Source organism: Changchengzhania lutea, from assembly GCF_006974145.1.
GTDB lineage: Bacteria > Bacteroidota > Bacteroidia > Flavobacteriales > Flavobacteriaceae > Changchengzhania > Changchengzhania lutea.
Window position 1 is genome coordinate 2,747,813 of the sequence record NZ_CP039456.1, and the last position, 57,671, is coordinate 2,805,483.

A 57,671-nucleotide genomic window follows, 5' to 3' on the forward strand; every position below is an offset into this window, starting at 1 on the left:
CTTTAGTCCAACCTCTTACATTGGCATCACTGGGATGCCATGTGAGCCTTGTAGGTTCACCTCCATTTGCAGATACTACGTAAACTGAATTACTCCCAGCTCTGTTGGAATTAAAGGCAATCCATTTTCCATCTGGTGAAAAATATGGGTTAGATTCTACTGCAGCAGTACTTGTAATACGTTTTGCTTCATTAGAATTTAACTCAGAAACCCAAACATCACCGCCGTAAGTATAGGTGATATGCGTGTCACTAATATCAGGTTGACGAAGTAGTCTGGTTCCTTGTGCAATGCAAAGACTAGAGACCAATAGAAAAATAATGCTGAGCTTAATAGAATGGTTCATATGATATGGATTAAACAGATTCAACTATAAAATTTTAAAAGGATTGGTTGGGTTGGGTTCGCACATGTGGCGAAATAGTGCTTACAGGAACTAAAAGTGATTACTCTTTTAGAGATAAGGTTGATTGGATGGTATGTATTAATTCGTAAACGAATTATGCGCATATACTTACTGTTAATATAGGTCTATGTCATTAATCTGGTAAGTTTGGGATGGTACTCTAAATTATATGTCTTTAAAACACTTTTATTACGTAATGTTTAAAGTTAAACATTTTTATTTTTTATAATAGACAATTAATAATATTAAATTTGCATTATGGGTAAAGCACTTACGGAACAAGAATTACATAACTTGGCCATGAACCACGTTGGTAAGGATTTAGAAAAGCGTGGCTTCGAATTTATAGCCATAAATAGTAAATTGAAAAAGCATCCGCAATTTGTTTGTATGGATAAGAATAAACAGTATTATTTTGTGATTGTAAAAGTAGTTATACTACCAGATAATCCAAATAATTTTGATGTCGTTTGGATGGAATCTTTTAAAAAACACGCTAGGGAAAATGATGCCATTGTTTTATATGCTGGTGTGGGGTTAGGTAATAAAGAAAATGAAAAACAACCAATTTATTTAGACGAAGACTATTTATTGGAATATAATGGTATCCAAGTTTTAGAAACTAATTTGAATTAGAGCAATAAGCGGGCATTTTTAAAATTGAAGATGAATAATTATGAATATAACGAATAGATTTTTAATAGGATTATTCTTTTTAACCATTGCTTTTTCCTGTAAGCCACAACCAAAAAAAAATATAGTTCTTGAAGGCCCTATTTTTGGAACATCATACAAGGTTATTTACAATTCAGATATAAATTTTCAAAAACAGTTTGATAGTCTGTTTTATGTGATTAATAAATCCTTGTCTACCTATCAGGTGAATTCAGATATATCTAAACTTAACAGGAATGAAAATGTTGCAGTTGACCATCATTTTATAAAGGTTTTTGAGAGCTCTAAAACAATATATAAAGAAACGAATGGCGCTTTCGACCCCACCATTGGGGGCATAGTGAATGCTTGGGATTTTGGTCCGGAAGGAAACATTTCTAATTTAGATAGCCTAAAAATTGACAGTTTAATGCAGTACGTTGGACTTAATAAAGTGAAATATGTTCAGAATAAAATTGTTAAACCTCTCAACACTTATTTAGATTTTAATGCGATTGCCAAAGGCTATGCTGTTGATGTTTTAGGCGAGTTTTTAGAATCCCGAAACATAGAAAATTATCTTATAAATATTGGAGGGGAGCTACGTTCCAAAGGGATAAATATCATGAGCAATGATTTTTGGAAGGTAGGCGTTGAAGACCCTAATTTTGATGGTTCTCAATCTATAAATAAAATCATTTTATTAAAAGATCAAGCCATGGCGACTTCTGGGACGTACAGAAAATTTTATGTAGATGAGGATGGTAATCGTTATGCTCATATTATTGATGCTAAAACAGGCTATCCAAGTCAAACGAATTTACTCAGTATTTCAGTCATTGCAGAAAATTGCATGCTGGCCGATGCTTATGCCACGGCATTTAAATCGATGGGTCTTGAACAGGTACAATTATTTTTGAAAACACATCCAGAACTAAAAGTATTTCTGATATTTGAGAACGACGAGAAGCTATTAGAGACACGCTCACTTAATGGTTTTCTTGAAAATTAAATCAGAATTATTTATAACAAACCGGTATAACTTCGCCCTTGGCTAAACAATATTTTATAATATCTTCTTCAGCAAGATTGGACGTATAGTCTACTTCTTCAACCCTGAAGCCAATAGCGCGTAATTTGTCAAAATAATCCAGACCATAAATTCGAACATGATCGTATTGACCAAAAATTTTAGCACGTTCTATTTTGTCCGTAATCGTATTGTCTTCAAATGTGAGTTGTCTATTTAAATCTTGCGGAATTTGAAAAATACCTATGCCACCTGGTCTCATCACTCGATACAACTCTTGCATCGCTTTGGTATCATCTGGAATATGTTCTAAAACGTGATTGCATAAAATCACATCGAAGGTATTGTTTTCAAAAGGAAGATTACAAATATCAGCTTTAACATCAGCTAGTGGTGAGTTTAGATCTGTTGTGGTATAATTTAAATTCTTTAGGTTTCTAAAGCGTTTGTAAAATGCCTGCTCAGGAGCAAAGTGAAGCACCTTTTTGTCAGAAGAAAAGAAATCGGTTTCATTTTTTAAATACAACCAAAGCAATCTGTGGCGTTCTAAACTTAAAGTAGACGGTGACAATACATTATCACGCTGATTACCATATCCGTATGGCAAAAAGGTTTTGAAGCTTTTACCATCGATAGGATCTGTAAATTTTTTTCCTTTTAAAATTAAACTTAAAATAGGTGTTGCTAAATAACTTAACCTTATTAATAAAGGTCTCGGCACTAGGTTTAGTATGATTTTGAAGATTTTTTTCGACACGAATTTCACCAATTTTCACGAACTATTATAAAACGATTCTTTTATATTTTAAACTATCTTCACCAAAGTTAATAAGAATGCCAAGTTTTAATTTGGAAACAGCCAAATAATTTAAGGTTTGTTTTACGTTAGCAGAAGTGAGACATGCGATGGCTTTTATTTCTAAAACTATTTTATTATCAACAATAAAATCTGCTTTGTATTTATGTGGTAATAAGTTTCCTTTATAGTTTATGTCGAATTTTTTCTCTCTTGAGTAGTTGATATCATTATCTATAAATTCAATTTCTAAAGCATCACTATAAACTATTTCGTTAAATCCTTTTCCTAATTCATTATGAACCTCCATACAAATACCAATAATTTTATAAGCTTCTTCTTTGTGATACAGGGTGCTCATTAAATAATAGATTTAATTGTGAAAATTTACATGGGTATTATTAGTGAAAATTAGTGAAATCCGTGTCAAAAAAAAATAATTTTATGACAGAGGCTATAAAACCAAAGCCTCTTGTCTAAATTCATTTTCCTCATCACTTTCAATACCTAATGCCTCATAAATATAGGCAAAGGTTGAGAGTAATTCTGGCTTTCCATCAACAAGGGCCACATCATGTTCAAAATGAGCACTTGGTTTGTTGTCCAGAGTGGTAATAGTCCAACCGTCTTTATGTTGTTTTATACGATGTGTTCCCATATTAATCATAGGCTCTATAGCCACAACCATACCTTCCACAAACTTTTTGCCACGTCCGCGTTTTCCATAATTAGGCATTTCTGGGTCTTCGTGCATTTTTCTTCCTAATCCATGGCCAACCAATTCTCTAACCACACCATAACCATGATCTTCACAGTATTTTTGAATAGCATACCCAACATCACCAACACGATTGTTTAGCTTGAATTCTCGTATGCCCACATAAAGGGATTCTTTAGTCACTTGTAGTAATTTTTCGGTCTCAGGTTCTATCTCACCAACAGCAAAGGTATACGCGTGATCGCCGTAAAAACCATTTTTAAAAGCGCCACAGTCAATAGAGATAATATCGCCTTCGACTAATGGCTCACTTGTAGGAAAACCGTGCACCACCTGGGTGTTCGGGCTCATGCATAGTGTGTTAGGAAAATCATACAGACCTAAAAACCCAGGAATAGCGCCTTGGTCCCTAATATATTCTTCAGCAATTTTGTCTAATTGTAAGGTCGTAACACCAGGCTTTATTTCTTTAGCTAAGAGCCCTAATGTTTTTGACACGATTAAAGCGCTTTCACGCATTAATTCGATTTCTTCTTTTGTTTTTACTATAATCATCTTATAAAAATAATGGCAAAGATACTTAAAATATAATTTTTATTTTTTTTGAAGTAATATGATTTTTGACAGTTTTTTAGAAGACATGGATGCTTAATTTTGTAAATCAAATAGTAAGAAGATGTACAAAATTGTCACTGCCGAAGATGCCGTTAAGGAAATTAAATCTAATGATAGAGTGTATGTGCAAGCCGCCGCTGCCGCCCCACAATTATTAATTAAAGCGATGTCTGAAAGACATGCTGAATTAAGAAACGTGGAGGTTTGTCATTTACATACCGAAGGGGAAACACCTTATGCTAATCCAGAGCTTGAAAAGAGTTTTCATGTCAATTCGTTTTTTATAGGTAAGAATGTGCGGCACACATTAGCAGCAGGAAATGGCTCCTATACCCCTGTGTTTCTTAGTGAATTGCCATTGTTATTTAAACGAAATATTATACCGTTGGATGTCTCGCTAATCCATGTGTCTGTTCCTGATAAGCATGGGTATTGTTCTTTAGGAGTTTCCGTTGAAGCTACTTTAGCTGCCATTGAAAACGCTACCATTGTGATTGCACAGGTGAATGAGCAAATGCCAAGAACACATGGCGACGGGATTATTCACCATACTGAAATTGATTTGTTCGTAGCATGTAATGAGCCAATACCAACGCATGATGTTTGTGTTCCAAGTGTTATAGAAAGCAAAATAGGCGATTATGTTGCCAGTCTTATTGAAGACCGAAGTACGTTGCAAATGGGAATAGGTAATATACCTAATGCCGTTTTATCTAGACTTACCAATCATAAAAATCTAGGATTGCATACTGAAATGTTTTCCGATGGTGTCATAGATTTAATTCTGAAAGATGTTATTAATGGAAACTTTAAAGGTGTAAATCCTGGGCGTGCATTAGCTACTTTTTTAATGGGTTCAAAACGTTTATATGATTATGTTGATGATAACCCATTTGTTGAATTACGCACTTCTGATTATGTTAATGATGTCTCAATAATTAAACAAAATCCAAAAATGGTAGCCATAAATTCGGCTATTGAAGTCGATGTTACGGGACAGGTCTGTGCAGATTCTATTGGAAGCAGAATGTATTCTGGAGTTGGTGGGCAAATGGATTATATTAGAGGCGCATCTTTAAGTGAAGGTGGTAAAGCCATTATTGCATTACCATCTGTAACAAAAAAGGGCATCAGCAGAATTGTACCAACTTTAAAGCCAGGTGCTGGTGTTGTAACTACTCGGTCACATGTTCATTACGTGATTACAGAATATGGTATTGCCAATTTATACGGAAAAACAATTAAAGACAGGGTGAAAGCCTTGGTCAATATTGCGCATCCAGATCATAGAGAAGCGATTGATAAAGCCTATTTTGAATTAATTTGAAGATTTTATTTAAAGAAACTAAAAAATCCTTTTTTTTGCTCGGTTACTGGAGGCTTAGTATGAGTTAGAAGTTGATATATTTCTCCCCAACCAATAAACCCGCCTACATTTCTATCGTCTATAAATAGGTCGGCGTGAATTTTCCTGCTCATGTTGTTTTCAAAGTTCTCTTCAGGAAAACTACTATTTACGGCATAGAAATGAACACCATTATCTTCACAGAATTTCACAGCTTCTTCTAACTTAGAACCGTGTCTATAGGTCCATAAAATAAGACGGTGGCCATCTTCTTGAAGTTTCTTTAAAGTTTCAAAAGCAAACATATTGGGCTTACCAATTTTGGGGTAGGCATCTTCTACGATAGTGCCATCAAAATCAACTGCAAGAATAAGCGTATCATTAAAATTCATTTTCATAAGACTTGGGGTTCGTACAAAAGTACAACAAATTCTATGGCTGCGTTTAAACTAACGCATGCTGTGTCATTGCTTTTGGTTGCTCAATGCCCATTAGTTTTAAAATGGTTGGAGCCATATCACCTAAAATACCATCCTTAATGTGCTTTAAGTCCTTGTCAATTAAAATAATTGGTACTGGATTTGTTGTATGTGCTGTGTTTGGTGATCCATCTGGGTTTATCATAGTTTCACAGTTACCATGATCTGCAATTAAGAGTGTGGTATATCCATTTTCTAGAGCGGTAGTGACCACATCTTTTACACACGAATCGACTACTTCGCAGGCTTTTACCGCAGCTTCCATGACACCCGTATGACCGACCATATCACCATTGGCAAAGTTTAAACACACAAAATCAACGTCGCCTTTTTTTAATTCAGGCACCAATGCATCACGTAGCTCATAGGCGCTCATCTCAGGTTGTAAATCGTATGTTGCTACTTTTGGAGAATTTCTTAGAATTCTTGTTTCTCCCTTAAAAGGCGTTTCTTTGCCACCTGAAAAGAAAAATGTAACGTGTGGGTACTTTTCAGTTTCTGCAATTCTGATTTGCGTTTTCTGATGTTTCTCTAAAACTTCACCTAAAGTATCTGTTAAATTATCTTTATTGAATATCACATTGATATTGCTATAAGTATCATCATAATTGGTAAGCGTGACGTAACGCAACTCTAGTCTGTGCATATTCTGCTCATGAAAATCTTTTTGTGTCAGAGCTTCTGTCAATTCGCGCCCACGATCTGTTCTAAAATTAAAAAAGATAACCACATCCCCATCTTTAATTTTTGATATAGGTTCACCGTTGTCACCAACCATGATAATAGGTTTTATGAATTCATCGGTAACATCATTATCATAATTTTTCTGCATCGTGTGGGTCACGTTGGTTGAAGCTTCTCCAACTCCATTCACTAAAGCATCGTAAGCTAATTTTATGCGTTCCCAGCGTTTATCTCTGTCCATGGCGTAATAGCGCCCTGTGACGGTTGCTAATTTGCTTTGGGTCTTTTCCAAATGTGTTTCTAATTCTGTTAAAAAGCCGTAGCCAGATTTTGGGTCTACATCGCGACCATCTGTAAAAGCATGAACGTAGGTGTTGGTCAAGCCAAAATCGTTTGCGGCATCTAGCAAGCCAAATAAATGATTAATATGGGAATGCACACCACCATCACTTAACAATCCTAAAAAGTGCACATCCTTATTTTGGGATTTCGCATATTCAAATGCCTCAACCAGTACTTTTTCTTTATTTAAGGTTTTGTTTTTAACAGCTAAGTTTACTTTAACTAAATCTTGATAAACAATACGGCCTGCACCAAGATTCATATGTCCAACTTCACTATTTCCCATCTGGCCTTCAGGCAATCCAACGTGTAAACCATCCGTTCTTAAACTTGCAAAAGGAAAATTTTTGTATAGGGAATCTATAAAAGGAGTGTTGGCTTGATCGACTGCGGAAACTTTAGGATCTGGAGAATTTCCCCAACCATCAAGAATCATTAAAATGACTTTTTTATTCATGAATTAAGATGCTTTTTTAAACGCTTCAAAGATAAAGAAGTTATGGAAGAAAAACTTAATAATGCGTTCTAAAATAAGATGGTATGGATGGTTTTCTAGAGTTATTAAGACTGCTACAACTAGTTAACTATTTGTGAATTAAACGTTAAAAATGTGTTATAATCGATTTTTTTTGTAACAAATTTAAAATAATGTCGTCTCTTTAGTATATCAAAAAACGAATCAATAATCAAATTAAAATCTTTCATCATGAAAAAAACAATCATTATTTCCGCCATCGCATTATGCTTTTCAATTGTAAGTGTAAATGCAAACTCTGTAACTGAAACAAAAACTTTAGACGAATACAGCGTTGTTCTTCCTTTTAAAGTAAATGCTTTTTGCGTATCTATTGCTAAAGGGGACATTGACACTGTAAAAAAACTTATAGATAGAGGAGAAGACATCAACGAAAAATCTAACGGTATGACACCGGTCATGTACGCAGCAAAATTTAATAGAGTTGAGATTTTAAAACTTTTAATTTCTAAAGGAGCAAACTTAAAAGCCCGTTCGGATAAAGGTATGACGGCTTTAAAATATGCCGAAATACATAAAGCGGTAGATGCTTATGCTATTATAAAAGAAGCTACGAAAAGAAAAAAAAAATAATTTAATAATTATTTGGAGTTAGTCGCTCACAAAAAAGCCTCGTGATCACGAGGCTTTTTTGTTATTGGTTTCTATATTTTTCAATAGCTTCTTGAATCTTTTCCATTCTATTATCAGGATCAGGATGAGAACTTTGAAATTCGGGTACTCTATTAGGGCCAGCAGCATCCTTTAATATTTGCATCACGCCAATCATTTCTTCTGGATTGTAACCAGCTTTCATCATAAATAATACACCAAGGTCGTCACTTTCCAATTCGTCACCTCGTCCATTTTTTAAAAGGGTTTGTTGCCCAATACCACCAACAAGACCACCCATGTCTGCACCAACAGAGGCGCCGGTACTTACTTTTTGCCAAAACTCACTTTCAGCTATGCGTTCTGCAGAATGCCTTCCAATCACATGCCCAATTTCATGGCCTAAAACTCCAGCTAATTGATCTTCATTTTCAAGTTTTGAGAATAATGCTTGCGTTATAAATATTTGACCGCCAGGAAGTGCGAAAGCGTTTATGGCATTTTCATCTGCTAGTAAATGAAACTCATAATTATAAGGTGTTTCCCTAGCGATGCTGTTATTTACTAGTTTATTGCCAACATTGTCAACCAGCGCTTGATACTGATTATTAGGATGCAATCCACCGTGCTGTTGCGCCATCTCGTCTCTATTGTCTAAGCCTATGGCGATTTCTTGATCCGAGGTCATATTAATAACTTGTGTGCGACCTGTATACGGATTGGTTTCCTTACTATTGCAACGTTGCACAAATGCAAAGGCAACAATCGCTAAACCTATGAACAATCGAATTTTAAAATTTTTACTTCTCATAGCTGTGATTTTGATTCTGAACTCATCTTAACTTTTTGTTTTTAACCGAAAATGAGATAGAATTTGTCCAGATGAGGCGCTTTTTGAAAAGCATAGCATGGCTACGGATAAAAAAAGTAACAAAATATGGGCAAATTTTAGCCATTTTTTTAGGTAATAGAAAAAGTCAAGATGAGTTCTCTGTCAAAAGTATAAAAGTTAATGCTAGATTATTAATGCATTTCATTTAATTTGTAGCCTAATAACATTTGCATTAACAATTGCATTTGAGAGTTTATTAAATATTAAATATTGAGGATTGTAATAGTTAAATAATAACGCATCATTATGGCTTTTTTGTTTAAAATTATTGAAAGCGAAAATATTGATCTTGTAATACCACTGGTTCAAAAATTGAATGGACATCAGGTTTCAGATGCTATTCTAAAACAGCGTTTTTATGAAATGATTGAACAAAATTATGAGTGTGCCGGTATTTATAGTGATGAAAATTTAATTGGTATTTGTGGTCTTTGGTACTGTACACGACATTATTCAGGTAAAAGTGTTGAAGTAGATCATGTTTATATTGACGATGCTTATAGAGGGCAAGGTTTAGGAAAGCAATTTTTTAACTGGATTTACGAATATACCAAAGGCAAAGGCTACGAAAGTATGGAGCTAAATACCTATGTGAGTAATTATGCATCGCACAAGTTTTACTATAATGAAGGCTTTAATATTTTAGGCTATCATTTTTTTAAAAAGTTGTAGAATTTGTTGCTACGGAGAAAAGAGATTTAATATATTTGCGCCATAATTGCGGGAGTAGCTCAGTTGGTAGAGCGTCAGCCTTCCAAGCTGAATGTCGCCAGTTCGAACCTGGTCTCCCGCTCTAAAAGCTTCACAATTCTGTGAGGCTCTTTTTAATGCATCTCGTTTAATTCGGTGCCAGATTCAACTTCATAAGGCGCTTTGTTACATTCAAAAATACGCGCTGTTAAGACCCCTTTTAATACAATTGATTCGCCTTCAACCTGTAGCCAACTGCCTTCTCTTAAACCAATAACCGGTTCTGTGTTAAAATTATGGAATTCTTTAATTCTAGTTTCCCGTGTTTCACCCATATGCGTGCTGTTGGTATCGGGATCTAAATAGTGTGGATTTATATTAAATGGGACTAAGCCAAGAGCCTTAAAACTTGGTGGATAAACTACGGGCATATCATTTGTAGTCTTAACAGTAAGACCACAAATATTACTTCCGGCACTTGTTCCTAAATAAGGCGTCCCACTATTTATACTTGACTTTAAGGCATTGAGAAGATCATTTTTATAAAGTTGGTTGATTAAAACAAAGGTATTGCCCCCACCTACAAAAATAGCTTCGGCATTTTCAATGGCTTGTTTCGGATTATCATAGGTATGAATGCCTTCTACCTTTTTATTGATTTTAACAAAAGCTTTACGTGCCACATCAGTATAATCATCATATGACATGCCGCTGGGTCTTGCATAAGGAATGAACAGCACAGTTTGGGCGTCTTTTAAATGTCGCGCTAAATCTTCTAAAATATAACTTAAATAATCGCCACCGTGCACTGTGGATGTGCTAGCAATGATAATGTTTCGCATGGGTACGTTTTTTAACTTGAATTATCACAAATATAGCTTTTATAGAAACTTTATTAATGTTTAGGTGCCAAATTAAGTTTTAAAATCTTAATTTACAGTAAAAAATTTAGCGATGAAAAAAGTAATGACCTATTTAGTGTTTTGCATGAGTTTGATGCTCACTGCTCAAAATTTTAACCGTGTCGAGGTACAAGGTAAAATCATTGTAGAAAGCAACGATGTAGTTGGAATTACTGTTTATAACACGTCTTCGAATACCGGAACAATCACAAATGAAAATGGAGAATTTGTACTCGCTGTAAGGGAGAATGATAATATTGAAGTGAGTGCGCTTCAGTTTCAGAATATCAGTTTTAGAGTGAATAAGGATATCATGCAATCTAAGACCATGAAGGTTTTTTTAATTGAGGAAATTAATAAACTCGATGAAGTTATTGTTTTAACCAAGGGCTTATCTGGAAATATTAATGTGGATATGGACGCCATAAAAACGTTTAATCCAAAATTAGATGCCTTGTATTTCGGTATAGAAAAAAGAGATGAATTTGAATTTGAAAAAGATTTAAAAACCAAAGTTGAAAATATTGGTATCGATAGGCAGCATAAGCCTATGGTTAATGGCTTGAACATTGTTAATGTGGTCGATCAATTATTGTTACCGCTATTTAGGTCTGGAGCTAAAAATAAAAAAGAGGTTGAAGTGCCAGATGTCCCTATAGAATCTGTGAAGTATTACTTTGGTTCAGATTTTTTAGTGACCAATTTTGATATTCCCAAACATCGGGTAGAAGAATTTATCAGGTATGTGGAGTCTGATGATTTTGATTATACCTTATTAAATTACGGAAAGGAAATGGAATTCTTGGAATTACTAAATCAAAAAAGCAAGACTTTTCTAAATAAAAATGATTAAATAAATCTGCTTATCAACTCTCAGGTTTAACAAAATTTTAGTGCCTTTTTGCATTTTCTTTAAGACTTTAAATACGTCCTTTAAAAAATAAAAAGGAACCTGTTTGAAGCAAAAACTACTTATTTTAATCATGTCATTATATTCAATAGTTTCATTAGCTCAAAATAAAGAACCAATTGATAATGAAAACACTTTATTTCAATCTATTAACATATCAGGTCATATTCAAAGTAATGGCGATATTGAAAATGTTCATGTAATCAATAAAACTGCTCAAATTTTCACTGTAAGCAATGGTAAAGGCTTTTTCGAAATATCCGGGAAAATAAGTGACACTTTGGTCTTTTCATCCGTTCAGTATCAATTAAAAGAAATCATTATTGACAGCCGTATTTACCAATCTGGTATTTGTAATGTGAGCTTACAAGATAAAGTTAATGAGCTTGATGAAGTTATTGTTGGTAAAATACTTACGGGCAATTTAATGTCCGATATTAAGAATACCGAAGGCGATCCTCCCATTAATTTTTACGATGTTGGTATTCCTGGTTATGCGGGTAAGATTGCAACCCAAAGTGAAAGGCGCCTAAATGAAGCTACTACCGGAGCGGGAATTATCCCTCTAAATCCAATAATAAATGCTATTACAGGACGGACTAAAATGTTGAAAAACCATATAGAAATTGAGAGAAGGGAAGCTTTAATGCAGAATATAAAAGCTAGATTATCAAACGATTTTTTTGCTTCAAATCCAATGGATGAAGACTTAAGGATGGATTTTTTCTATTTCTGTGCGGATGATGAAAATTTTATCAAACATTGTAAAAGCCAAACGGATTTTAAAATATTGATTTTCCTGAGGCAAAAGTATAGACAGTACATAAAAAATTTGACATCAACCGAAGATTAACATTTCGGAACACTTTTTGAAATACCAAAACAATTACTTTAGCAGCTTAATAGTTTATCATCGTTATGAAATTTTTAAAATTCTTATTCATTCTAATTATATTACCGCTTTTTGCATTTAACACGGCACACAAGTATTATATAAGCGTTTCACAAATAAATCATATTCCTGAAAAAAAATCGATTCAGATCACCTCTAGGATTTTTATTGATGATTTTGAAAATCTTTTACGCGAACGGTATGACGATGCTATTGTTCTTGATGATAAAAACGAACTAACCTCTACAAATGATTATATAGAAAGGTATTTGAAAGAAAAAATCGTTGTTAAAATAAACGGCGAAACAGTTCATCTCAAATACATTGGTAAAGAATATGATGTGGATATTGTAAGATGTTATTTAGAAGTCGAAAATGTTGAAACTATCAAATCCTTCGAGGTTTCCAATGAACTATTATTCGATTTATTCGAGGAACAACAAAACATTGTTAAGACAAAAATAAACGGAAAGCAGAAAAGCTTTTTACTCACCCAACAAAATCATAAGGCTTTGTTAAAATTTAATTAAAACAAAGTTAAGTGGCTACTTAAATCCTTATTTTCGAGTGCTTTTAAAAAACACACTCTTTTGTGTTTAACTCAAAGCAGCTTTAATTCAAAAAAAAACATTGCACATAACATGAAAAAATTTATTTATTACTTTTTGTCTGTAGTCTTTATTTCTTCTAGCCTTTTCGCACAAGAAGAAGCTAGTCAGATGCCAAAAACAGGACACAGCAACACCAACAAATTCAAGCAACTTTACGATGAATTTGCCACCCCAAATATGTTTAGAACGGGTTCTGGGGCACCTGGTCCAGCCTATTATCAACAACAGGCCGATTATAAAATGGATATTGAAATTGATGATGTCAACGCCAAATTGTACGGTAATGAAACCATAACCTATACAAACAATTCACCAGACGTGCTAACCTATTTGTGGCTTCAATTGGATCAGAATATGCGATCGAGGGAATCTAAAACACCACTTATCGAAGGTAGTGGTTTTAGACCAGCGACAACGCCGGCTAGATTTACAAAAGCCTATATAAGTGAACGTTTTGATGGCGGTTTTAATATAGAAGAAGTGAAGGACATGAGCGGTAAGCCACTTGAGCACATGATTAACAGGACCATGATGCGAATTGAATTGCCAAAGGCTTTAAATTCTGGAGAAAAATTTTCTTTTAAAATTAAATGGTGGTACAACATAAACGATCACGTTAAAGATGGCGGTCGTTCAGGCTACGAATATTTTAAGGAGAATGACAATAAAATATATGTGATGGCGCAGTTCTATCCACGTATGGCCGTTTATAATGACGTTGAAGGTTGGCAGAATTCACAATTCTGGGGACGTGATGAGTTTGCATTACCATTTGGAAATTTCGATGTAAATATTACAGTGCCAGCCGATCATATTTTAGACGGAACAGGGAGACTGACTAATAGAAGTGACGTGTTTACTAAGGATATGATGAAGCGTTTTGAACAAGCAAAAAAGTCTTATGATGAACCAGTAATGATTGTTACTCAAGCTGAGGCTGAGGTTACAGAAAAAACAAAACGTACCGATAAGAAAACATGGAAGCTCTCTGCTAAAAACGTTCGTGATTTTGGTTTTGCCACTTCTAGAAAGTTCCTATGGGATATGATGGCTGTCAAAATTGGAGATAGAGATGTGATGGCTGTATCCTTATATTCAAAGGAAGGCAATCCGCTTTGGGGAGACTGGTCGACAAAAACAGTAGCCAGTACCTTAATATCCTACTCAAGAATGACTTTTGATTACCCATATCATAAAGCCATTTCTGTACATGCACCCATGGGTATGGAATATCCTATGATATGTTATAACTTTGGAAGACCAAGACCTGACGGCACGTATAGTGACCGTGTTAAGTATGGTATGATGGGCGTTATCATTCATGAAGTTGGGCATAACTTTTTCCCAATGATTGTGAATAGTGATGAGCGTCAATGGACGTGGATGGATGAAGGATTAAATACTTTTGTGCAGTATGTAGCGGAACAGGATTTTGGTGAGAAATACCCAAAAGCCTTATCACCGCAACATGATGCCTTTCCATCAGATCGTGGTCCTGCAAGAATGATTGTGCCTTACATGAGTGGGAATCAAGATTTTATTGCGCCTATTATGACCAAAGGATTGAATACGTATCAATTTGGAAACAATGCGTATGGGAAACCTGCAACCGCATTGAATATTCTAAGGGAAACGGTGATGGGGCGCGATTTATTTGACTACTCTTTTAGAGAATATGCACACAGATGGATGTTTAAACACCCAACACCAGAGGATTTCTTTAGAACCATGGAAGATGCTTCAGCTATCGATTTAGATTGGTATTGGAGAGGTTGGTTCTATACCACAGATTGGACCGATATTGGTGTGAAAGAGGTTAAAAAATATTACTTATCGTCTACGCCTAATGCTTACGGCAAGAGAATTTCAGATCGCTATAATATCGATTCAAAAGACCTAGTTTATTTAGTTGAAGAGGGTAGTGAGGATTATAACGACGGGATGAAAGACAAATCACCTACTGAAGCGTCTCCTACATTAAAAGAATATCTTATGGATAACTTTACACCAGAACAACGTAAGGCAATCGTAGAACCAAAGTATTTTTATAGCGTAACGTTTGAAAAACCAGGTGGCTTAGTAATGCCTATTATCGTGGAATTTACCTATGCTGATGGTACTAAGAAAAAAGAAACCTATCCTGCTCAAATTTGGAGACTTAATGACAATGAAGTAAGCAAAACGATTGCATCTCAAAAAGAGATTGTAAGTATTGTGGTTGATCCAGATTTAGAAACCGCAGATGTCGATACCTCCAACAACTCATGGCCAAAAGAGGTTAAACAAAGTGAGTTTGACGAATTTAAAAATAAAGTAAAAGGGTAATTATTGACCTAGTGTAAAAAGCCGATTTGAAAGAGTCGGCTTTTTTTATGCACCTAAGAGAATACAATAAACAGGCAATAATTTCTTTATTGGTATCAAACAACTTACTATATTTGTACTGTGATACAGTTGGCAACATTTTTATTCATTAGTGGCGCAGAAATTGCGTTTGTTCTATTCATCGTTATTATGGTTTTTGGTGCGGATAAGCTACCAGAAATTGCAAGAGGGCTAGGTAAGGGCATGCGTACCCTTAAAGATGCCACCAACGATATAAAACATGAAATCACCAAAACGGCAGACAGCCATGGTATTGATACCAGCATCACTAAAGATGTTAAGGATGAACTCAATAAAGTAAAAGATGAGTTAAAAGATTTCACAGGATCTGTAAAAAGAGATCTTTAGAGCTTTCTGCTTAAAGTCAATCCATCTCTAATAGGTAAAATAACCGTCTCAATACGTTCATCACCTTTTAATAAGGCGTTGTATGCCTTCAAAGCTTTTGTAGCGATATCATCGGGTTGCACAGGTTCAATAACTTTTCCACTCCAAAGCACATTGTCAGATAATATCAATCCGTCTTTATTAAGCTTATTAATAACCACATTAAAATAATTTACATAATTTTCTTTGTCGGCATCAATAAAAATCAAGTCGTAACTTTTATCAATCTCAGGTATAATGTCAAGGGCATTGCCTAAATGTTGAAAAATTTGGCTTCCATATTCAGATTTGTCAAAATATCTCCGCTGAAAATAAACCAATTCTTCATTAATATCAATAGTGTGCAATTCACCAGTAGGCTGCATACCCTCGGCTAAACATAGCGCCGAATATCCAGTATAGGTGCCAATTTCAAGAATGTTTACAGGCTTTACTAATTTAGAAATCATACTTAAAATTCGACCTTGATAATGACCGCTTAACATGCGCGGTTGCAATATTTTTTGGTATGTTTCTCTATGAAGTTGCTGTAACAATTCTGGCTCATTTTCAGAATATTGTATAATATAATCGTCTAATTCTTCCGGTAAAAAATTCATTATCCTAAAATTCTTTTCACTAATTTTTCTTTGGCATTTTTATCATCTCCACATAACCATTGAATCACGTTGTCTTCCCAAATGGCATCATAATCTGTTTGGTCAATAATGTTACGTTCCAAAGCGAGATCTAATATCTTGCCAGGGTAAGAGGATTGCTTAATACTTTCCATTTCACCCAAAGGATATGGGTCATCCAATCCCATAATAACCTGTTTAGAACCTTGGTTTTCTACGAGCAATTTTAGAGATCCAGTGTCATGGACCAAGGTGTCAAAAAAGATATTTTTGTGGCCAACGGCCTCACGCGGGTGGTGTTTGCCTTCAAATAGATCTGGCCTACCGTCAAAGCCTTGTATACGTCGGCCTAAATTAATCTGTGCGAGCTGACCGCCATGTGCAAAACAGGTTCGCATATTTGGAAACTTATCTTGATAACCGTTTAATGTCAAAAAATGATAGGCATCCGCACATTGTGCCAACATCCAAATTAAATGAAACCGCCATGATATATTCTCTAGTTTAATAAATTTTTCACCGTCATAGGGATGAATTTCAACTGCCAAATTATATTTGTTGGCGAGTTCAAAAATGGGCTCATTTTCTTCATCAAAAATACAACGCCAAGTGCCTATAGTGTCCATATAATGCGTTGGCAAACACAGTAATTGCATGCCATGTTCTTCCACGCAACGTTCAATTTCCCAACAGGCACTTCTTACAAAACCAGGATGGACAACAAAACCACAAGTAAATTTACTCGGGTTACTATGCTGAATACCGGCATTAAAATCATTTTGGAAGCGAAGCGCTTGCTTCATCTCTTCCACACGTAATCCATTACCATAAAGTTGGGATAGATTTAAAACCACGGCATGATCAATATCAAAGCGCTCCATCCATTCTAATTTCTCATGTAAAAAGAAACTCGAATCGGTTATGGGTCTGTTCCAATCTTTTTGAAGCATAAACTTACGATCCTTATCTACCCAGAAAATGCCTTTTTCGTGCATAAAATCGGGTATTTCCTCAGGATAAGGAAGGAGGTGTGAATGACCGTTTATACGTAATTTATGTTTCATTTCTATAATTGGAGTTTAGGCAAATCATGGTGGCTTGCATGGTTGCGAATATAATATCTTGCTTATCATTTGTGACTATACCTTCACAAAACACAAGGGTTTTACCGGTTTTAATAACATGGCCTTTTGCTATAATATGATGTGTTTGTGCTGCCCTGATAAAATTGGTTTTGAATTCTACAGTAAGAACATCAGAGCCTTCTGGCATGGTGCTTAACGCTGCATAACCACAGGCCACGTCGGTAATACTGGTTATTACTCCAGCATGAAAAAAACCGTGCTGTTGCGTTAATGTACCATTTAAATGACATGCAATTTTAGCCTCACCTTTTTTAACTGAAATGAGTTGAGCACCAAGGGTTTTCATAAAACCTTGTTTAGAAAAACTTTCTTTCACTTGTTCAATCATAATAAGTTTAATCAATCTTAACTTTGGTTGGAGGCTCCATAACGGCACCACAATTTGGGCAACTGCGCTTGACACTATCCTTGTAATAGTTGTCAAATATTTTAGGCATATCGGTTTCAATATTATCCAATGTAAAATCTTCTCCGTATAATTTGGTGTGGCACTTTTCACAGAACCATAATAAGGCATCTTTAGTGCCTGCTTCTCTGGGATATTCAATAACCAAACCTACTGTATTTGCGCCACGCTGGGGGGAATGCGGTACTTTTGGGGGCAACAGAAAAATCTCACCTTCTTTAATATGAATATCTTTAGGCGTCCCATCTTCAATCACTTTCAACACGATGTCCCCTTCAACCTGATAGAAAAATTCGGGAGTCTCGTTATAATGATAATCCTTTCTACTATTAGGACCGCCAACAACCATCACAATAAAATCGCCATCTTTCCAAACCACTTTGTTGCCAACCGGGGGCTTTAAAAGATGTCTGTTTTCTTCAATCCAAGCTTTAAAATTAATAGGAGATACTAGTTTACTCATGATATTTTAATTTTGGGCGTGCCCCTTGGGGTCAGGCTTTCCGCTATCCTTCACGCAAAGTTTTTTATAAAGTTACAAAGATTTTGTTCTTCCACCATCAACGGGCAAATTAATTCCGTTAATATAACTCGCACATTCACTCGCTAAAAACGTAATGGCATTGGCCAATTCTTCTGGTTCTGCAAAGCGTTTAGCGGGTACCGATTGTTTCATGGCATCGGCTGCTTCATCAATAGTTTTTCCAGATTTAGCCGACTTGTTTTTTATGATTTCCGATAAACGTTCCGTTCCTGTCGCTCCGGGAAGCACATTGTTTACGGTGATGCCAAAAGCCCCTAATTCGTTCGCGAGGGTTTTACTCCAATTAGCAACGGCTCCTCTTATGGTGTTGCTCACGCCTAAGCCATCTAAAGGTTGCTTTACCGAAGTGGAAACCACATTGATAATGCGGCCATAACCTTCAACTTTCATATATGGAATCACCGACTGTGCCAAAACATGATTGCATTTTAAATGTTGCGTAAACGCATTATCAAATTCTTCTAAACTGGCTGTTACAATGGCGCCTCCTCTAGGACCGCCCGTATTGTTTACCAGAATATGAAATCCGTGGTGCTCATCAATATATTTAAGGACCTTTTCCTGTAAATCCCTGGGGTTTGAAAAATCGGCCACTATAAAATCATGGGTATCAGGACCTGGTAAGGCTTCCAAAACAGCTTTTAGTTTTTCCCTATTTCTCGCTACTAAGGTCACGCGAACACCTTCGGCAGCTAAGGCAAAGGCTGTGGCTTTTCCAATGCCTTGTGTGCTACCACATACTAAAGCGTATTTATTATTTAAGTTTAAATTCATATTTTTCAGATTAAAGAAAAAAGAAAAAGGAGCAAAGACGATTTGGTCATGTCTATTTTCTTTTTTTATAAGTTCATTTTGTTAGTATTTAATACACACATTTTTAGCTTCTGTAAAAAACCGTAAGGCTTCAAAACCACCCTCTCTGCCAACACCCGAGGCTTTTACACCTCCAAAAGGGGTTCTTAGATCGCGTAGCATCCAGGTGTTAACCCAAATAATGCCTGCCTGTAATTGGTTGCTCATGCGCATGGTTCGCTTTAAATCATTGGTCCATAATGTCGCCGATAAACCATACTTTACTTTATTGGCCATGTGCAGCACGTCATCTTCACTGTTAAAAGGCATGATGGTCACAACAGGTCCAAAGACTTCTTCTTGATTAATACGGCAATCATCTGTTGAAACCTCAATGACTGTTGGCTCTAGATAATAACCGTTTTCGAAATCTTTAACGGTGATTTTGTTTCCACCGCATAAAATAATGCCGTTTTCTTCTTTGGCTATGTTTATATAGTGCATCACTTTTTCTAGGTGTGATTTTGAAACGAGCGCGCCAATATCTGTTGTATCATCAGAGGGGTGCCCTACTTGTAATTGTTTTATTTTTTCAACAAAATCGGTTTTAAATTTTTCATAGATGGAAGCTTCTACAAATATTCGACTCCCACATAAGCAAATCTGACCTTGGTTGGCAAACGAAGAGCGCACGGTTGTGTTTAACATATCATCATAATCACAATCGGCAAATATGATGTTTGGGTTTTTTCCGCCTAATTCCAGAGACAATTTTTTAAACATGGGTGCTGCTACTTTAGCAATATGCTCCCCTGTTGCTGTGCCACCCGTAAAACTAATGGCTTTAATATCTGGATGCTCAATAATGGCTTGCCCTGTTTTGGTTCCCAATCCGTGAACGATATTTAAAACGCCTTTTGGTAAACCGGCTTCGTTGCAAATGTCTCCCAATAAGTAGGCGGTCATGGGTGTGATTTCACTGGGTTTGGCAACCACACAGTTTCCTGCAGCTATTGCCGGGGCTATTTTCCAAGTGAATAAATACAAGGGAAGATTCCATGGGGAAATGCAACCCACCACACCAATAGGTTGCCGCAGGGTGTAATTGATGGCATTTTGTCCTACACTTTCATGACTTTCACTAGCAAATTGGGTAATGGCATTTCCAAAAAAGCGAAAGTTACTAGCTGCTCTTGGTATATCGACCGATTTGGCTAAACGGATTGGTTTACCATTATCCTTGCTTTCTGCTTCTGCTAATCGTTGTAAATTGACTTCTATTAATTCTGAAATTTTAATTAGGATTCTACTGCGTTCATCCAAGGTGGTTTGAGACCAAATTGGAAATGCATCCTTCGCAGCCTTATATGCAGTTTCTACATCCGCTTTGGATGAATTTGGTAGTTGCCCGTAGACTTCACCATTTGATGGACAATAGTTTTCTAACCATTCATTCGAGATTGGATTTTGAAACTGTCCGTTTATGTAGTTTTGAATTTTCATTTTACTATGAATCTCACATCTTAGTTAGAGAGATGATTTTAAAAAAGTTTATAACTTTTTATAAGCCATCACCTTAATCTCAACCACCAAATCTGGATGAGGTAATTGGTGCACTGCTACTGTTGTTCTGGTGGGACCTGTTTCTTTATCAAAAAATTCTGCATAAGCTTTGTTATAGCCAGCAAAATCATTCATGTTAACTAAAAACGTGGTGACGTCAACCACATCTTTTATAGAAGCTCCTGTATTTTTTAAATTGTTATCAATATTTTTTAAAACTTCGCGTGTTTGCGATTCAATATTCAAACGTTTCGTTCCCATTTCGTCAATAATATCAACACCTGCAATGGTATTGTCTGCACGTCTAGAACTGGTTCCTGATACGAATATAAAATCGCCCACACGTTTGGTGTGCGGGTAGGCGCCCCTTGGTGTTACTTTATCACTCATACTAAAAGCCCATCCTAACCTTCCCAAAGGGAAGGGATTCTTACTCGGGCGGATAAGAATTTGTTGTTGTTATTCATTTTAAAGCGTAACATTTCCCTTCCTATGGAAGGGTTAGGGAAGGCTTCTTATTTCAATCCCGCAATTCTATCATCTTCAAGAATAGCTTCGGTTTTTTGTTTTACTTTTTCTAAAATTAATTTTAAGTTATCTGATGCGCTAATCTCTTTATCTGTCAGCATGTTTAAAATAGCTTTATCTTGAGCGCGTCCTTTTAACATGGCTTCTCTATAACCTATATGCTCATTAAACGTTACCAGTGAGTATTTAGAAGCATAGTCTTCTGGAAACGCTTTTTCTAAAGCCATTTCCAATTTACGCTTTTCTTGGAATATAGGATTAGCCACATGGTCTTTCATTTCATGAAAATTATCTATGGCTAAATCTGCAATGGCATCGGTATCTTTTTTACGTTTTTTTTCATACTCCATAAAAACAGTTTCCCAATGGCCTTTGTGCTTATCTAAAACGGCATCAAATTCTACCACATCTTCAAAGGACGCATTCATGCCTTGACCATAAAAAGGAACAATGGCGTGGGCAGCATCACCCATTAAGAGCGTATGGCCTTTATAATGCCATGGCGAACATTTTACTGTGCCTAAAGGTGCCGTAGGATTTTCAAAAAAATCGTTGACCAAATTAGGCATTAGTGCCAATGCATCTGGAAAGGCTTCGCTAAAGAATTCAAGAACGACTTCTTCGTTTGTTAGGTTGTTAAAATTGTACTTGCCTTCATCATAACTGAGGAATAAGGTGACCGTAAAACTGCCGTCTAAATTTGGTAGAGCAATGAGCATAAAATGACCACGAGGCCAAATATGTAAGGCATTTTTATAGGTTTTATAATCACCATTATCTTTTGGTAAAATGGTGAGTTCCTTATAGCCGTGGGTTAAATAGTTCTGGGAAAAACTAAATAGAAATTTTTTACTTAAATAATAACTTTTTCGCATGACAGAACCGGCACCGTCTGTTGCTATAATAATATCGGCATCCTCAACGAATTCATCTTTGGTTTTGTGATCTTGAAATAGTGCTGTTGTTTTTTCGAAATCAACCGACTTACATTTTTTATTGAAATACAGATTGACGTTTGCATGCTTTTCGGCTTCATCCAAGAGCAATGCATTTAAACCGCCACGTGAAATGGAATTGATATATTCATGCGCTCGTCCACTATAATTGGATTGGAAGGTGTTGCCTTTTTTATCATGAATCATCCTGCCGTGCATAGGGATGCAAAGCGCTTTAACTTGCTCTTCTAAACCTACTAATGTCATGGCTTTATTTCCGCGATCTGAAAAGGCAAGATTAATGGATCGTCCAGCACTAATGTCCACTGTTCTTAAATCTGGACGCATCTCATAAACCGATACGTTATAGCCGCGCTGCCCCAATCTTAAAGCCAGCAAGCTCCCACAGAGTCCTGCACCTATGATGAGTATGTTTTGTTTTTTTTCTTTCATTTTTGTCTTCCTGAACTTGTTTCAGGATCTTATTATTGTTCATTTTGTCTTGATACAAAACGAACCAAAAAATCATATTGAAATGAGGAATTTTTCTCCTGTTATCTCAGAAGAATACCAAAAATCAAATCTAAATTTTTTCCAAGGCTTCAAAAATTTTTAACAATTTGATTTTTATATTCTGCATTTCAATGTTCAATTCTGTGAATTGATTTGGGACTTGACTTTCTGCTAAAGTCTGTTAATTCCATCTTGCATACTATTTTTCACGTTTAAAAATCCGCCTCAGTTCCCTCTCCTTCGGAGAGAGAGGGTTAGGGAGAGAAAATATTCCTTTCAGTTTCTCAACCAATCTAAAAACATCTTCAAATGAATTATAAAGTGGTACTGGCGCACAACGAATAACGTCTGGTTCCCTCCAATCACTTATCACACCAGCTTGGGTTAATGTGTCATGTAATGTTTTGTTTGCATTTTTTACCTGAATGGATATTTGACAACCACGTTCATCCGGGTTTTCTGGCGTAATAATTTTTATCACATGTTCTCCAAGTTGCTTCAATAGGAATTCAAAATAACCTGTTAATTTTTTAGATTTATCAATCAAATTATCGAACCCGACTTCATTAAATATATCCAACGAAGCCTTTATTGCTGCCATAGATAAAATGGGTGGATTACTCAATTGCCAACCTTCTGCACCCGGTAATTGGTCGAATTCATCACGCATTTTAAAACGTGTTTCCTTGTTATGGCTCCACCAACCTGTAAATCGATTTAAATCTTTTTTATAAGCATGTCGCTCATGCACAAAACAACCTGCTAAACTGCCTGGGCCGGAATTTAAATATTTGTACGTACACCAAACAGCAAAATCTACACCTGAATCGTGTAAATTAAGCGCTACGTTACCAGCACCGTGAGCACAGTCAAAACCAACAGTGCACCCAAAATCGTGTCCCAATGTTGTGATACGTTTTAAGTCGAAAAACTGTCCCGTGTAATAATTAACACCACCAATCATAATAAGTGCTATTTCATGCCCATGTTCTTCAAGGATGGTTTCTAAGTCTTCATATTGTAAAAGTGTCTCGTCTTTTTTAGGCTTCCAGAGTATTAAACCCGCTTTGTCATCATAGCCATGATGTCGTAATTGTGATTCTACCGCATATTTATCTGAAGGGAAGGCATCGCTTTCAATAAGAATTTTATAACGCGTTTTTGTGGGTTTGTAAAAGGAAACCATCATTAAGTGAAGGTTTGCCGTTAGAGTGTTCATAACAACCACTTCCATGGGTTTTGCGCCAACAATTTTCGACATGCTTTCAGTAAGGAATTCGTGGTAGTTTAACCATGGTGTTTCTCCTTCTGTATGCCCTTCTACTCCTAAATTAGCCCAGTCGTCAAGTTCTTGATTAACATAGGCTTTCGTTGCTTTAGGTTGTAGCCCTAAAGAATTTCCAGTCATGTAGATGAGTGTGTTACCTGCTGCATCCTTAGGAATGTGAAATTGATTTCTATAATGATTTAAAGCATCTTCATGGTCCAATTGCTGTGCATATTTAAGACCTAATTGATGGATAGACAATGTGTTTTGGTTTTGTGTTTCTAACAAAAATAAGCATTATAATCTTAGAAATAAAGCTGCTGTTTTACATCTTGATAGCCTATGTTTTTTTTTGTATATTTATTAAAAAACTTAGGGATATGGGTAAAACAAAAGAATTTTCTAACGGCGAGATTACAGTGGTTTGGAAACCAGAGTCTTGTATACATTCTGCAAATTGCGTCAATGGTTTGCCAAAAGTATTTCAACCTGGTGAACGCCCATGGATAAAAATTGATAATGCGACAACGGAAGCGTTAATTAGCCAAGTAAAGGAATGTCCGTCTGGGGCATTGAGTTCTTATAAGAATGGTGACACTGAAAAGACATCTGAAACTTCAGAAATAAAAGTTCAAGTATTGGGGAATGGCCCCTTATTAGTTTCAGGAACCTTAGAAGTGACACTTAAGGACGGGGCAACAGAAACTAAAACTAAATCAACAGCATTTTGCAGATGTGGTGCATCCCACACCAAGCCTTACTGTGATGGCTCTCATGTGAAAGAAAACTTTAAGGGATAGTTTATGAATTGAACTCATCTTGACTTTTTCTGTTTCCTAAAAAACGGCTAAAATTCGCTCATATTTCGTTACTTTTTTTATTCGTAGCGATGCTATGCCTTTCAAAAAGTATCTCATCTGTACAAATTTTATCTCGTTTTCGGTTAAAAACAAAAAGTCAAGATGAGTTCATTGAAAAAGCTTCTTAACTGAAATAATTAAAAAGCTTTAGGAATATAATAGACGCGTGACGCGGAAGATTATATTATATATACGTTTGTAGTTCGTATTTTGATTTTCTACCTACACAAAATATATGTGATTATACAGTGTTTTACCAGTGACAAATATTTGTCTGATTATTGACTGACCTGTTTTGGTCTTGTATGTCCCCTTGAGGGGACTCTAGGGGTGTTTTTTGTCTATTGTCATCAAATTTGTGCTTACTGGTATGATAACGAATGACCAATAAATATATTCTTCATTATGAATGTCATTCCAAAACAACTTCAATATTAGTAAAATTGAGGTTCCAGTTGGCGTTTTCCTTTTTATGTTCGGTCGCTATTTTTATACCATTAAACATTTTGTAATTTTCGAAAGTTGTTGCCATGGTGGGTTCTGTAGCATTGACTTTTCTATATATCCACTCTTGAATTAGAAAGGTATCGTCATAAAATAAATCATAAGCATCGCCTGGAGTATAGCCGCCATCATTGGAATAGGTTAGTGTAATCTTATTCAAATTGGTTTTACTTATTGGTGACTCAGCTTTGACTGGCTCGGTTATGGTTGTACCCGTATCCCAAACAAGTTGATACGGTACTAACAACCAAAATTTGTCGTTTATAAACCCCTGATCTGCTTGCATATTGGTAGAATCAATTTGAGTTCTAATGTAGCTAATCGTGTCATTCTTGTTTATTAAGATTACCTCGTTGGTTTTTGGTTTCCAAATCCATCGTCTTTCAAAATACACGCTATCTCTATCTACGTTGAAGGTGAATTTAATTTCAGAAACTTTATCCCAAAGTTTAAAACCATGCGCATTTGCAATTTTTTCAGCTATAGTTAATGGCTTCGAGTTCGTTTCAGAAATTGTTTTTGTATCATTTTTACAGGAAAATATGGCAACTGCAATACAGAGAACAAATATTAATTTTTTCATAATTGAATTTTTTCAAAGATATATAAGATTGCTGAACTTGTTATATATTAGAACTTTAAACTTTTGTTATGAAAACGAACACCGAGTATTTCAAGGTAAACAAAGTCACATGGAATGAGAAAGTTGAGGTTCATGCGCAGAGTGACCTATACGATTTAGAAGCTTTTAAAAACGGAAAATCTTCCTTAATGCCTTATGAATTGGAGGCTTTGGGCGATGTAGAAGGAAAATCCTTACTTCACTTGCAATGTCATTTTGGTCAAGATACCCTGAGTTGGAGTAGGATGGGAGCCAAATGTACGGGGGTAGATTTAAGTGATGCCGGTATAAAACTGGCGGAAAGCTTAAATAATGAGTTGCACTTAGATGCCAAATTTGTTTGCTGTAATGTTTTAGAGACTTCTGAATTTGTAACAGATACTTTTGATATTGTTTTCACCAGTTATGGCGTTATTGGTTGGTTACCCGACTTAAAACCTTGGGGAAAAATGATTGCAGAAAAACTAAATGTGGGTGGCACATTTTTTATGGCTGAATTCCATCCGATAGTTTGGATGTTTGATTATACGGAAGGTAAATCAGAAATGACATATGGATATTTGCAGAAGGGCGTAATTTATGAAGAATATGAAGGCACCTACGCTGATGAATCGTCAAACATGGTAAGTAAAGAATACGGCTGGAACCACGGTTTAGGGGAAGTTGTTTCTGCTTTAACAGAAGCTGGATTGCGTATAGACTATTTAAAAGAGTATGATGAAAGTCCGTACGATGTGTTACCAGATTTGATAAAAACCGAAACGGGGATGTATGTAACAAAAGATAAATTATATCCTTTAATTTTTACTTTAAAGGCTACTAAGTTATAGTGACTATGGTTTCCTTTATATTCTAATGACTATCCTTAAGTAATTCTGGAAATTTCGCTTTAAATTTATTTAAGCGTGGTATAGAAACATTTCTGATATAACCATTATTCGGGTGTAAGCGTTCGTAGTTTTGATGGTAGTCTTCAGCAACCCAAAACTTTTGAAACGGATAAACTTCTGCAGCAACTGTTTTATTCAATTTTTTTTCTAGTGCCGCTTTTTTGGATTCAATAATGTCTTTTTGTTCGTCATTTTGATAAAAAATAATAGATCGGTATTGAGAGCCATTATCGGGACCTTGGCCATTAAGTTGCGTTGGATTTTGCGAACCAAAGTAAACATCAACCAGAGTAGCGAAACTGACTATATTGGGATCGTAAATAATTTCTACAGCCTCAGCATGTCCTGTTCTTCCCGTATTACTAGCTTCATAAGTTGGGTTTTTGGTATGTCCGCCAGAATAACCACTAACCGATTCTTCAACCCCTTTTACGCTTTCATAAACGGCTTCCACACACCAAAAGCAACCGCTTGCAAAATAAGCTCGGGCTTTACCGTTGACAATAGGAACCTCGACGGGAGCTTTTGTTAGGAGGCTGTTTTGTTCTTCATTGGTTTGAGCAGCATTTTTACAGTTATAGAATAACGCCAATAGCAATAAGGGAAATATTTTTTTCATAAGAATTCTTTTTTTCTTTTTAAATAGACACGCGTTGTGCATTTTGAATTTTTATACTAAAAGGATGTCAGTTCGAGTGAAATTCTACAAGAATTTTGTATCGAGAACAGTTTTTAACACGTAAACTTTTATTCTCGATACAAATTCACTCAAAATGCACAATGGGTAATAGTCGCATAAAAGTACGAAACCTTAATTTATTTATGTTCATTTTGCCTTGATGCACTATTTCGCTTTTTTAGGAATACCTAGTAGACATTTCAAGCTAAATACAAAACAAAAAGATCATATCAATCTGAGGAAATTGTTAAAGCACCATTCGCTCTCGGAATTACGCGCCTAAAGCTGCGCTTTGCGACTCCGTTCCTTCACTCTTTATTTCTTCATATTGATGATTCCGACCGTGTAGGAAGTTGGGACTTGACTTTTGTTGAGGTTTTGTTTTTTTTTTAAAATTGTGTTTTGTTATCGTTAGGTTATCCCCTAGAGGGGATTATAGGGGTGTTTTTTTTAATTTATTATATTGGTATGTTTGAACTTCAAACTGAAGAGTGTTACTGCGGACTGTCCCGCGTTAGGGATTGCAGTGGAAATCCTTTTGCTTTTTTGCAAAAGATTGTAGCGGAAAGCCCGACCCTTCCGATAGCTATCGGGAGGGTAACGCCCAAATTATTAGGCATAAAAAAAGCCTTCAAATTACTTGAAGGCTTTTAAAAGTATATTTTAAAAATGGACTAGAGTTTAGAAAACATCTTTTCCATTTTAGCTTTTTGTTCTTCAGCAAGGGCTGCATCCACTAAGATACGGCCACTATGTTCATCTGTAATTACTTTTTTGCGAGAAGCAATTTCAACTTGAACTTGAGGGGGAATGGTGAAAAAAGAACCTCCAGAAGCACCTCTTTCAATCGGCACCACGGCTAAACCATTCTTTACGTTTCTTCTAATTCTAGCGTAAGCTGCAACTAAACGATCTTCAATCTGGGTTTTGTATGCTTCAGATTTTTCTAATAATGCTTTTTCTTCCTTTTCAGTTTCGGCTAAAATAGCATCAAGCTCACTCTTTTTATGTTTCAGGTGTGATTGTCTTTCTTTTAAACGCTCTTTCGTTTCGTTGATGACTTCCTTTTTCTGTTCAATTTGAACTTTGAATTCCTTAATATGCTTGTCGGCCAGTTCGATTTCTAATTCTTGAAATTCAACTTCTTTAGTTAATGAGTTAAACTCCCTGTTATTTCTAACATTCTTTTGTTGCTCACTATATTTCTTGATTAAAGATTTAGATTCTTCGATAAGATTCTTTTTAGAAGTAATATCGTTATCAATAACTTCTAAATTTGAGACTAATTTTTCTAATCTGATGTTTAGTCCAGCAACTTCATCTTCTAAATCACGAACTTCTAATGGAAGTTCTCCACGAACATTTCTTATTTCATCTATACGAGAATCTATAAGTTGTAAATCGTACAACGCTCTTAAACGCTCTTCAACAGTTACTTCTTTCTTTTTAGCCATACTTTAAAAATACTTAATGGGATTGGTATTTGTCCTTGATAAAATGATGGCAAAATTAGTAATTTTTTTTGTAAGATACGCTACTAAAAGGTTTTTTGTGAACTGCTCACTTTCATAATGTCCTATGTCTGCCAAAAGTATGGCGTTTTCGGCAGTAAAGAAGTCATGATATTTTAAATCGGCTGTAATAAATGCATCAGCTCCAGCGGCTTTTGCTGCTTCAATAGCAAAACTTCCCGATCCTCCTAATACAGCTACTTTTTTAATGGGTTTATTTATGAAATTTGAATGGCGAATGCCTTCCGTTTTCATTTTGTTTTTAACATGTTTTAAAAAATCAGATTCCTCTAAAGCTGTTTTCAGCTCGCCTATCATGCCCATGCCAATATGTTGATTTTTGTTTTCTATGGTCACGACCTCATAAGCGACTTCTTCATAGGAATGCGTTTTAAATAAGGTCTGCAATATTTCAGGTTCCAAATGCTTGGGGAAAGTGACAGAGACTTGTGTTTCCTGCTCATGATGAATATGACCTTTTTCACCCTTTGTGGGGTTGGAGTTATCATTCCCTTTAAATGTACCTATGCCGTTAACATTAAAACTACAATCGGAATAATGCCCTATACTTCCAGCACCAGCGTGAAATAATGCGGTTCGTAATTGTTCTGCTTCTTCTTTAGGGACGTAGGTGGTAAGTTTTTTGATGGTGCCGCTTTGCGGAATTAAAATTCGTTTATTTGTTAATTCTAATTGGTTACAAATCATATTATTTACACCTTCCATAGCATTGTCCAATGCCGTATGCATACTATAAATCGCAATATTATTTTTAATGGCTTTTATGACCACACGTTCCACATAGTTTTTTCCAGTCAATTTTTTTAGACCTTTAAAAATGATAGGATGGAAGCTAACAATAAGATTGCAATGGGTTTCTATGGCTTCATCAACTACTGCTTCAAGGGTATCCAATGTGACTAATATGCCAGTGATATTTTCGTTTTTATCACCAACCAATAGGCCTACGTTATCAAAGTCTTCGGCGTATGCCAAAGGGGCAAATGTTTCTAAATGGTTAATAACATCTTGAACAATCATAATATTTTCATCATTTGATTATTAAACAAATATAAAATATTTACTTTGCTATAATGAAATTAATAAGATACATCGCTTTTCCGTTTGTTCCTGTATATTATTTGGTGACTTGGTTGCGAAACAGATTGTATGATCTAGGCATAAAAAAATCTAAATCGTATAACTTTCCTGTGATTTGTGTTGGAAATTTAAGCGTTGGTGGCACAGGTAAAACCCCGATGATTGAATATTTAATTGCGCTTTTAAAAAACGATTATAATGTGGCTACCTTAAGTAGAGGCTACAAACGTAAAACGACAGGTTTCCAACTAGGTAATCATGAATCATCGGCAGAAAGCCTTGGCGATGAACCGTATCAATTTTATAGCAAATTTGGAAGTGCTATTTCTGTAGCAGTGGATGCCGATAGGACCCATGGCATAAATGAATTACGACATTTGGAGAATGTTCCAGAAATCATTTTGTTGGATGATGCCTTTCAGCATAGAAAAGTAAAGACAGGATTAAATGTATTGCTAACTACTTTTGAGAATCTGTATGTTAATGACTTCGTGTTGCCAACGGGCAATTTAAGAGAACCACAAAGTGGTGCAAAACGGGCTGATATTATTATAGTTACTAAGTGCCCTCACGTAGTATCTGAAAATAAGAAAGCGGAAATAATTAAGTTGATAAATCCATTACCGTACCAATCCGTTTTCTTTAGCAGTATTAAATATGGCAATCAAATTATCTCTGAAAGTTCTATAAAACCTTTAGAGCAAATCAACGATTTTACATTAGTTACAGGTATCGCCAATGCAGAGCCCTTAGTGAATTATTTGAAAACAAAAAAGCTGCATTTTGAGCATTTGAATTATAAGGATCATCATGAATTTTCAGATCAAGATATTAAGATTTTAGAAGAAAAGGCTTTAATTCTCACTACCGAAAAAGACTTTGTGCGTTTAAAAAAGTACGTAAAGTTAAAAGACAAGTTGTACTACTTGCCCATAGTAGTTGAATTAAATGATCCCTTAAAATTCAAGCAACAAATAATGGCTTTTTTAACTCGTTTTTAAGCCGTTGCTGAAGAATCCTGTTTTGAAGATAGTGCATTGTAAAGTTTCTTTTCAAACTCTTCTTGTTTAAACGGCTTAGGGATAATATCTGTAAACCCAGCCTCATCAAACTCGTGCATTTTATCTTCTATAGTCACTGCAGTCAAGGCGAAAATGGTTAATTCCTTGTCAAAGGTTCTTACTATTTTGGTAGCTTCAATACCACTAATTCCTGGCATGTGAATATCCATCAAAACAATGTCATAATTACTTGTTTTAATCATGTCAACAGCTTCTTCACCGTTGTCCACAATGTCACATTTAAGATTCATTTTAGTCAGAATCTTTTTAGTTATCATTTGATTTATTTTATTGTCTTCAACCACAAGGATTTTCACGTTGCTAATATCTAATTTTTTATCATCTGAAAAATAAGTAGGTTTCTTCTCTTTAACCTCTTCCATAGGACTGTACTCTAAGGGGATTTCAAAATAAAAGGTGGTTCCTTTCTCAAGTTCACTTCTTAAATAGATTTTTCCTTTTAGAATTTCAATTAATCCCTTTACAATAGATAAGCCTAAACCAGTACCGCCGTACTTTCTATTGATTTGTATAGACCCTTGAGAGAAGCTTTCAAACATATTATCTTGCTTTTCCTGACTAATCCCAATCCCATTATCTTCTACTTCAAAGCGAAGTGTGTAATTTTTGTCTTTTTGCTCAATTTTATAAACTCTAATCCAGATATCACCATTTTTAGTGAACTTGATTGAATTTCCAATCAGATTGATTAAAATCTGAGAAATTTTCAGCTGATCTGCTATGAAATTTTCAGGCAAATCTTTATCATACTCAAAATGAATAGTAATACTATTGTTTAATGCTGAATTATTTAAAGCTAAAACAATATTATTTATTTTCTTTTTAAGGTTGAACGATTCTGGATCAATATCAACCTTATTGGCTTCAATTTTATTTATTTGAAGAATATCGTTAATAAAGGTTAGTAAATAGTCTCCTGAAAATTTCAGTGATTTTAAATGCTGGATTTGTTCAGGTTTAGGGTTTTCATCCAAGAGCATGTTACTTAACCCAGTTACTGCGTAAAGCGGGGTACGTAACTCATGCGTAACCGTTGATAAAAAATTCGCCTTTGTTTTTGAGGCTAATTCTGCTTTCTCTTTTGCAATAATCAGTTCCCCATTCTTTTTTTGGAGCATGTTATTGGTCTTTAATCGGATGTTGTTATTCTTGTAAAGGGACAATGTCAATAAAGATAGAATGGTAATTAGTGCTACGCTTAAAATTGAAATCAAAGCACTTAAATCCTTATCATCTTTAGCCTGTTCCAGTTTTTCAACAACTTCTTTGTTCTTTTCAATTTCATCATTAAGCAAATATTGTATTTCTTCATCTTTTGATGCGTTTGCTCGTTTCAAGAGTTGTAAGGAATCAGAGAGACGCATGTGTGCTTTAAGATACTTAGTAGCTTGTTCGTAGTTGCCTAAATCCTCGTTTATCTGACTTAGAATTAAATACCCTTCATTAAGGATGCTTCTGTATTTGTTTCTTTTCGCAATGATAACCCCTTCTGTGGCAAAATCTAATCCTTTTTGGCTGTCTCCCAATTTATTATAAACAACACCATGGTTAATAAGGGCATGACTTTCCGTTTTTTGTATGCCATGTCTTTTTGCTAGGGCAATGGCTCGCTCAATGGTTATTCTGGCTTTACGGTAGTTTTTTATACTCATGTATGTCTTACCTTCAAAAAGTAAGGCTTCAGCCAATTGATCATTTAGTTCTTCCTGTTCAAATAATGATTTTGCAGAAATAAAATAATCTAAGGCCTGGTAATAATTCTTTTTGCTAATATAAACTTCTCCTAACGTTTTGAAGGAACTCCCCAAATTGGCATCATCCTTATTAAATCGCTGGACTTCAATGGCTTTATTGAGCGATTTTATCGCATTATCCGGTTCTTCGATGATGAGTTGCAACTGACCTTTTATGGCATAGATCAAACCCATACTTTTTTTGTTATCTAATTTTTTAGCTAAGGATAGCGCTTCATCTAGATTTTTTTGGGCTTGGTAGTAATTATAATTCTCAAGCTCCTTTTGAGATTGCGAAATTCGATAATTGATGGTGTTTTGCAGTATTTCTGGATCTTCATCAATGGAATTTTGAGAGGATATACCAAAACTTAGTAGCAAAGCTATAATATATATGTGGTTTTTTGTTTGGGGCATTTTAATCAAAATTATAGTCAAATATAATTATTTTATCGACAAAATACATTTTTTTTCCGATAAATTGCATATTAAGTCAATTATTCGTTGTGAATATCCAGTTTCATTATCGTACCATCCTATAATTTTTACCATGTTTCCTATGACTGATGTCATCTGTGAATCAAAAATGCACGAATGTGTATTTCCTACTATATCAATGGAAACGATAGGGTCTTCTGTATACTCCAATATAGACTTATAATGCTGTTTTGAAGCTTCCTTAAATGTACTATTAATGTCCTGAATAGTAACAGTTCGTTTTACATTTAAAGTAATATCTGTTAAAGAACCATTAATTACAGGCACTCTAATACCGCAACCACCAATAACATTTGATAATTCAGGGAAAATTTTAGTTAAAGCTTTAGCTGCTCCCGTAGTGGTAGGTACAATAGATTGGCTTGCAGCTCTTGCGCGGCGTAAATCGCGATGCGGTTGGTCATGTAAACTCTGATCTGTAGTGTACGAATGAACCGTGGTTATGTACGCTTGATTAATACCACAGAGCTTATTGATGATATTAATCATGGGTGCCGCATTATTTGTAGTGCACGAGGCATTTGAAACCATGGTTTCGGTACCATCAAGCAGATGATCATTAACTCCCATGACAATGGTTTTGATATTATCATCTACTGCAGGAACACTAAGTATCATACATTTAGCACCATTGTTAATATGATTATTTAAATCGTTAACAGATTTGAATTTACCAGAGGCTTCAATAACAAAATCTACATTATAAGGAGCCCAATTAATAGTTGAGGGATGCTTATGGTTTAATAGGGGTATCTTTTTAGCATTAACCACTATGGAATTTTCATTGAAACCGATTTCACCATCAAACAGACCGTGAACGCTATCATATTTTAATAAATGACTTAAGGTTCGGGCGTCTGCTAAATCATTAATGGCGACCACTTCAATATGGTTGTACGCTTGCAAAAGCCTGAATACCCGTCGGCCTATTCTACCAAAGCCATTAATGGCAACGCGAATCATAATTAATCAATATGTTTTTTTGCCTTGTAGGAAGAACGTACCAAAGCACTACTTTCAACATGCCTAAAGCCTAGGTCTAACCCAATGGTTTCGTATTCTTTAAACTGATCAGGGTTTATAAAGGTTTTAACAGGTAAATGTTTTTTACTGGGTTGAAGGTATTGGCCAATAGTAACCACGTCTACATCGTTCGCTTTTAGATCGTGCAAGGTTTCAATAACTTCTTCACGTGTTTCGCCTAAACCAAGCATAATTCCAGACTTGGTTCTGCGCTGGCCTTGTTGTTTTAAATATTTAAGAACCCCTAAACTACGATCATATTTAGCTTGAATGCGTACTTCACGAGTCAATCGTCTCACGGTTTCAATATTATGAGAGACCACTTCTGGTGCCACTTGAATAATTCTATCAATATGATGTTCTACCCCCTGAAAATCAGGAATTAAGGTTTCTAAAGTTGTTTCTGGATTCATCCGGCGCACAGCCTTAACGGTTTCTGCCCATATGATGCTCCCCATATCTTTTAAATCATCTCTATCAACACTGGTTAAAACAGCGTGTTCTATTTGCATAATTTTTATAGATCGTGCTACTTTTTCAGGCTCGTCCCAATCAACGGTTTCTGGCCGACCTGTTTTTACACCACAAAAGCCACAAGAACGTGTGCACACATTTCCTAAAATCATAAACGTTGCTGTGCCCTCTCCCCAACATTCGCCCATATTCGGGCAGCTACCAGACGTGCAAATCGTATTTAGCTTGTATTTATCAACAAGACTGCGTAATTCGGTATACTTTTTACCAGTTGGAAGCTTTACGCGAAGCCACTTGGGTTTGGGTTGGCGTTCAGGTAAAATATTTGAAATGGTTTCCGTGTTCATGCCTTAAAAATATGGTTGCAAAGATACAAAGTATTCTTTTAATAGATTACAAAATACTCAGGTACCAGATGCTAAAACCGATTAAAAAAGCAACCCCTAAACAGCTTAACACATGCAGCCATTTTGAAGGTCTCCAATCTGCGGGAGTATGCTTGCTAGAAATGAGTTTATAGTTGATTATGGAATAAAATGGTGCCGTGATAAATGAGAGGATAGTGGCGATTTTTATTAACAATCCCATTTCGGATGCCAAAAATACAAAGATGAAAATGGTACCTAATACGAGTAGTACAATCCAAAAGCCATAATTTAATGGTACGCTTTTATTAAAAAGCAATTGTGTTGTCTTTTCCATAGCTCTTGGCGAAGCATCGAGCGTGGTAAGTGTCGTACTAAACATAGTGGTAAATACGGCAATACCGATAATGATATAGGACCAATTTCCTAAGCTTGCCGTATACATATGTATCAATTGTGATGAAAATTGACCAGCCGAAGCACTGAAGGTTTTACCACTATTGAACATCACCAATGCCCCTAACAAAAGAAAACCTATGCCTATGAAAATAGTACTGACATAGCCAATATTAAAATCGAATAAAGCAGATTTAGGGTTATATTTATTGGTGTCTTTGTTTTTTTCAATAGCCCAAAGTGAGTGCCATACCGAGATATCTAATGGGGCTGGCATCCAACCCATAAAGGCGATTAAAAATGCGATTTCTACTGAATTACTCGGGAGTATTTGTTTAAATGAAACGGGTTCTGTCGTATTACATAATGCTATTGAAACAGCCACAACGGTGCTTATTGTCAGTGTGATAATGATCACTTTCATTAAGTTGTCCAGCAACTTGTATTTACCAATCATCAACATCGTTAAGCAAATAAAAAGAATGATAAGCGTCCATATTTCAATACTTGAAATTAATTTGCTTCCAATATAAAAAGGCCCAAAGTCGCCAAATAAGGTTGAGGCTAAACCTGCAGTCACAATGGTAACAGCAGTTTGAATGGTAAACATCGTGGCAAAGGAGAGCACGTAATAAGCTACTAAAACGCTTCTGCCTAATTTGTGATATCCTTCCAATAAGCTCTCTCCAGTAGCAGTGGCATAGCGCGGGCCAAATTGAAAAAATGGATATTTGAAAATATTAACGAGCAGTAACGCCCATAGTAGACCTAGGCCAAAATCGGCACCTGCTCTGGTTGATTGCACTAAATGGGACACGCCAATCGCGGCACCTGCAAATAATAAACCTGGACCTAGATTTTTTATCTTAGAAATCATTTTTTTCCTGGATAATTTCGGCAAGAAGTTTTTTAGCGCGCAAAAGTTTGACTTTTACGTTATTCATCGGCTCGTTAAGTTCTTCAGAAATCTCTTTGTAACTCAATTCTTGAAAGTAACGCAAATTGATAACCTCTTGATAATGTGGCTTTAAGAGTTTTATATCTCTTAATAATTTAGCCAAATGCTGTTCCGTAATTAACTTATCTTCAGCCGAAGGCGATTCATCTAAAATTTGATATGCCTTTTTGTGATTTTCAGAAATGTTTTGAGTAATTGAATGCTTTTCTTTCCGAAGTAAATCAATATGAATGTTTTTAGAAATAGCAATCAGCCAGGTTTTGAACGCATATTTTTCATCAAAGGACTGAATTTTATCAAAGGCTTTAGAGAAGGTTTGAATGGTAATATCTTCAGCATCATTTTCGTTCTGAATCCGCTTTAATTGAAAACCATAAACATAATCCCAGTACGAATTTAATAAATGATTAAATGCCTTTTGGTCATTTGCTTTAGCACGCTTAATGGCTTCTTCTATTTCCAATGATTGGGTTTTGAGATGAGATTCTTTATAAAGATAGTTAATTGCGCAACAATTAGGAATATTTCTAATATAGGAAGTAAAATTAAAACATCTGTCTCACCTAATTTTTTAGAGGAACACCCGACGATAATATATTGTATTAGCAACATGAAAAGAATCAAGGCAATTACGGCCAGGGTTTTAAAAGAAATGAGCAACAGTAAAACAGCAAGTATCCAAAACAATATTTTTGAAATGTAGATTAACGCAAGTAAAAATTTATGAATGCCTTTGTAATATTTGGCTGTAGAAACATGCCGCCTCTTTTGTGTAAACCAACTTTTATATGTGGTTTTAGGTAAGGATTCTGTAAAACTATTCGGTGAAAAACAGATGGTAGTATTGGTGCTGTTGGCTACTTGATTTATAAATAAATCATCATCACCAGACCGCACTTTCATGTGCGTGATGAAACCGTTAGCATCAAAAAATTCTTTTTTGGTATATGCTAGATTTCTGCCAACACCCATATAGGGAATCCCGATTTTCGCAAATGAAAAATACTGAATAGCTGTAATTAGGGTTTCATAACGAATGAGTTTGTTAAGAAAGGAATTCTTGACTTTTGCATAGGTCCCATATCCTAATACAATGGATTTGTGCGTATCAAAATGAGCGGTCATCTCTTTTAACCATTGATTTGAAACAGGTTTGCAATCGGCGTCTGTAAAAATTAAGGTGTCATGAGATGAGGCTTTTATACCAAGGGTTAGTGCGTATTTTTTATTACCCCAGAACGCTTCATTACTGATAACATCAACCACTTTGATATTTTGATGAGATGCTTTAAATTCATTTATAACCTTCAGGGTTTTATCTTTTGAAGCATCATTAATTAAAACAATCTCAAAATTTTGATAGTCTTGGGAGATTATAGATGGTAAAAAAACCTGAAGATTTTCGGCTTCATTTTTAGCGCAGATAATTATGGAAACAGGTAAATTTTTTGAAGGCTGTTCGTGCACTTTTAAAAAAGCAAACCTTCCGAAGATAAAAATATAGTAAAAAACTTGAATAGAAACTACAACAATAAAGGTGTAGAACAAAAGGTCAAGAACCGCCATGTAGTGCTATGAATGTTCAGGTTCATTACAATTAGAAAACTCTTCAGGTGGTTTTCCGCAAAACCCACAAGCATCTCCGTTTTTATTTAACATAGGATTTTGACTCGCACAGGTACCAGCAAATTTACCGTCTTTTTTTGCCCAAATTTTGATTGCAATGCCAGCAATACCGATACCTAATAGAATAAATGTGATTAATAAGAGTTTCATGCCCAGAAATTTTATACAAAGATAATCTTTTTCCTTAAAAATTTAGGAAAAACAGTAAGACCCTTTAAAATGAAAAAGCACCTACTTTATAAAAAAGTAAGCGCTTTTGTGTATTGAAATATATTATTTATTGCAGGTTAATAGCAGCTACAGTGTTTTCTAGAGAAGCTGTTGTATTTCCTCCTTTTGGTTCTATGGTAATATTTAAAGCCAAAGCATTTTCAGTATATGGAATGGCCCTTAGCTGTCTATCAGATTCACTTAGGATGCCTAAACTTACCATTTTACCTTGTAAATCTGCCCAAATTTGGTAACATTGTTCTTCAGGTAATTGTGGTAAGGAAACCACATCAATCAACGATGTTTTTTCAATAGGGTTTATATAGGCAACTGTTTTTAAGTCTTTTGCACGGCTATTACCTTGCATGATGTACTTATAGGTTTCGGGATTGTTAAGCTGCTGAAATTGATACATCACATCGTCTAATTTTTTATTATTAGACTCAATATCATCACGCAAATCAAAAATTTCTTCTACAACAATTTGATTTTCTTGTGCCAGTTTTTGATTTTGAGTATAAAATAAATAGGATGTGCCAGCAAAAATTAAAGTAGCAATACTTGCGGCAATACTATATTTATACCAAGACTTATATTTCTTAGATTTCTTTAAAGATATTACGGGAGCATCGTCTAATTCGTCTAAAATATTATTCAAAACGTGTTTAGGTGCTTCAACAGCATTACTTTTTGCAACAACCTCTAAGTTGTATTGCAGCGTATTATAGGCGTTTTGTACTTCTGGATATTTAGCAATATTGGTTTCAACTAATGTAGTTTCGCCAAAATTAGTCTCACCTATTAGATATTTTTCTAAAAGACCAGAGCTTAAAAAAGCATTTATCTTCTCTTTCATGACGTTATTTAGTTAAGGATTATAAATTTTTTTCAATTCACGTAACCCAATTTTTAATCTTGATTTTATAGTTCCCAACGGAATGTCTAATTCTTCACTTGCTTCTTGCTGCGTCATCCCTTCAAAGAAAAGCGCATTAATTACAATTTGATATTTCTCATCTAAACTTCCTAAATGTTTTTGAATGTCTAGAACATCTTGGTTTAAAGAGTTGGTTGTTATCTTATATACGGATGAAGTATCGATTTGGACTTCTTTCTCAGTTTTGTTTTTTAAAGATCTAACTTTATCGATGGCCGTGTTATATGCAATTCTATACAACCATGTGAATAATTTAGCTTTTGAACTATCGTATTTTTTTGCGTAACGCCATATTTTTACAAAGGTTTCTTGAAGCACATCTTGGGCGACCTCCTCGTCTGTTATAATTTTTTGGATGACACCATAAAGCGAGTCTGCATAGTTGTCATATAAAAGCGTAATGGCTTTTTTATCGCCATGGGCTAGAAGGGTAACTATTTCTTTTTCAATGGGTGCTATCAAAATCTGTTCGTTTTTGCCAAGACCTCAAATGGTCAAGCTTAAGTTTCAAAGTTAGAGATTTCTTTTAGATTATAGAATATTTACTTCAGCTTCAATAAAAATACCGAAAATAATATCAACCGTTTTTTGAATCAATTTTGAGAGCTCAAGGATTTCTGATCCTTTTGCACCTCCATAATTAACCAGTACCAAGGCTTGCTTTTTATGAACGCCGCATGCTCCAAAACGTTTCCCTTTAAAACCTGCTTTTTCAATAAGCCATCCTGCCGGAATTTTTATTTCATTTTCAGATATAGTATAACTAGGAATATCGGAAAAATTAGTAATCAATGATTCGTATTTGGCTTTTGAAACCACCGGATTTTTAAAAAAACTACCACTATTTCCAATATCTTTGGGATTTGGTAATTTACTCTCTCTAATGCTAATCACAGCTTTTGAAACCTCTTGAATAGTAGGTTCTGTGATATGCATAACGCCAAGTTGATTACTAATAGTGCCGTAGTTTATATGTAATTTGTGATTCTGTTTTGAGAGCTTAAAAGTTACACTCGTTACTATATATTTCCCTTTGCCCTCATTTTTAAATATAGAATCTCTATAGCCAAATTTGCAATCATTTTTTGAGAAGGTATCAATGGACATTGTTTCCAAAGAGATGGCTTCGCATGATACAAATGAATCTTTTAATTCAACGCCATAAGCGCCAATATTTTGAATAGGTGCGGTACCGACATTACCAGGAATTAATGATAAGTTTTCTACACCTCCAAGATTATGTTCTAAACAAAACAGTACAAATTCATGCCAATTTTCGCCTGCATTCGCTTTTACGATAGCAAAACGGTCATCTTCAGAAATAACTGAAATGCCTTTGATATTAACATGTATCACAAGCGATTCTTGATCTTTAGTAAGTAACATGTTACTACCACCACCAAGAATAAGTTTTTCGGGATAGCCTTCTAAATTCAAAACGGCTTTCAAATCTTGAATAGAATTTACCGATACAAAATGGTTTGCTATAGCATCAATACTAAATGTATTATATGATTTTAAAGATTTATTTTCAACTATATGCACTAGTTTTTATATACTTTAAGAGCTTCTTTTAAAATATGAACAGCTCTAACCAAACTTTCTTTTTTAAGTACGTAAGCAATTCTAATTTGGTTTAAACCTACTCCAGGTGTGGAATAAAACCCACCTGCCGGTGCCACCATTATCGTTTCGTTATCTATACTAAAGTCTTCAAGTAACCATTGCGCAAAGTCATCAGAATTAGTGATAGGTAGTTCTGCTATGCAATAAAACGCTCCTTTTGGTTTAGCGACTTTAACACCTTCTATTTTTTGCAGTTCCTCAATAAGGGTGTTTCTTCGCTCAACATACTCTGAAATAACATCATCAAAATAACTCTGTGGCGTTTCAAGCGCCGCTTCACTAGCAATTTGTGCTAAGGTTGGCGGACTTAATCTGGCTTGTGCGAATTTAAGAGCCGTATTGATAACACTTTTATTTTTTGAAACCAAACAGCCTATTCTGGCACCACACATGCTATAGCGTTTTGAAACGGAGTCTATCATAATCGCATGATTTTCCAGTCCTGCTTCTTCCATTATAGAATAGTGCCTGTTACCATCGTATGTAAACTCACGGTATACTTCATCTGCAATTAAAAACAAATCATGTTTTTTTACGATGGCTGCAAGTTTTTCAATTTCTGCTTTAGAATATAAGTAGCCGGTAGGGTTACCTGGATTACAGATTAATATGGCTTTGGTTTTTGGAGTAATAAGTTTTTCGAATTCTTCAATAGGAGGTAAGGCAAAGTTATCCTCAATTTTTGAAATTACCGGTACGATATTTACACCAGAAGCTGTTGAGAAGCCGTTATAATTAGCATAAAATGGTTCAGGGATTATAATTTCGTCATCCGCATCCATAATACTTCCAAAAGCAAAAAGGAGCGCTTCACTACCTCCAGTAGTAACTATAATATCATCATGGGTAACTTGAACATTATTCTTTTTATAATACGCTGCTATTTTCATTCTATAGGACTCTGACCCTTCAGAACGTGTATAGGCCAAAATTTCTAATGAAAACTCTTTTATAGCATTTAGAGCTATTTCTGGCGTCTTAATATCGGGTTGACCGATGTTTAAGTGATAAACTGTTTTGCCTTGTTTGTACGCCTTTTCAGCATAAGGAACCAATTTTCTGATAGGCGATTGAGGCATCAGGTGCCCTTTTTTTGAAATAGTTGGCATTTATTAGAATTTAAGATGCAAAGTTGAGAAAATTATCTTAAAGTTTTTTTAAAAAATGGGTCTAAATCCAGAACCTATTTTAAAGATGCGTAAATTGATAAGACTCTAAGACATTCTATGATAATGAAAAAACTTATTGTTGGTATAATTCTTCTTTTTTTTGTGACCAATTTATTGTTCTCACAAGGAAATTTTGTTATTCAAAATAAAAAAACGACTAGCAAAATTAAATTTAAACTCATTAATAATTTAATTATTTTACCTGTAGAGGTTAATGGGGTTACTTTATCATTCTTATTAGATACCGGTGTGAGCAAGCCTATTCTATTTAATTTTTTAAATATTACGGACACACTAAAAATTAAGAATAGTGAAACGATTTATCTACAAGGCTTAGGAAAGGGTGAGGCTGTAGAAGCCTTAAGGTCCAGTAATAATATTTTTAAAATTGGTGATGCTATTAATTTGAACCAGGAACTCTATGCTATTTACGATAATAATTTAAGTTTCGCGCCTAGATTGGGAGTTCCTGTTCATGGCATCATAGGATTTGATGTTTTTAAAAATATGGTTGTTCACATTAATTATGTTAAACAACATATTAAACTCACAGAATCTGACAAATATGAGTACAGGAATTGTAAAAATTGTGAATCTCTTAGTTTGGAATTTTATAATAATAAACCTTATGTTAATGCCACGGTTCAGATTGAAAAAAAGACGATTCCCATTAAACTTCTCATCGATTCCGGAGGGAGCGATTCCTTATGGTTATTTGAAAATGATTCCTTAGGAATTGGTTCTAGTGATAAACATTTCTATGATTTTCTAGGTCACGGACTTAGCGGGAGTATTTATGGCAAGCGTTCAAAAGTTCAAGCTTTTTCACTTAAGAGTTTTGTTTTGCATGATGCCAACGTTGCTTATCCAGATTCATTGTCAATCACATTAGCTAAAAGGTTTAAAGGTCGAAATGGAAGTTTAGCTGGTAATATTTTAAAACGATTTCATGTGGTTTTCGACTATAGGCGAGCAAAAATAACGTTAAAGAAAAATAGCAAGTTCAATGAGAAATTTCGTTATAATAAAAGTGGTATTGAACTTTCGCATGATGGTTTTAGATTGATAAAAGAGCGAGATGATGGTGAGATCAATCTTAGTGCAATACCATCAGTTAGAAGTGATAATGTGCCCAACAGTAATAAAATTGTTCTCGATGCACGTTATAAAATTGTTCTAAAACCAGCTTATGCAATTGTGGAGCTAAGGGAAAATTCACCAGCGCAGATATCTGGTTTGACTATTGGAGACATTATTTTGGAAGTCAATGGTGTTTCAACTCATAAAATGAGTCTACAGCAAGTTATGGATTTATTTTATGGGGAGATAGGAAAGCATATGAAACTTAAAGTGGATAGAGATGGACTAATCCTAGGCTTTGATTTCTACTTGGAAGATTTATTCAAATAAAAAAGCCTAAATACATGGGTATTTAGGCTTTAAAATTTTTTTAAGATATAGCTTTTATTGCTGTACGATACTTTTTTCCTTTTTATCAAGTACACTGGTTTTTGCGGAATCTACAACTAGACCTTTAATTTTTAAGGCAACCGTAGGCGTTTCTGCATTAGAAATGACCGTAATGGTTTTTCTAATGGGATTTACTCTATTAGTATCATACTTCACTTCAATCTCTCCAGTGGCGCCAGGTAAAATAGCACCTTCAGGTTTTTTAGGAATCGTACATCCGCAACTTGAAGTCACTTTAGATATAATTAAAGGAGCATCACCAGTATTTGTGAACTCAAAAACTCTCACACCATTAGAACCTTTCTCGATAGTTCCATAATCAATAGTATCAGATTTAAACTCTATTTTTGCTACTTTATCTTGAGCGTTAATAGAAAAACTGATAAGCCCGATAAATAAAATTGTAATTAATTGTTTCATTACTTTTAATTTTAAATTCATATCAAACATACTTACTATTTCTACAATCTGCAAAAAAATTAGACGTACTGCAAGTATGTTAACATATTCAACTTATTTATAAGTACATACGGTTTTCTTAATTTTAATTATAAAAACATAGGTTTTCATAATTAAATCTTAATATCTATGCGCCTCATGGCTTTCACAGATTAAGAAATATAAGTACTTTTGCACATCAATATTCAAAAACTATTCCAAAGTATGCAAGTTCCATCAAAATATGATGCAAGTCAAGTAGAAGGTAAATGGTATGATTACTGGATGAAACACAATTATTTCCATTCAGAACCAGACCAAAGAGAACCTTATACGATTGTAATACCACCACCCAATGTTACGGGGGTACTGCATATGGGGCATATGCTAAATAATACGATTCAAGATGTACTCATTCGTCGTGCACGTTTACTGGGTAAAAATGCATGTTGGGTTCCTGGCACAGACCACGCATCTATTGCCACAGAGGCTAAAGTAGTTGCTAAATTGAAGGAACAAGGTATCAACAAGAATGATTTATCCAGAGAAGAATTTTTAAGTCACGCTTGGGATTGGACGCATGAATATGGAGGTGTTATCCTTGAGCAATTAAAGAAACTTGGGTGTTCTTGTGATTGGGATAGAACAAAATTTACCATGGATGACAACATGTCTGAATCGGTGATTAAAGTATTTGTAGACTTATACTCTAAAGGCTTGATTTACCGCGGTTTTAGAATGGTTAATTGGGATCCAGAAGCTAAAACAACCTTATCTGATGAGGAGGTAATCCATGAAGAACGACAAGGTAATTTATATTATTTAAATTATAAAATTCTCACCCCAACCCTCTTCGAAGGAGAGGGCGTAGGCACGAATTCCGCTCCTTCGAAGGAGTTAGGGGACGAATACTTAACAATTGCCACAACCAGACCCGAAACCATTTTTGGAGATACCGCCGTTTGTATTAACCCTAACGATGAAAGATTTTCGCATTTAAAAGGTAAAAAAGCAATTGTACCCTTGTGTAATCGTGTGATTCCTATTATTGAAGATGATTATGTGGATGTTGAGTTTGGTACAGGGTGTTTAAAGGTAACGCCTGCACACGATGAAAACGATAAGAATTTAGGGGGTAAACATAAACTAGAGGTCATTGATATTTTTAATGATGATGCGTCATTAAACAGTTTTGGATTGCATTATGAAGGCAAAGACCGCTTTGTCGTTAGAAAAGAAATTGCTCATGAACTGGAAGAAAAAGGTTTTCTTGTTAAAACCGAAACACACACCCATAAAGTAGGAACTAGTGAGCGTACCAAAGCTGTAATTGAACCACGCTTAAGCGATCAATGGTTTCTTAAAATGGAAGAACTGGTTAAACCTGCCATTGCATCCGTTTTAGGTGAAGATGCTGAAATCAATTTATACCCTAAAAAGTTCGAAAACACCTACCGTTACTGGATGGAGAATATCCGTGATTGGAATATTTCACGTCAGCTCATGTGGGGACAACAAATCCCAGCCTACTTCTATGGTGATGGTAAAGAAGATTTTGTGGTTGCTGAAACTATTGAACAAGCTTTAGATTTAGCCAAAGAGAAAACGGGGAGAGCAAATTTACAAGTATTGGACCTTAAACAGGAACCGGATGTTTTGGATACTTGGTTCTCGTCATGGTTATGGCCCATGAGTGTTTTTGATGGAATTCGTAATCCAGAAAACGCCGATATAAAATATTATTATCCTACTAACGATTTAGTTACCGGACCAGATATTTTATTCTTTTGGGTAGCGAGAATGATTGTTGCCGGCTACGAATATAAGGGTGAAAAACCATTCAAAAATGTTTACTTTACTGGTTTAGTGCGCGATAAGCAACGCAGAAAAATGAGTAAATCATTAGGAAACTCACCAGATGCACTAAAACTTATCGAGGAATATGGTGCAGATGGCGTTCGTGTAGGCTTGTTGTTAAGCAGTGCGGCTGGAAACGATTTAATGTTCGATGAGGCATTGTGCAATCAAGGTAAAGGATTTGCCAATAAAATATGGAATGCCTTCAGGCTTATTGATGGTTGGGAAGTGGCTGATTTTGAACAACCAGAATCATCAAAAATTGCCATAGATTGGTTTGAAGCCAAATTTCAAGACACTATTGCCACTATTGAAGATCACTATAGCAAATACCGCATTAGTGATGCACTAATGGACACCTATAAGCTCATTTGGAATGATTTCTGTTCTTGGTTTTTGGAAATGATAAAACCTGAATATCAAAAACCGATAGACCGAGTAACCTATAACGCAGCGATTTCTATTTTAGAAAATAATCTGAAAATTTTACATCCTTTTATGCCGTTTTTAACTGAAGAAATTTGGCAGCATATTAGTGATAGAACTTCAGAAGAAGCCTTAATTGTTTCAAAATGGCCAGAATTAAGATCAGCAAATAAAGCATTAATATCGGACTTTCATTTTGCTTCGGAAGTTATTTCAGGTATCAGAACTATTAGAAAGCAAAAGAACATCGCATTCAAAGATGCTATTCCGTTTTTTGTTATTGATAGTGAAAAGGGAAATAAGGTATTCGATACGCTGATTTCAAAACTTGGAAACCTTGAAAGTATCCAGTATGTAGATGCCGCGGTTGATGGCGCTTTAACCTTTAGAGTAAAATCCAACGAGTATTTTATCCCAATGGCTGGGGCTATTGATGTTGATGCTGAGATTAAAAAACTAACTGAAGAGTTGAGTTATACCGAAGGCTTTTTAAAATCTGTTCAGAAAAAACTTTCTAATACACGCTTTGTTTCAGGTGCTCCAGAAGCTGTTGTCGCAAGCGAAAAGAAAAAAGAGGCTGATGCTTTGGCTAAAATTGAAACGATTAAAACTAGTTTGGCCAGTTTACACTAGTTCAATTCAATATTTGTAAAATCATTTTGGCTACAATCGAATTTGTAAGAGAGCTAAATGACCTCAAATGTTAATTTTGCAACCCTTTTTAATAATTATATAACAGATTTTCTGCTCACCTAATGTAATTTTGTAATAATTTAAAACTAGAATTATGAAAACTATAAAAATTTTTACAATAGGATTTACTTTTATTGGACTTACGTTAATGTCATGTGGAGATGATAAAAAGCAAAATGCAAATGACATTGAAAATGAGGTTGATACAGAAGTAATAACAAGTGATGTGGATGCAGATGTTAATGATGAAAATGTCGTTACATCTCGTGAATATGCCATGAAAGACGGTAGTAAGATTACTTACGAGTCAAATAAGAGAGGTGTAGTTGCTATGAACGATTGGCCCTCTTACAACGAATTGAACCTTGAAATGGATAAAATTGAAGGTGCAGATTTCGTTATTACCAAAGAAGAAGTTGATGACTTAGACGCTATGATATCTAATTTAGGAAACTCAATTCCAGCTTGGTTAAAAACTGAAGAAGTTATGGAAGATGTGGCCGATGTTCAAAAAGAATATAAAGAATTAATCAATGAATCCGATGCTTCAGAAAAGGAGCATAAAGAAAATCTAGAGGAACTTTCTGAGAAATTTGATGACTTACGTGAAGAATTAAATGAAACTGTTCAGAAGTATATCGATATCCACAAAGATGCTATTGAAGAATATAATGAAGAGATTAAGAAAGGTAAAGTTGATGCCGCAAACGAGGAATATCAAGAAGAGATAAAAAAGATGGACAAAATAGCCGATTACGAAGAGAAGAAATAATATTCGGCGCTTTCACTAAAATATTTATAAAAAAACGGGTAAATTTAATTTACCTGTTTTTTTTATATCCTGTTTTAAGAATCTTAAAATGAAAATAAAATGTTTAGGTTATCCCTAATTTTATTAATTACGACCAACTATTTTCTATACAAAAAGTAATTGTTTACCAATTCAATATAGGTGCGTTTTGCCTCATCCATAGTAATATCTTCCACTTGAAATAGGGCGTTGGTCTTAAAAGCATTTATTATAGGCTCCTTACTACTAGGTCTGCGATAATTATTTGTAGCTTTTTTATAATAGGCATAGAATTTCAATAAGGTATCGGCAGGGAATGGTTCGGCATGAGCATTTACACGCTCTACCGCCCGCTTAAACTCTATGTTCAATTGATCGTTACTCATTCATTTCTGCAATAATACTCTCGCCACCTCTAACTTTTTGGTTCAGTTCTACTTTAATATTGGTGTCCAAAGGTAAAAATAAATCCACTCGAGATCCAAACTTTATAAAACCAGAATCAGCTCCCTGTATAGATTTATCATTCACTTTAGCATAATTAACAATCCGTTTTGCGAGTGCGCCAGCAATTTGCCTATATAATACTTTACCGTAAGTTTTATTTTCAACTACAACAGTAGTTCGCTCATTTTCTTCACTCGATTTAGGATGCCATGCTACTAAATATTTTCCTGGATGGTATTTGCTATACACGATTTGGCCACCAATAGGATAACGCGTGACGTGTACATTTATTGGAGACATAAAAACACTTACTTGAATACGTTTGTCATTAAAATATTCTTTTTCAAAAACCTCTTCTATTACAACAACTTTTCCATCAACTGGTGATAAGACACTCGCATCATTTAAAAGACCTAATCGCTTGGGGTTTCTAAAAAATTGAAGAATTAAAATGAGAAGCCCTAAAAGTAAAATCATAACGGTTACCTGCAACCATCTAACACCAATAAAACTGTCAACTAGCAAAAATGCGGCTACGACAATTACGAATGTGATGAAAATAATTTTATGACCTTCTTTATGAAACATATTGTAAAATTCTTAAAAATAAATATATAAACGGTGCTGCAAAAATAATACTATCTAATCGATCTAACAAGCCACCATGCCCTGGCATAATAACACCACTGTCCTTTACTTTGGCCTGCCGTTTAAATTTGGACTCAATTAAATCGCCTAGGGTGCCAAAAACGCTTATAATAATACTTATAATTAACCAATTAGTATAATCTAAGGTCTCAGTAAAAAGGGCTATAAAGTAGCTTGCTACACAGGAAAAGAATAATCCACCTAAAAATCCTTCAAATGTTTTCTTTGGTGAAATTCTTTCGAACAATTTTTGCTTTCCAAAGTTTTTTCCAATTAAATAAGCAAATGAGTCATTCACCCATACCAATATGAATGAACCCAATAATATCAACGGATTATAATCTTCATAATAATTGGCTATCAAGATTAAAAACACAAAGGCGCTTGATAAATAAAAGGTAGTGAGAATAAATCGTTTAGAATGAAACAGTGGAATTGTTTTTCCTGAAAATAAATCCTTGATCAAAAATAATTCGACAAAAATGGCGATAACCATTAAAATTTTTGTGGCTTCATTAATACCAAAATCAGAATTAAGAATGAGCTGCCAATACCCAAAAACAAAATAAATTATGGTGAATATAAAGTAAGGCGCGATGCTTTTAAGTTGAATCAACTTTTTAAATTCAGCCATACAGATCAACCCAAAAACATAAAACAGAATTAAAAGTAAGTGCTGATTGTAAAATGAGACTACTAGCAATACCATATAAATGACTCCGGAAATCCCGCGCTCATAGGTTTCTTTCATCTTATAAATCTTCTAAAAGTAAAAGGTATAAATTTTTAGCGCTACTGCCATAACTTAAGAAATCTTTATCATCTCCAGATTTAAAATGTTTTATGGTGGTAATATTAGTGGGTATTTTTTCCCTGTTTTTAGTTTTTATACCTCGTAACCCTTCACCAATGTTCTCAACAATTTGACTTGTTGTGGCAAAAACAATAAAGTTGATTGGTAGCTCTGTAAGTTTCTTTTCGAATATTTGTTTAGAGGAAATCAATAGCGAACCATCGTTGGCAATTAGGTTTTCACAGGTCGTTAAAAAGTAAGCAGCATTGCTAATTTTTTTTGTGCTGGATAGGTTTGAATCGCTAAATTTAGCTTTTAAATTGTCATCCAGAATTAAAACATCCTGCTCTTGCCAAGTATTTTCTTCTATAATATGATCTAAGTTTTGATAAACTTCATTGAGATTTTCACAATAGAGAAACTTACCACCATTGGCTTTAAAGTTTATGGTAAACCTTTCGTCTATAGGTAGTTTAATTTCAGGCATGTATCTGCCTCTATCACTTGATTTTAGCTCATCTTCCGAACGTTCAGATTTTGAACCAAAAATTTTTCTAAAAAGACTCATTTAGTCAGAAGCTATTATCTCAATTCTCATTGGCATTCATCAAATATAAAAAATCTTAAATTAACCATAAGGCTAATTTAAGATTTTTACTAAAAGCTTAACAAAATAGGTGTTTCGTCTATTTATCTAGGGCTTGATGTGCTTCTGGCTTAAAGGCTCGCTTCCCAAAAATTTTCTCTAAATTATCTTTGAAAATGACTTCTTTCTCTAGAAGAACTTCAGCTAATTCTGTTAATTTATCTTTGTTTACTTCAAGAAGTTCAATAGCCCGTTGATATTGCTTTTCTATAATACTTGAAATTTCTTGATCTATCAATTCAGCGGTACGTTCGCTATACGGTTTTGAAAAACCATATTCGTTTTGCCCTGAAGAGTCATAATACGTTAAGTTTCCTACTTTGTCGCTGAGTCCGTAAATAGTAACCATGGCTCTAGCTTGTTTGGTCACTTTTTCTAAATCGCTTAATGCTCCAGTCGAGATTTTATCGAAGATGACCTTTTCTGCGGCACGACCACCAAGGGCAGCACACATTTCGTCAAGCATTTGTTCAGGACGCACAATTAAGCGTTCTTCTGGCAAGTACCATGCAGCACCTAAAGAGCGTCCACGTGGCACAATAGTAACTTTAACTAAAGGTGCGGCATGCTCAAGCATCCAACTCACGGTAGCATGTCCAGCTTCATGATACGCTACGGCTTTTTTCTCACTTGGCGTTATAATTTTATTTTTCTTTTCCAATCCGCCAACAATTCTATCAACCGCGTCTAAGAAATCCTGTTTGTCAACTGCTTTTTTCCCGTTTCTCGCAGCAATTAAAGCCGCTTCATTACAAACGTTAGCAATATCGGCTCCAGAAAAACCAGGGGTTTGCTTAGATAGGAAATCCAAATCTAAATCCTTAGCCTTTTTAAGAGGTCTTAAATGCACTTCGAAAATTTCTTTACGCTCACGAACATCTGGTAAATCGACAAAAATTTGTCTATCAAAACGTCCAGCACGCATCAAAGCTTTATCTAAAATGTCTGCTCTATTCGTCGCTGCAATAACAATAACATTGGTGTTTGTACCAAACCCATCCATCTCAGTTAATAACTGGTTTAGCGTGTTTTCACGTTCGTCATTACTTCCAGACATGGCATTTTTACCTCTAGCGCGACCAATGGCATCAATTTCATCTATAAAAATAATAGAGGGTGATTTTTCTTTGGCTTGTTTGAAAAGGTCTCTAACTCTTGAGGCTCCAACTCCAACAAACATTTCAACAAAATCTGAACCAGATAAGGAAAAGAAAGGTACTTTAGCTTCACCTGCCACGGCACGTGCTAACAATGTTTTTCCGGTTCCCGGAGGGCCAACTAATAGGGCACCTTTTGGTATTTTTCCACCTAATGAGGTATATTTTTCTGGAAACTTTAAAAAGTCCACAATTTCTTGAACTTCTTCTTTAGCGCCTTCTAAACCCGCAACATCTTTAAAGGTTGTTTTTACTTCCGTGTTTTGATCAAAAAGTTTCGCCTTTGATTTTCCGATATTAAAAATTTGTCCGCCTGCGCCTCCACCAGCACCACCAGACATACGTCTCATGATGAAAATCCAAACACCTATAAGCAAAACAAACGGCAAAATGCCTAATAAGAAATCGGCTAAATGATTCTCGTCCCTGATAAAAACAGGTTCTAAATCTAAATCTTTGTCTTCAATAATGGTGTTTAACTTTTCCTGAAAAATGGTAAGATCTCCAAATTCAAATTTATAGTTTGGAAGTCTTGTAGCTGTTGGAATGAGCGTTGAAGGCTTCGAGTTTTTATGAATTTCTTTAGCCTGGGCATCTTTAGTTAGGTATACTCTTGCAATACTTTTATTTACAATTTCTACGCGATCCACATCACCATCTTCTACAAATTGAAAAAATCGCGTTGGATTAAGCGTGCTACCGCCTTGATAATCGCTACTACTAAATAATTGCGCACCAATAAAAATTGCTATAACAATACCATAAATCCAGTATGGACTAAATTTTGGTTTCTTTTCTTTTATGTTTTTTTTCTCGTTTGCCATGTTCTTAATAACTAGTTTCTATAACTGTTGTTTTTGCATCTCCCCAAAGACTCTCTATATCATAATATTCTCTAATGTGCTTTTGAAACACATGTACAACAACATTTACATAATCTATTAATACCCATTCGGCATTATCTACGCCTTCGGTATGCCAAGGGTTGTCCTTTAGCTCTTTACTTACTGTTTTTTGAATTGAATTGACTATGGCATTTACCTGCGTATTTGAAGTCCCTTCGCAAATAATAAAATAATCACAAACTGTATTTTCAATTTCCCTTAAATCTAGTATATTAATCTCTTTGCCTTTAACATCTTCAATGCCACTTATTATTACTGATATTAGCTGATCTGCGTTTATGTTTTCTTTCGCCATTAAATGTATTTAATTTATGCAAAGTTATTATTTTTTTAGTTCTTTATACTTTAAAATAATCATAAGATTTTAAAGTCATACCATACCTTGCATATGCGTACAATCAAACTTAATGCCATCGATTCCACAAATAGCTATTTGCGGAACCTATTAATGCACAATGTTATAGAGGACTATACCACGGTAACCGCGAAATCACAGACTGCCGGCAGAGGACAAATGGGTACTGTTTGGGATGCACAAGCGTCTAAAAACCTAACCTTTAGCGTTTATAAGCGTACAGATGAATTACCTCTAGAGTATCCATTTTATATCAGTATTGTCACCGCTTTGGCGTTGGTCAAGACCCTTCGTTTTTTTTCAATTTCTAGGTTGAGTATTAAATGGCCTAACGACATTTTGTCAGAAGACAAGAAAATATGCGGTATTTTGATTGAGAATGTCATAAAAAATAATAGTATCAATGCCTCTATTATAGGTGTTGGGTTAAATGTGAATCAGACAGAATTCATAAATCTACCTAAAGCATTGTCACTAAAAATGGCTTCTGGAAAGATTTTCGATTTAGATGAAGTACTGAACAACATACTGAAAAACCTAAAATATTATTTCGAGTTATTGAAACAAGAGCAATATGATATTTTAAAAAATGACTACGAGTCGTACCTTTTTAGAAAAGATAAACCTTCAACATTCAAAGATGCTGAAGGCTCGATTTTTTCTGGTTATATAAAGCATGTTTCTAATAACGGAAATCTACAAATCTTGTTAGAAGATAACATTGTAAAAGAGTATGATTTAAAAGAAATCACACTTATGTATTGAACTCGTTTAAACTTTTTCAATTAGCTAAAAAATTGTTTTTTTTGTACCCATTTTTCATCTTTTTTCATTACGTAGCGCTGCTATGCAACTCAAAAAAAACCTTAACTGGTCACAAAATGACTAATTCTCGACTCAATCCAAAAAGTTTAAACAAGTTCACTAAATGGATTTTGGAATACTGGTTACTAGTGTTTCAATAAACTTCGTTATAGGTTTTTTAATCATCATAGCCATCATCGGGTTAAAATCGCCTTTAAACTCAAGTTGTACTTCACTTTGCGTATCATTTACCTTGGTAATATTGCCAATGAGCGAAAAATCCAGCTTACCGCCAGCAGCACCAAGTATAATCTTATTGGGAGGCATGGTTTCTTTCTTTTTAAGCACTATTTCTGGCATTCCTTTTAAGGCGAACAAAAATTTATCATCATCAAGAACTTCAAATTTACTAATGTTTTCAGGCATTAGTAATTCAAAATTTTTAATATCGGATAAAAAATCAAAGACGTCTTGAGGTGATTTTTCAACACTAATCTTAGGTGACTCTAAATTCATATAGTTGTAATTTTTTTTTTTTGTTGAATGAGCTAAACAGCTTTATACGTTTATATCAATTAGCGTTCCATTCACTAGGATTAGTATTCCAATTTTTTAAGGTTTCCAATTCTTCAGAAGAAATATATTTCGTTTCCAAAGCCTGTTCCAATAAACTATCGTAGTTACTTAATGTATGTAACATGATCTGCTCATCTTTAAAGTTTTTAGTAGCTACATCGAAGCCATAAGTAAAAATAGCAATCATGCCTTTTACATGAACCTCTGCTTCTTTAAGGGCTCTCACGGCATTCAAACTACTTTTTCCCGTGCTAATCAAATCTTCAACTACAACAACGTTTTGTCCTTTTTCAATAAAGCCTTCTATCTGATTTTTTCTGCCATGACCTTTTGCATCGGGTCTCACATATATAAAAGGCAAGCCTAAATATTCTGCTACAAGCATGCCAATGCCAATAGCTCCAGTGGCAACGCCAGCTATAGCATCTGGTTTGCCGTAGTGTTTTTGTATATGTTTTCCCATAGTTTCGCGGATATAGTTACGAATGGGCGGGTAGGAAAGTACAATACGGTTGTCACAATAAATGGGAGATTTCCAGCCTGATGCCCAAGTAAAAGGGTCTTGAGGACTTAATTTAATAGCATGTATTTGCAATAAAACCTCGGCTGTTTTTTTTGCGGTATCTTTATTAAAAATCATGCTGGTAAAATTACGCATAAAATTGCTTTTACAAATTAGTTTCAAATGAATTAAAATATTTTTTTTAACAGTCCCCATAATGAAGCGAAAAATGATATTTTTACAAAAATCTTATTTTTAATTATTAAGGATGTATAAAGTTTTTGTTGGTGACAAACCTATAGTTCTAACAACTGTTGTTGAAAAGGAATCCAATTTTAAAAACTACCTACTAAAAACGGTCAATATTAGTAAAGTTATTAAAGAGCTTAACAAAACCGATATACAAGAAATACGCCTCATTCATAAAAACGAGAAGAAATTGCTTAAGAAGTTTCTAAAGAAATTACCCAAGGTAGTCGCTGGTGGTGGAAAAGTGTACAATGATGATGATCAGGTTCTTTTCATTTATAGAAATGATAAATGGGATTTGCCAAAAGGCAAGGCAGAAAAGCACGAAACTATTGAGGAGACTTCTATTCGGGAGGTTACCGAGGAAACAGGCGTTTCTGGATTAGAAATCACAAAACCTTTGGATACCACGTACCATATTTTTAAACGCAATGGGAGGCATAAAATTAAAATCACCTATTGGTTTGAAATGAAAACCAGTTTTATTGGTAATTTATATCCTCAAGAAAATGAAGGTATTACAGATGTAAAATGGCTGAATACTAGCCAGATTAATGATGCGCTTAAAAATTCGTATGCCAATATAAAGTTACTCCTTTAGGGAATACTAATTAAAAGCTAACCCTAAAGCTCAAATTTGGGGTTATGCCTAAGGATTGATTTTCCACTGGAATAACTTCATTTTTATCATCTAAACTGTAATATTTATTTATAATATTCTTTTTATTCAAAACGTTCCAAACGGAAGCACCTATTTGGGCATGTACCTTATGGCTTATGTCAAAGACATAGGTCGCAGAGCAGTCTGCTCGTAAATAATCTTCTATTCTAGTGGAATTGGGAAGTTGATATTCTATCGCATCAAAACTATTCGTATCGTCATTTGTTACAGGTTGTGTTGTAGGTTTACCAGTATGCCAGTTCAATCCTAAGGCTACTTTTAAATCGTTATAGGTGTACGTGCCACCAAAAGTTATGGAGTGCCTTACGTCCGCATTATTTGGGAATGAATTTCCATCGTTTAGCTTCTTAAATGTATAATTGTTTGTGCTATACGAATAGGATATCCATGTGCTTATAACATTATTGAATTGTTTATTTAACAATACATCAACGCCTTTAATTTCATAACTACCAATACTATTTGTAAATTGATATTGATTTTGAAAGCCCTGGCTTCTAGTGGTTATACTATCCACTTTTTTGATGTACCCTTCGGCACTAATCAATAATTTGTTTTTATTAAAATGAACCCCTAAGGAGACTTGTTTGCTCTTTATAACAGGAATATTATCATTATTCGACAATACCCAACGCCGTTTTTCAATGCCCAAAAAATCATTTTGTAAATCGATGATTTGAGACGTGGTCTGACTTTTAAATTCTCCTAGTAATTCAAATCTAAAATAATTAAAGAAACGCTGACTCAAACTTAATCTGGGTTCAGCAAAAAACATATTAAACTTATTGATGTAATTTAAACGCGTCCCTAATGTTAATTTTGTTTTGGCATTGTTTGATAAAAAACCAGTTTCCCCATATGCTGAATGGCTACGAATCACTTCTTTTATATAACTCCTAAATTCTGGATTATTAACATCTTCAAGGTTGCTAATACCAACTTCAGTAAATTGATAGCCACCATTTATGTTGAATTGATTATTCAGCATATAAGTCATGTCTAGCTTAAAAGAACCGTCATATACCTCATTTTCTTGAATTAAGCGCTGGTCGTTAATGATGTCGAAATTGGTAGCATCCAAATCATAATGAGACATATACACTTGTGCCGTTGATGATAGCTTAGGGTTCCAATTTCTGGAATAAGTGATTCCCGTGGCTAAGTTTTGTTGTGATAAATTACTGTTTAAAGCTTCGTTCCTGTCATTTATAGTGGCCTGTTCTTCGTAATCTAAACGGTTGTTCACATTTAAAAAATGAAATCTAATCTTGTCTTTTTTTGAAATATCATAAAGAAATTTGGCCGTAATGTCATAAAAATAGAACGATTCGTTTTTAGAAATAGAATTTGGGTTCGAATTGCTTAAATCTGAATCTTGAAACACCCGGTTGAAATATTGATCATAGGTGGGCGTAGTAATTAAATCTGTAATGGAGCGGCGTGTAGAAACTTGTAATTCGGTTTTTTTGGATAATGGAATTTTAGCGTACACATCGGCATTAATTAAATTAAAACCAGCACCAGCCTTAAATTGCTGATCCAGTTTATTAGGTAATTGAATATCTATAATACTGGATATACCATCTCCGTATTTGGCGCTTGTGCCATTTTTATAAACGGTAACTTGTTCGGTTATATAAGGATTGAAGGCGGAAATGAGTCCGAAAAAATGCCCCGATTGATACATCTTTATGCCGTCCCAAAGTAGTAGGTTTTGGTCGTGCGTGCCCCCACGGATATTTATATTTGATACCGTTTCATCAATACTCATCACACCTGGAAGCGCTTGTATGGT

Annotated in this window: 60 protein-coding genes and 1 tRNA gene (2 of these 61 running past the window's edge); 19 read left to right on the forward strand and 42 right to left on the reverse strand. The window is 34.9% G+C overall.

Annotated elements, in window-relative coordinates:
- Positions 1-346, reverse strand: the start of a protein-coding gene (locus FAF07_RS12400; RefSeq protein ID WP_142785401.1) for a S41 family peptidase. It extends 2,951 nt beyond the left edge of the window; only the first 346 of its 3,297 coding nucleotides appear in the window; it begins with the start codon at positions 344-346; the stop codon falls past the left edge of the window.
- A 318-nt stretch (positions 347-664) separates the two neighbouring features.
- Between FAF07_RS12400 and FAF07_RS12405 the strand changes: the two genes are divergently transcribed.
- Both FAF07_RS12405 and FAF07_RS12410 read left to right on the forward strand, forming a co-directional pair.
- Entirely contained in the window at positions 665-1,042 is a 378-nt protein-coding gene (locus FAF07_RS12405) for a Na(+)-translocating NADH-quinone reductase subunit F (protein ID WP_142785402.1), read from the forward strand.
- Between the two features lie 40 nt (positions 1,043-1,082).
- A complete protein-coding gene (locus tag FAF07_RS12410; RefSeq protein WP_142785403.1) occupies positions 1,083-2,072 on the forward strand; it encodes an FAD:protein FMN transferase in 990 nt (329 codons plus the stop codon).
- 7 nt (positions 2,073-2,079) lie between these two features.
- Here the strand turns inward: FAF07_RS12410 and FAF07_RS12415 are convergent, their stop codons facing one another.
- The 3 genes from FAF07_RS12415 to map all read right to left on the reverse strand — a co-directional run bounded on the left by FAF07_RS12415 (position 2,080) and on the right by map (position 4,159).
- Positions 2,080-2,811: a class I SAM-dependent methyltransferase gene (locus FAF07_RS12415; protein WP_394344957.1), complete on the reverse strand. Its 732-nt coding sequence runs from the start codon at positions 2,809-2,811 to the stop codon at positions 2,080-2,082.
- Between the two features lie 61 nt (positions 2,812-2,872).
- Positions 2,873-3,247 carry a GxxExxY protein gene (locus tag FAF07_RS12420; RefSeq protein ID WP_142785405.1) on the reverse strand — a complete coding sequence of 125 codons (375 nt, stop codon included), beginning with the start codon at positions 3,245-3,247 and terminating at the stop codon, positions 2,873-2,875.
- 93 nt (positions 3,248-3,340) lie between these two features.
- Positions 3,341-4,159, reverse strand: coding sequence for a type I methionyl aminopeptidase (map, locus tag FAF07_RS12425; RefSeq protein ID WP_142785406.1), 819 nt, complete (start codon positions 4,157-4,159; stop codon positions 3,341-3,343).
- Between the two features lie 121 nt (positions 4,160-4,280).
- Between map and FAF07_RS12430 the strand changes: the two genes are divergently transcribed.
- On the forward strand, positions 4,281-5,546 hold the full coding sequence (locus FAF07_RS12430; RefSeq protein WP_142785407.1) for an acetyl-CoA hydrolase/transferase family protein: 1,266 nt from the start codon (positions 4,281-4,283) through the stop codon (positions 5,544-5,546).
- Between the two features lie 5 nt (positions 5,547-5,551).
- Here the strand turns inward: FAF07_RS12430 and FAF07_RS12435 are convergent, their stop codons facing one another.
- Together FAF07_RS12435 and gpmI are read right to left on the reverse strand one after the other, a co-directional pair.
- Positions 5,552-5,956, reverse strand: a complete 405-nt coding sequence (locus FAF07_RS12435) for a BT0820 family HAD-type phosphatase (RefSeq protein WP_142786617.1) — start codon at positions 5,954-5,956, stop codon at positions 5,552-5,554.
- A gap of 52 nt (positions 5,957-6,008) precedes the next feature.
- The gene (gene gpmI, locus FAF07_RS12440) at positions 6,009-7,526 is read right to left on the reverse strand and encodes a 2,3-bisphosphoglycerate-independent phosphoglycerate mutase (protein WP_142785408.1); all 1,518 of its coding nucleotides are present in this window, start codon (positions 7,524-7,526) and stop codon (positions 6,009-6,011) included.
- Positions 7,527-7,775: 249 nt separating this feature from the next.
- Between gpmI and FAF07_RS12445 the strand changes: the two genes are divergently transcribed.
- Positions 7,776-8,177 (forward strand): ankyrin repeat domain-containing protein, encoded by a 402-nt coding sequence (locus tag FAF07_RS12445; RefSeq protein WP_142785409.1) that lies wholly within the window; start codon positions 7,776-7,778, stop codon positions 8,175-8,177.
- A 61-nt stretch (positions 8,178-8,238) separates the two neighbouring features.
- Here the strand turns inward: FAF07_RS12445 and FAF07_RS12450 are convergent, their stop codons facing one another.
- Complete coding sequence (locus FAF07_RS12450; RefSeq protein ID WP_142785410.1) at positions 8,239-9,006, reverse strand: M48 family metalloprotease; 768 nt, start codon at positions 9,004-9,006, stop codon at positions 8,239-8,241.
- A 327-nt stretch (positions 9,007-9,333) separates the two neighbouring features.
- On the opposite strand from FAF07_RS12450, the gene FAF07_RS12455 reads away from it, so the two are divergent.
- Positions 9,334-9,759, forward strand: a complete 426-nt coding sequence (locus FAF07_RS12455) for a GNAT family N-acetyltransferase (RefSeq protein ID WP_142785411.1) — start codon at positions 9,334-9,336, stop codon at positions 9,757-9,759.
- Positions 9,760-9,807: 48 nt separating this feature from the next.
- Positions 9,808-9,880 (forward strand) — tRNA-Gly (locus FAF07_RS12460).
- 31 nt (positions 9,881-9,911) lie between these two features.
- Here the strand turns inward: FAF07_RS12460 and pepE are convergent.
- The gene (pepE, locus tag FAF07_RS12465) at positions 9,912-10,619 is read right to left on the reverse strand and encodes a dipeptidase PepE (protein ID WP_142785412.1); all 708 of its coding nucleotides are present in this window, start codon (positions 10,617-10,619) and stop codon (positions 9,912-9,914) included.
- A gap of 112 nt (positions 10,620-10,731) precedes the next feature.
- Here pepE and FAF07_RS12470 point away from each other — a divergent pair, with 112 nt between their 5' ends.
- The 5 genes from FAF07_RS12470 to FAF07_RS12490 all read left to right on the forward strand — a co-directional run bounded on the left by FAF07_RS12470 (position 10,732) and on the right by FAF07_RS12490 (position 15,825).
- Complete coding sequence (locus FAF07_RS12470) at positions 10,732-11,532, forward strand: carboxypeptidase-like regulatory domain-containing protein (RefSeq protein WP_142785413.1); 801 nt, start codon at positions 10,732-10,734, stop codon at positions 11,530-11,532.
- 103 nt (positions 11,533-11,635) lie between these two features.
- On the forward strand, positions 11,636-12,442 hold the full coding sequence (locus tag FAF07_RS12475) for a carboxypeptidase-like regulatory domain-containing protein (protein ID WP_246067697.1): 807 nt from the start codon (positions 11,636-11,638) through the stop codon (positions 12,440-12,442).
- Between the two features lie 65 nt (positions 12,443-12,507).
- Positions 12,508-13,011 carry a DUF6702 family protein gene (locus tag FAF07_RS12480; protein ID WP_142785414.1) on the forward strand — a complete coding sequence of 168 codons (504 nt, stop codon included), beginning with the start codon at positions 12,508-12,510 and terminating at the stop codon, positions 13,009-13,011.
- Between the two features lie 111 nt (positions 13,012-13,122).
- Positions 13,123-15,417: a M1 family metallopeptidase gene (locus FAF07_RS12485; protein ID WP_142785415.1), complete on the forward strand. Its 2,295-nt coding sequence runs from the start codon at positions 13,123-13,125 to the stop codon at positions 15,415-15,417.
- A 120-nt stretch (positions 15,418-15,537) separates the two neighbouring features.
- Positions 15,538-15,825, forward strand: a complete 288-nt coding sequence (locus FAF07_RS12490; protein WP_142785416.1) for a Sec-independent protein translocase subunit TatA/TatB — start codon at positions 15,538-15,540, stop codon at positions 15,823-15,825.
- Here the strand turns inward: FAF07_RS12490 and FAF07_RS12495 are convergent.
- From FAF07_RS12495 to kynU, 9 genes are all read right to left on the reverse strand, one after another.
- The gene (locus tag FAF07_RS12495; protein WP_142785417.1) at positions 15,822-16,463 is read right to left on the reverse strand and encodes an O-methyltransferase; all 642 of its coding nucleotides are present in this window, start codon (positions 16,461-16,463) and stop codon (positions 15,822-15,824) included. The genes FAF07_RS12490 and FAF07_RS12495 overlap by 4 nt on opposite strands.
- A complete protein-coding gene (locus FAF07_RS12500; RefSeq protein WP_142785418.1) occupies positions 16,463-17,545 on the reverse strand; it encodes an amidohydrolase family protein in 1,083 nt (360 codons plus the stop codon). Before FAF07_RS12500 ends, FAF07_RS12495 begins: the two co-directional genes overlap by 1 nt.
- Entirely contained in the window at positions 17,535-17,954 is a 420-nt protein-coding gene (locus FAF07_RS12505; protein ID WP_142785419.1) for a PaaI family thioesterase, read from the reverse strand. Before FAF07_RS12505 ends, FAF07_RS12500 begins: the two co-directional genes overlap by 11 nt.
- A gap of 7 nt (positions 17,955-17,961) precedes the next feature.
- Positions 17,962-18,495 (reverse strand): 3-hydroxyanthranilate 3,4-dioxygenase, encoded by a 534-nt coding sequence (locus FAF07_RS12510; protein ID WP_142785420.1) that lies wholly within the window; start codon positions 18,493-18,495, stop codon positions 17,962-17,964.
- Positions 18,496-18,567: 72 nt separating this feature from the next.
- The gene (locus FAF07_RS12515; protein WP_142785421.1) at positions 18,568-19,350 is read right to left on the reverse strand and encodes an SDR family oxidoreductase; all 783 of its coding nucleotides are present in this window, start codon (positions 19,348-19,350) and stop codon (positions 18,568-18,570) included.
- 81 nt (positions 19,351-19,431) lie between these two features.
- Entirely contained in the window at positions 19,432-20,871 is a 1,440-nt protein-coding gene (locus tag FAF07_RS12520) for an aldehyde dehydrogenase (RefSeq protein ID WP_142785422.1), read from the reverse strand.
- Positions 20,872-20,919: 48 nt separating this feature from the next.
- On the reverse strand, positions 20,920-21,321 hold the full coding sequence (locus FAF07_RS12525; RefSeq protein ID WP_142785423.1) for a RidA family protein: 402 nt from the start codon (positions 21,319-21,321) through the stop codon (positions 20,920-20,922).
- A gap of 125 nt (positions 21,322-21,446) precedes the next feature.
- Complete coding sequence (locus FAF07_RS12530; RefSeq protein ID WP_142785424.1) at positions 21,447-22,847, reverse strand: FAD-dependent oxidoreductase; 1,401 nt, start codon at positions 22,845-22,847, stop codon at positions 21,447-21,449.
- 259 nt (positions 22,848-23,106) lie between these two features.
- Complete coding sequence (gene kynU / locus FAF07_RS12535; RefSeq protein WP_142786619.1) at positions 23,107-24,429, reverse strand: kynureninase; 1,323 nt, start codon at positions 24,427-24,429, stop codon at positions 23,107-23,109.
- A 125-nt stretch (positions 24,430-24,554) separates the two neighbouring features.
- Here kynU and FAF07_RS12540 point away from each other — a divergent pair, with 125 nt between their 5' ends.
- The gene (locus FAF07_RS12540; RefSeq protein ID WP_142785425.1) at positions 24,555-24,974 is read left to right on the forward strand and encodes a (4Fe-4S)-binding protein; all 420 of its coding nucleotides are present in this window, start codon (positions 24,555-24,557) and stop codon (positions 24,972-24,974) included.
- Between the two features lie 472 nt (positions 24,975-25,446).
- Here FAF07_RS12540 and FAF07_RS12545 read toward each other — a convergent pair whose 3' ends face one another.
- Positions 25,447-26,121, reverse strand: coding sequence for a hypothetical protein (locus FAF07_RS12545; RefSeq protein WP_142785426.1), 675 nt, complete (start codon positions 26,119-26,121; stop codon positions 25,447-25,449).
- Between the two features lie 68 nt (positions 26,122-26,189).
- Here FAF07_RS12545 and FAF07_RS12550 point away from each other — a divergent pair, with 68 nt between their 5' ends.
- Positions 26,190-26,990, forward strand: coding sequence for a class I SAM-dependent methyltransferase (locus FAF07_RS12550; RefSeq protein ID WP_142785427.1), 801 nt, complete (start codon positions 26,190-26,192; stop codon positions 26,988-26,990).
- A gap of 22 nt (positions 26,991-27,012) precedes the next feature.
- Here the strand turns inward: FAF07_RS12550 and msrA are convergent, their stop codons facing one another.
- The 3 genes from msrA to FAF07_RS12565 all read right to left on the reverse strand — a co-directional run bounded on the left by msrA (position 27,013) and on the right by FAF07_RS12565 (position 30,281).
- Positions 27,013-27,669: a peptide-methionine (S)-S-oxide reductase MsrA gene (gene msrA / locus FAF07_RS12555; protein WP_142785428.1), complete on the reverse strand. Its 657-nt coding sequence runs from the start codon at positions 27,667-27,669 to the stop codon at positions 27,013-27,015.
- Positions 27,670-28,403: 734 nt separating this feature from the next.
- Positions 28,404-29,183, reverse strand: coding sequence for a zinc ribbon domain-containing protein (locus FAF07_RS12560; protein ID WP_142785429.1), 780 nt, complete (start codon positions 29,181-29,183; stop codon positions 28,404-28,406).
- Positions 29,184-29,186: 3 nt separating this feature from the next.
- On the reverse strand, positions 29,187-30,281 hold the full coding sequence (locus FAF07_RS12565) for a Nif3-like dinuclear metal center hexameric protein (RefSeq protein WP_142785430.1): 1,095 nt from the start codon (positions 30,279-30,281) through the stop codon (positions 29,187-29,189).
- Between the two features lie 53 nt (positions 30,282-30,334).
- On the opposite strand from FAF07_RS12565, the gene lpxK reads away from it, so the two are divergent.
- A complete protein-coding gene (gene lpxK, locus FAF07_RS12570) occupies positions 30,335-31,342 on the forward strand; it encodes a tetraacyldisaccharide 4'-kinase (protein WP_142785431.1) in 1,008 nt (335 codons plus the stop codon).
- On the opposite strand, the gene FAF07_RS12575 is transcribed toward lpxK, so the two are convergent.
- The 11 genes from FAF07_RS12575 to FAF07_RS12625 form a co-directional block, all read right to left on the reverse strand.
- Positions 31,339-33,573: an ATP-binding response regulator gene (locus FAF07_RS12575; RefSeq protein ID WP_142785432.1), complete on the reverse strand. Its 2,235-nt coding sequence runs from the start codon at positions 33,571-33,573 to the stop codon at positions 31,339-31,341. The two genes, lpxK and FAF07_RS12575, sit on opposite strands and share 4 nt — an antisense overlap.
- A 27-nt stretch (positions 33,574-33,600) precedes the next feature.
- Positions 33,601-34,617: a type I glyceraldehyde-3-phosphate dehydrogenase gene (gap, locus tag FAF07_RS12580; RefSeq protein ID WP_142785433.1), complete on the reverse strand. Its 1,017-nt coding sequence runs from the start codon at positions 34,615-34,617 to the stop codon at positions 33,601-33,603.
- Positions 34,618-34,619: 2 nt separating this feature from the next.
- Positions 34,620-35,498, reverse strand: coding sequence for a lipoyl synthase (gene lipA / locus FAF07_RS12585; RefSeq protein ID WP_142785434.1), 879 nt, complete (start codon positions 35,496-35,498; stop codon positions 34,620-34,622).
- A 46-nt stretch (positions 35,499-35,544) separates the two neighbouring features.
- Positions 35,545-36,789 carry an Nramp family divalent metal transporter gene (locus tag FAF07_RS12590; RefSeq protein ID WP_142785435.1) on the reverse strand — a complete coding sequence of 415 codons (1,245 nt, stop codon included), beginning with the start codon at positions 36,787-36,789 and terminating at the stop codon, positions 35,545-35,547.
- The gene (locus tag FAF07_RS12595; RefSeq protein WP_142785436.1) at positions 36,779-37,333 is read right to left on the reverse strand and encodes an RNA polymerase sigma factor; all 555 of its coding nucleotides are present in this window, start codon (positions 37,331-37,333) and stop codon (positions 36,779-36,781) included. Before FAF07_RS12595 ends, FAF07_RS12590 begins: the two co-directional genes overlap by 11 nt.
- Positions 37,324-38,436 (reverse strand): glycosyltransferase, encoded by a 1,113-nt coding sequence (locus FAF07_RS12600; RefSeq protein ID WP_142785437.1) that lies wholly within the window; start codon positions 38,434-38,436, stop codon positions 37,324-37,326. The genes FAF07_RS12595 and FAF07_RS12600 overlap by 10 nt, the downstream gene beginning before the upstream one ends.
- Before the next feature lie 6 nt (positions 38,437-38,442).
- Positions 38,443-38,646: a membrane or secreted protein gene (locus FAF07_RS12605; protein WP_142785438.1), complete on the reverse strand. Its 204-nt coding sequence runs from the start codon at positions 38,644-38,646 to the stop codon at positions 38,443-38,445.
- Positions 38,647-38,773: 127 nt separating this feature from the next.
- Positions 38,774-39,562, reverse strand: coding sequence for an anti-sigma factor (locus FAF07_RS12610; RefSeq protein ID WP_142785439.1), 789 nt, complete (start codon positions 39,560-39,562; stop codon positions 38,774-38,776).
- A gap of 12 nt (positions 39,563-39,574) precedes the next feature.
- On the reverse strand, positions 39,575-40,105 hold the full coding sequence (locus FAF07_RS12615; protein WP_142785440.1) for an RNA polymerase sigma factor: 531 nt from the start codon (positions 40,103-40,105) through the stop codon (positions 39,575-39,577).
- 69 nt (positions 40,106-40,174) lie between these two features.
- Positions 40,175-41,188, reverse strand: coding sequence for a UDP-N-acetylmuramate dehydrogenase (murB, locus tag FAF07_RS12620; RefSeq protein ID WP_142785441.1), 1,014 nt, complete (start codon positions 41,186-41,188; stop codon positions 40,175-40,177).
- Positions 41,188-42,378, reverse strand: a complete 1,191-nt coding sequence (locus FAF07_RS12625; RefSeq protein WP_142785442.1) for a pyridoxal phosphate-dependent aminotransferase — start codon at positions 42,376-42,378, stop codon at positions 41,188-41,190. Before FAF07_RS12625 ends, murB begins: the two co-directional genes overlap by 1 nt.
- A 123-nt stretch (positions 42,379-42,501) precedes the next feature.
- Here FAF07_RS12625 and FAF07_RS12630 point away from each other — a divergent pair, with 123 nt between their 5' ends.
- Complete coding sequence (locus FAF07_RS12630) at positions 42,502-43,848, forward strand: aspartyl protease family protein (RefSeq protein WP_142785443.1); 1,347 nt, start codon at positions 42,502-42,504, stop codon at positions 43,846-43,848.
- Positions 43,849-43,902: 54 nt separating this feature from the next.
- On the opposite strand, the gene FAF07_RS12635 is transcribed toward FAF07_RS12630, so the two are convergent.
- Positions 43,903-44,328, reverse strand: coding sequence for a DUF1573 domain-containing protein (locus FAF07_RS12635; protein WP_142785444.1), 426 nt, complete (start codon positions 44,326-44,328; stop codon positions 43,903-43,905).
- A gap of 243 nt (positions 44,329-44,571) precedes the next feature.
- On the opposite strand from FAF07_RS12635, the gene FAF07_RS12640 reads away from it, so the two are divergent.
- Both FAF07_RS12640 and FAF07_RS12645 read left to right on the forward strand, forming a co-directional pair.
- Complete coding sequence (locus tag FAF07_RS12640) at positions 44,572-47,262, forward strand: valine--tRNA ligase (RefSeq protein WP_142785445.1); 2,691 nt, start codon at positions 44,572-44,574, stop codon at positions 47,260-47,262.
- Positions 47,263-47,470: 208 nt separating this feature from the next.
- On the forward strand, positions 47,471-48,094 hold the full coding sequence (locus FAF07_RS12645) for a hypothetical protein (RefSeq protein WP_142785446.1): 624 nt from the start codon (positions 47,471-47,473) through the stop codon (positions 48,092-48,094).
- A gap of 137 nt (positions 48,095-48,231) precedes the next feature.
- Here the strand turns inward: FAF07_RS12645 and FAF07_RS12650 are convergent, their stop codons facing one another.
- The 6 genes from FAF07_RS12650 to rsfS all read right to left on the reverse strand — a co-directional run bounded on the left by FAF07_RS12650 (position 48,232) and on the right by rsfS (position 53,003).
- Positions 48,232-48,498 (reverse strand): acyl-CoA-binding protein, encoded by a 267-nt coding sequence (locus tag FAF07_RS12650; protein WP_142785447.1) that lies wholly within the window; start codon positions 48,496-48,498, stop codon positions 48,232-48,234.
- Positions 48,491-49,147, reverse strand: coding sequence for a phosphatidylserine decarboxylase family protein (locus FAF07_RS12655; RefSeq protein WP_142785448.1), 657 nt, complete (start codon positions 49,145-49,147; stop codon positions 48,491-48,493). Before FAF07_RS12655 ends, FAF07_RS12650 begins: the two co-directional genes overlap by 8 nt.
- On the reverse strand, positions 49,137-49,958 hold the full coding sequence (locus tag FAF07_RS12660) for a phosphatidate cytidylyltransferase (RefSeq protein ID WP_142785449.1): 822 nt from the start codon (positions 49,956-49,958) through the stop codon (positions 49,137-49,139). Before FAF07_RS12660 ends, FAF07_RS12655 begins: the two co-directional genes overlap by 11 nt.
- Before the next feature lies 1 nt (position 49,959).
- Positions 49,960-50,568, reverse strand: a complete 609-nt coding sequence (locus FAF07_RS12665; protein WP_142785450.1) for an LUD domain-containing protein — start codon at positions 50,566-50,568, stop codon at positions 49,960-49,962.
- A 118-nt stretch (positions 50,569-50,686) separates the two neighbouring features.
- Positions 50,687-52,627 carry an ATP-dependent zinc metalloprotease FtsH gene (ftsH, locus tag FAF07_RS12670; RefSeq protein WP_142785451.1) on the reverse strand — a complete coding sequence of 647 codons (1,941 nt, stop codon included), beginning with the start codon at positions 52,625-52,627 and terminating at the stop codon, positions 50,687-50,689.
- A 4-nt stretch (positions 52,628-52,631) separates the two neighbouring features.
- Complete coding sequence (gene rsfS, locus FAF07_RS12675) at positions 52,632-53,003, reverse strand: ribosome silencing factor (RefSeq protein WP_142785452.1); 372 nt, start codon at positions 53,001-53,003, stop codon at positions 52,632-52,634.
- Positions 53,004-53,096: 93 nt separating this feature from the next.
- On the opposite strand from rsfS, the gene FAF07_RS12680 reads away from it, so the two are divergent.
- Entirely contained in the window at positions 53,097-53,828 is a 732-nt protein-coding gene (locus tag FAF07_RS12680; RefSeq protein ID WP_142785453.1) for a biotin--[acetyl-CoA-carboxylase] ligase, read from the forward strand.
- Between the two features lie 159 nt (positions 53,829-53,987).
- Here FAF07_RS12680 and FAF07_RS12685 read toward each other — a convergent pair whose 3' ends face one another.
- Positions 53,988-54,383, reverse strand: coding sequence for an SRPBCC family protein (locus FAF07_RS12685; protein ID WP_142785454.1), 396 nt, complete (start codon positions 54,381-54,383; stop codon positions 53,988-53,990).
- 55 nt (positions 54,384-54,438) lie between these two features.
- Complete coding sequence (gene pyrE / locus FAF07_RS12690) at positions 54,439-55,083, reverse strand: orotate phosphoribosyltransferase (protein WP_142786620.1); 645 nt, start codon at positions 55,081-55,083, stop codon at positions 54,439-54,441.
- 130 nt (positions 55,084-55,213) lie between these two features.
- Here pyrE and FAF07_RS12695 point away from each other — a divergent pair, with 130 nt between their 5' ends.
- Positions 55,214-55,795: an NUDIX hydrolase gene (locus FAF07_RS12695; protein ID WP_142785455.1), complete on the forward strand. Its 582-nt coding sequence runs from the start codon at positions 55,214-55,216 to the stop codon at positions 55,793-55,795.
- A 10-nt stretch (positions 55,796-55,805) separates the two neighbouring features.
- Here FAF07_RS12695 and FAF07_RS12700 read toward each other — a convergent pair whose 3' ends face one another.
- Positions 55,806-57,671, reverse strand: partial view of a TonB-dependent receptor plug domain-containing protein gene (locus FAF07_RS12700; protein WP_246067698.1) — the 3' portion only. The gene runs 450 nt beyond the window's last position; only the last 1,866 of its 2,316 coding nucleotides appear in the window; its start codon lies beyond the right edge, outside the window; its stop codon occupies positions 55,806-55,808.

Coding starts and splice junctions, on each gene's coding strand:
- FAF07_RS12405 (WP_142785402.1), top strand. CDS start 665: ATGGGTAAAGCACTTACGGAACAAGAATTACATAACTTGGCCATGAAC.
- FAF07_RS12410 (WP_142785403.1), top strand. CDS start 1,083: ATGAATATAACGAATAGATTTTTAATAGGATTATTCTTTTTAACCATT.
- FAF07_RS12420 (WP_142785405.1), bottom strand. CDS start 3,247: ATGAGCACCCTGTATCACAAAGAAGAAGCTTATAAAATTATTGGTATT.
- map (WP_142785406.1), bottom strand. CDS start 4,159: ATGATTATAGTAAAAACAAAAGAAGAAATCGAATTAATGCGTGAAAGC.
- FAF07_RS12430 (WP_142785407.1), top strand. CDS start 4,281: ATGTACAAAATTGTCACTGCCGAAGATGCCGTTAAGGAAATTAAATCT.
- FAF07_RS12435 (WP_142786617.1), bottom strand. CDS start 5,956: ATGAATTTTAATGATACGCTTATTCTTGCAGTTGATTTTGATGGCACT.
- gpmI (WP_142785408.1), bottom strand. CDS start 7,526: ATGAATAAAAAAGTCATTTTAATGATTCTTGATGGTTGGGGAAATTCT.
- FAF07_RS12445 (WP_142785409.1), top strand. CDS start 7,776: ATGAAAAAAACAATCATTATTTCCGCCATCGCATTATGCTTTTCAATT.
- FAF07_RS12450 (WP_142785410.1), bottom strand. CDS start 9,006: ATGAGAAGTAAAAATTTTAAAATTCGATTGTTCATAGGTTTAGCGATT.
- FAF07_RS12455 (WP_142785411.1), top strand. CDS start 9,334: ATGGCTTTTTTGTTTAAAATTATTGAAAGCGAAAATATTGATCTTGTA.
- pepE (WP_142785412.1), bottom strand. CDS start 10,619: ATGCGAAACATTATCATTGCTAGCACATCCACAGTGCACGGTGGCGAT.
- FAF07_RS12470 (WP_142785413.1), top strand. CDS start 10,732: ATGAAAAAAGTAATGACCTATTTAGTGTTTTGCATGAGTTTGATGCTC.
- FAF07_RS12480 (WP_142785414.1), top strand. CDS start 12,508: ATGAAATTTTTAAAATTCTTATTCATTCTAATTATATTACCGCTTTTT.
- FAF07_RS12485 (WP_142785415.1), top strand. CDS start 13,123: ATGAAAAAATTTATTTATTACTTTTTGTCTGTAGTCTTTATTTCTTCT.
- FAF07_RS12495 (WP_142785417.1), bottom strand. CDS start 16,463: ATGAATTTTTTACCGGAAGAATTAGACGATTATATTATACAATATTCT.
- FAF07_RS12500 (WP_142785418.1), bottom strand. CDS start 17,545: ATGAAACATAAATTACGTATAAACGGTCATTCACACCTCCTTCCTTAT.
- FAF07_RS12505 (WP_142785419.1), bottom strand. CDS start 17,954: ATGATTGAACAAGTGAAAGAAAGTTTTTCTAAACAAGGTTTTATGAAA.
- FAF07_RS12510 (WP_142785420.1), bottom strand. CDS start 18,495: ATGAGTAAACTAGTATCTCCTATTAATTTTAAAGCTTGGATTGAAGAA.
- FAF07_RS12515 (WP_142785421.1), bottom strand. CDS start 19,350: ATGAATTTAAACTTAAATAATAAATACGCTTTAGTATGTGGTAGCACA.
- FAF07_RS12520 (WP_142785422.1), bottom strand. CDS start 20,871: ATGAAAATTCAAAACTACATAAACGGACAGTTTCAAAATCCAATCTCG.
- FAF07_RS12525 (WP_142785423.1), bottom strand. CDS start 21,321: ATGAGTGATAAAGTAACACCAAGGGGCGCCTACCCGCACACCAAACGT.
- FAF07_RS12530 (WP_142785424.1), bottom strand. CDS start 22,847: ATGAAAGAAAAAAAACAAAACATACTCATCATAGGTGCAGGACTCTGT.
- FAF07_RS12540 (WP_142785425.1), top strand. CDS start 24,555: ATGGGTAAAACAAAAGAATTTTCTAACGGCGAGATTACAGTGGTTTGG.
- FAF07_RS12545 (WP_142785426.1), bottom strand. CDS start 26,121: ATGAAAAAATTAATATTTGTTCTCTGTATTGCAGTTGCCATATTTTCC.
- FAF07_RS12550 (WP_142785427.1), top strand. CDS start 26,190: ATGAAAACGAACACCGAGTATTTCAAGGTAAACAAAGTCACATGGAAT.
- msrA (WP_142785428.1), bottom strand. CDS start 27,669: ATGAAAAAAATATTTCCCTTATTGCTATTGGCGTTATTCTATAACTGT.
- FAF07_RS12560 (WP_142785429.1), bottom strand. CDS start 29,183: ATGGCTAAAAAGAAAGAAGTAACTGTTGAAGAGCGTTTAAGAGCGTTG.
- FAF07_RS12565 (WP_142785430.1), bottom strand. CDS start 30,281: ATGATTGTTCAAGATGTTATTAACCATTTAGAAACATTTGCCCCTTTG.
- lpxK (WP_142785431.1), top strand. CDS start 30,335: ATGAAATTAATAAGATACATCGCTTTTCCGTTTGTTCCTGTATATTAT.
- FAF07_RS12575 (WP_142785432.1), bottom strand. CDS start 33,573: ATGCCCCAAACAAAAAACCACATATATATTATAGCTTTGCTACTAAGT.
- gap (WP_142785433.1), bottom strand. CDS start 34,617: ATGATTCGCGTTGCCATTAATGGCTTTGGTAGAATAGGCCGACGGGTA.
- lipA (WP_142785434.1), bottom strand. CDS start 35,498: ATGAACACGGAAACCATTTCAAATATTTTACCTGAACGCCAACCCAAA.
- FAF07_RS12590 (WP_142785435.1), bottom strand. CDS start 36,789: ATGATTTCTAAGATAAAAAATCTAGGTCCAGGTTTATTATTTGCAGGT.
- FAF07_RS12600 (WP_142785437.1), bottom strand. CDS start 38,436: ATGGCGGTTCTTGACCTTTTGTTCTACACCTTTATTGTTGTAGTTTCT.
- FAF07_RS12605 (WP_142785438.1), bottom strand. CDS start 38,646: ATGAAACTCTTATTAATCACATTTATTCTATTAGGTATCGGTATTGCT.
- FAF07_RS12610 (WP_142785439.1), bottom strand. CDS start 39,562: ATGAAAGAGAAGATAAATGCTTTTTTAAGCTCTGGTCTTTTAGAAAAA.
- FAF07_RS12625 (WP_142785442.1), bottom strand. CDS start 42,378: ATGCCAACTATTTCAAAAAAAGGGCACCTGATGCCTCAATCGCCTATC.
- FAF07_RS12630 (WP_142785443.1), top strand. CDS start 42,502: ATGAAAAAACTTATTGTTGGTATAATTCTTCTTTTTTTTGTGACCAAT.
- FAF07_RS12635 (WP_142785444.1), bottom strand. CDS start 44,328: ATGAAACAATTAATTACAATTTTATTTATCGGGCTTATCAGTTTTTCT.
- FAF07_RS12640 (WP_142785445.1), top strand. CDS start 44,572: ATGCAAGTTCCATCAAAATATGATGCAAGTCAAGTAGAAGGTAAATGG.
- FAF07_RS12645 (WP_142785446.1), top strand. CDS start 47,471: ATGTCATGTGGAGATGATAAAAAGCAAAATGCAAATGACATTGAAAAT.
- FAF07_RS12650 (WP_142785447.1), bottom strand. CDS start 48,498: ATGAGTAACGATCAATTGAACATAGAGTTTAAGCGGGCGGTAGAGCGT.
- FAF07_RS12655 (WP_142785448.1), bottom strand. CDS start 49,147: ATGTTTCATAAAGAAGGTCATAAAATTATTTTCATCACATTCGTAATT.
- FAF07_RS12660 (WP_142785449.1), bottom strand. CDS start 49,958: ATGAAAGAAACCTATGAGCGCGGGATTTCCGGAGTCATTTATATGGTA.
- FAF07_RS12665 (WP_142785450.1), bottom strand. CDS start 50,568: ATGAGTCTTTTTAGAAAAATTTTTGGTTCAAAATCTGAACGTTCGGAA.
- ftsH (WP_142785451.1), bottom strand. CDS start 52,627: ATGGCAAACGAGAAAAAAAACATAAAAGAAAAGAAACCAAAATTTAGT.
- rsfS (WP_142785452.1), bottom strand. CDS start 53,003: ATGGCGAAAGAAAACATAAACGCAGATCAGCTAATATCAGTAATAATA.
- FAF07_RS12680 (WP_142785453.1), top strand. CDS start 53,097: ATGCGTACAATCAAACTTAATGCCATCGATTCCACAAATAGCTATTTG.
- FAF07_RS12685 (WP_142785454.1), bottom strand. CDS start 54,383: ATGAATTTAGAGTCACCTAAGATTAGTGTTGAAAAATCACCTCAAGAC.
- pyrE (WP_142786620.1), bottom strand. CDS start 55,083: ATGATTTTTAATAAAGATACCGCAAAAAAAACAGCCGAGGTTTTATTG.
- FAF07_RS12695 (WP_142785455.1), top strand. CDS start 55,214: ATGTATAAAGTTTTTGTTGGTGACAAACCTATAGTTCTAACAACTGTT.